The 45,596-nt window shown below is 58.5% G+C and carries 34 protein-coding genes, 1 tRNA gene and 1 pseudogene; 16 read left to right on the top strand and 20 right to left on the bottom strand.

Annotated elements, in window-relative coordinates:
* Nucleotides 1–123: 123 nt before the first annotated feature.
* A pseudogene (locus LRK71_RS19900) lies at nt 124–530 on the top strand (IS3 family transposase); the annotation flags it as partial.
* On the opposite strand, the gene LRK71_RS19895 reads toward LRK71_RS19900, so the two are convergent.
* On the bottom strand, nt 424–810 hold the full coding sequence (locus LRK71_RS19895; protein ID WP_332460291.1) for an HsdM family class I SAM-dependent methyltransferase: 387 nt from the start codon (nt 808–810) through the stop codon (nt 424–426). The pseudogene LRK71_RS19900 and the gene LRK71_RS19895 overlap by 107 nt on opposite strands.
* Before the next feature lie 74 nt (nt 811–884).
* Between LRK71_RS19895 and LRK71_RS19890 the strand changes: the two genes are divergently transcribed.
* On the top strand, nt 885–1,397 hold the full coding sequence (locus LRK71_RS19890; RefSeq protein WP_232405703.1) for a hypothetical protein: 513 nt from the start codon (nt 885–887) through the stop codon (nt 1,395–1,397).
* Nucleotides 1,398–1,679: 282 nt separating this feature from the next.
* Here LRK71_RS19890 and LRK71_RS19885 read toward each other — a convergent pair.
* From LRK71_RS19885 to LRK71_RS19840, 10 genes are all read right to left on the bottom strand, one after another.
* Nucleotides 1,680–1,754: transfer RNA gene (locus LRK71_RS19885), tRNA-Gln, on the bottom strand.
* Nucleotides 1,755–1,867: 113 nt separating this feature from the next.
* Nucleotides 1,868–2,863, bottom strand: coding sequence for an NADPH:quinone reductase (locus tag LRK71_RS19880; protein ID WP_232405702.1), 996 nt, complete (start codon nt 2,861–2,863; stop codon nt 1,868–1,870).
* Between the two features lie 221 nt (nt 2,864–3,084).
* On the bottom strand, nt 3,085–4,740 hold the full coding sequence (locus LRK71_RS19875) for a transcriptional regulator (protein ID WP_232405701.1): 1,656 nt from the start codon (nt 4,738–4,740) through the stop codon (nt 3,085–3,087).
* 640 nt (nt 4,741–5,380) lie between these two features.
* On the bottom strand, nt 5,381–6,328 hold the full coding sequence (locus LRK71_RS19870; protein WP_232405700.1) for an MBL fold metallo-hydrolase: 948 nt from the start codon (nt 6,326–6,328) through the stop codon (nt 5,381–5,383).
* Between the two features lie 211 nt (nt 6,329–6,539).
* The gene (locus tag LRK71_RS19865) at nt 6,540–7,715 is read right to left on the bottom strand and encodes an ABC transporter substrate-binding protein (protein ID WP_232405699.1); all 1,176 of its coding nucleotides are present in this window, start codon (nt 7,713–7,715) and stop codon (nt 6,540–6,542) included.
* Nucleotides 7,716–7,762: 47 nt separating this feature from the next.
* Complete coding sequence (locus LRK71_RS19860; protein ID WP_232405698.1) at nt 7,763–9,658, bottom strand: AMP-dependent synthetase/ligase; 1,896 nt, start codon at nt 9,656–9,658, stop codon at nt 7,763–7,765.
* A gap of 11 nt (nt 9,659–9,669) precedes the next feature.
* Entirely contained in the window at nt 9,670–10,443 is a 774-nt protein-coding gene (locus LRK71_RS19855) for an ABC transporter ATP-binding protein (RefSeq protein ID WP_232405697.1), read from the bottom strand.
* Nucleotides 10,443–11,210, bottom strand: a complete 768-nt coding sequence (locus LRK71_RS19850) for an ABC transporter ATP-binding protein (RefSeq protein ID WP_232405696.1) — start codon at nt 11,208–11,210, stop codon at nt 10,443–10,445. Before LRK71_RS19850 ends, LRK71_RS19855 begins: the two co-directional genes overlap by 1 nt.
* Nucleotides 11,207–12,292 carry a branched-chain amino acid ABC transporter permease gene (locus LRK71_RS19845; protein ID WP_232405695.1) on the bottom strand — a complete coding sequence of 362 codons (1,086 nt, stop codon included), beginning with the start codon at nt 12,290–12,292 and terminating at the stop codon, nt 11,207–11,209. The genes LRK71_RS19850 and LRK71_RS19845 overlap by 4 nt, the downstream gene beginning before the upstream one ends.
* A 4-nt stretch (nt 12,293–12,296) precedes the next feature.
* Nucleotides 12,297–13,172 carry a branched-chain amino acid ABC transporter permease gene (locus LRK71_RS19840; protein WP_232405694.1) on the bottom strand — a complete coding sequence of 292 codons (876 nt, stop codon included), beginning with the start codon at nt 13,170–13,172 and terminating at the stop codon, nt 12,297–12,299.
* A gap of 472 nt (nt 13,173–13,644) precedes the next feature.
* Here LRK71_RS19840 and LRK71_RS19835 point away from each other — a divergent pair, with 472 nt between their 5' ends.
* On the top strand, nt 13,645–14,256 hold the full coding sequence (locus LRK71_RS19835) for a TetR/AcrR family transcriptional regulator (RefSeq protein WP_232405693.1): 612 nt from the start codon (nt 13,645–13,647) through the stop codon (nt 14,254–14,256).
* Between the two features lie 2 nt (nt 14,257–14,258).
* On the opposite strand, the gene pcaQ is transcribed toward LRK71_RS19835, so the two are convergent.
* Nucleotides 14,259–15,233, bottom strand: coding sequence for a pca operon transcription factor PcaQ (pcaQ, locus tag LRK71_RS19830; RefSeq protein ID WP_332460290.1), 975 nt, complete (start codon nt 15,231–15,233; stop codon nt 14,259–14,261).
* A 62-nt stretch (nt 15,234–15,295) separates the two neighbouring features.
* On the opposite strand from pcaQ, the gene pcaC reads away from it, so the two are divergent.
* Genes pcaC through LRK71_RS19810 form a run of 4 tightly spaced genes read left to right on the top strand, consistent with a single transcriptional unit; the run spans nt 15,296 to nt 17,935 of the window.
* Entirely contained in the window at nt 15,296–15,712 is a 417-nt protein-coding gene (pcaC, locus tag LRK71_RS19825; RefSeq protein WP_232405692.1) for a 4-carboxymuconolactone decarboxylase, read from the top strand.
* Nucleotides 15,709–16,449, top strand: a complete 741-nt coding sequence (gene pcaH, locus LRK71_RS19820; protein ID WP_232405691.1) for a protocatechuate 3,4-dioxygenase subunit beta — start codon at nt 15,709–15,711, stop codon at nt 16,447–16,449. The genes pcaC and pcaH overlap by 4 nt, the downstream gene beginning before the upstream one ends.
* The gene (gene pcaG, locus LRK71_RS19815; RefSeq protein ID WP_232405690.1) at nt 16,449–17,075 is read left to right on the top strand and encodes a protocatechuate 3,4-dioxygenase subunit alpha; all 627 of its coding nucleotides are present in this window, start codon (nt 16,449–16,451) and stop codon (nt 17,073–17,075) included. Before pcaH ends, pcaG begins: the two co-directional genes overlap by 1 nt.
* 29 nt (nt 17,076–17,104) lie before the next feature.
* Nucleotides 17,105–17,935 (top strand): 3-oxoadipate:acetyl-CoA acetyltransferase, encoded by an 831-nt coding sequence (locus LRK71_RS19810; protein ID WP_232405707.1) that lies wholly within the window; start codon nt 17,105–17,107, stop codon nt 17,933–17,935.
* 96 nt (nt 17,936–18,031) lie between these two features.
* Here LRK71_RS19810 and cueR read toward each other — a convergent pair whose 3' ends face one another.
* A complete protein-coding gene (cueR, locus tag LRK71_RS19805) occupies nt 18,032–18,448 on the bottom strand; it encodes a Cu(I)-responsive transcriptional regulator (RefSeq protein WP_232405689.1) in 417 nt (138 codons plus the stop codon).
* Between the two features lie 22 nt (nt 18,449–18,470).
* The gene (locus LRK71_RS19800) at nt 18,471–20,978 is read right to left on the bottom strand and encodes a heavy metal translocating P-type ATPase (RefSeq protein WP_232405688.1); all 2,508 of its coding nucleotides are present in this window, start codon (nt 20,976–20,978) and stop codon (nt 18,471–18,473) included.
* 300 nt (nt 20,979–21,278) lie between these two features.
* Here LRK71_RS19800 and LRK71_RS19795 point away from each other — a divergent pair, with 300 nt between their 5' ends.
* On the top strand, nt 21,279–22,391 hold the full coding sequence (locus LRK71_RS19795) for an S-(hydroxymethyl)glutathione dehydrogenase/class III alcohol dehydrogenase (protein ID WP_232405706.1): 1,113 nt from the start codon (nt 21,279–21,281) through the stop codon (nt 22,389–22,391).
* Between the two features lie 88 nt (nt 22,392–22,479).
* On the opposite strand, the gene LRK71_RS19790 is transcribed toward LRK71_RS19795, so the two are convergent.
* Nucleotides 22,480–23,577 (bottom strand): M24 family metallopeptidase, encoded by a 1,098-nt coding sequence (locus LRK71_RS19790; protein WP_232405687.1) that lies wholly within the window; start codon nt 23,575–23,577, stop codon nt 22,480–22,482.
* Nucleotides 23,578–23,833: 256 nt separating this feature from the next.
* On the opposite strand from LRK71_RS19790, the gene LRK71_RS19785 reads away from it, so the two are divergent.
* A complete protein-coding gene (locus tag LRK71_RS19785; protein ID WP_232405686.1) occupies nt 23,834–25,180 on the top strand; it encodes an MFS transporter in 1,347 nt (448 codons plus the stop codon).
* Between the two features lie 13 nt (nt 25,181–25,193).
* On the opposite strand, the gene LRK71_RS19780 is transcribed toward LRK71_RS19785, so the two are convergent.
* The 3 genes from LRK71_RS19780 to LRK71_RS19770 are packed head-to-tail and all read right to left on the bottom strand — an operon-like array spanning nt 25,194 to nt 29,984.
* Nucleotides 25,194–26,708: a SpoVR family protein gene (locus LRK71_RS19780; protein ID WP_232405685.1), complete on the bottom strand. Its 1,515-nt coding sequence runs from the start codon at nt 26,706–26,708 to the stop codon at nt 25,194–25,196.
* Nucleotides 26,701–28,032 (bottom strand): YeaH/YhbH family protein, encoded by a 1,332-nt coding sequence (locus tag LRK71_RS19775; protein ID WP_232405684.1) that lies wholly within the window; start codon nt 28,030–28,032, stop codon nt 26,701–26,703. The genes LRK71_RS19780 and LRK71_RS19775 overlap by 8 nt, the downstream gene beginning before the upstream one ends.
* Before the next feature lie 17 nt (nt 28,033–28,049).
* Nucleotides 28,050–29,984: a PrkA family serine protein kinase gene (locus tag LRK71_RS19770; protein ID WP_232405683.1), complete on the bottom strand. Its 1,935-nt coding sequence runs from the start codon at nt 29,982–29,984 to the stop codon at nt 28,050–28,052.
* Nucleotides 29,985–30,772: 788 nt separating this feature from the next.
* Between LRK71_RS19770 and LRK71_RS19765 the strand changes: the two genes are divergently transcribed.
* From LRK71_RS19765 to LRK71_RS19750, 4 genes are all read left to right on the top strand, one after another.
* Nucleotides 30,773–33,925, top strand: a complete 3,153-nt coding sequence (locus LRK71_RS19765; RefSeq protein WP_232405682.1) for a beta strand repeat-containing protein — start codon at nt 30,773–30,775, stop codon at nt 33,923–33,925.
* 78 nt (nt 33,926–34,003) lie between these two features.
* The gene (locus LRK71_RS19760; protein ID WP_232405681.1) at nt 34,004–35,308 is read left to right on the top strand and encodes a TolC family protein; all 1,305 of its coding nucleotides are present in this window, start codon (nt 34,004–34,006) and stop codon (nt 35,306–35,308) included.
* Entirely contained in the window at nt 35,305–37,608 is a 2,304-nt protein-coding gene (locus LRK71_RS19755) for an ATP-binding cassette domain-containing protein (RefSeq protein WP_232405680.1), read from the top strand. Before LRK71_RS19760 ends, LRK71_RS19755 begins: the two co-directional genes overlap by 4 nt.
* Nucleotides 37,605–38,777: an HlyD family type I secretion periplasmic adaptor subunit gene (locus LRK71_RS19750; protein ID WP_232405679.1), complete on the top strand. Its 1,173-nt coding sequence runs from the start codon at nt 37,605–37,607 to the stop codon at nt 38,775–38,777. Before LRK71_RS19755 ends, LRK71_RS19750 begins: the two co-directional genes overlap by 4 nt.
* A 115-nt stretch (nt 38,778–38,892) precedes the next feature.
* Here LRK71_RS19750 and LRK71_RS19745 read toward each other — a convergent pair whose 3' ends face one another.
* Complete coding sequence (locus tag LRK71_RS19745; protein WP_269751829.1) at nt 38,893–39,606, bottom strand: trypsin-like serine peptidase; 714 nt, start codon at nt 39,604–39,606, stop codon at nt 38,893–38,895.
* 584 nt (nt 39,607–40,190) lie between these two features.
* The gene (locus tag LRK71_RS19740) at nt 40,191–42,239 is read right to left on the bottom strand and encodes a PAS domain-containing hybrid sensor histidine kinase/response regulator (RefSeq protein WP_232405677.1); all 2,049 of its coding nucleotides are present in this window, start codon (nt 42,237–42,239) and stop codon (nt 40,191–40,193) included.
* Between the two features lie 397 nt (nt 42,240–42,636).
* Between LRK71_RS19740 and LRK71_RS19735 the strand changes: the two genes are divergently transcribed.
* The 3 genes from LRK71_RS19735 (at nt 42,637) to arsB (ending at nt 45,324) form a co-directional block, all read left to right on the top strand.
* Complete coding sequence (locus LRK71_RS19735; protein ID WP_232405676.1) at nt 42,637–43,047, top strand: sugar 3,4-ketoisomerase; 411 nt, start codon at nt 42,637–42,639, stop codon at nt 43,045–43,047.
* Nucleotides 43,044–44,138 (top strand): DegT/DnrJ/EryC1/StrS family aminotransferase, encoded by a 1,095-nt coding sequence (locus tag LRK71_RS19730; protein ID WP_232405675.1) that lies wholly within the window; start codon nt 43,044–43,046, stop codon nt 44,136–44,138. The genes LRK71_RS19735 and LRK71_RS19730 overlap by 4 nt, the downstream gene beginning before the upstream one ends.
* 175 nt (nt 44,139–44,313) lie before the next feature.
* Nucleotides 44,314–45,324, top strand: a complete 1,011-nt coding sequence (gene arsB, locus LRK71_RS19725; protein ID WP_332460289.1) for an ACR3 family arsenite efflux transporter — start codon at nt 44,314–44,316, stop codon at nt 45,322–45,324.
* Nucleotides 45,325–45,596 lie beyond the last annotated feature (272 nt).

Here is a 45,596-nt window from a genome sequence, read left to right as displayed (position 1 = left end):
TGGCTCTGGACTTACAACAACGAGCGACCCAACATGGGCATCGGTGGGATGACCCCCGCTATGAAACTGAAAACAGCCGCATGAATTCTACGGCTGGACCCCATTAAAAATGGGGGGATTACCAGGCGTCTTAAGAAAGAACTGGCCCGCGTGACCGAGGAGCGTGACATCTTAAAAAAGGCCACCGCGTACTTCGCCAGGGATGCAAAGTGAGGTACGCGTTTATTGACGCGCATCGCGAGCAGCATCCTGTCCGAGTTCTGTGCAAAATTCTGAGCGTTCATCCAAGTGGTTTTTATGCATGGGTTAAGGAACCGCTAAGCCAAGGTGCGCTTGAAGATCAGCGTCAGACCAAGCTGGTGAAGAAGGCGTGGGACGACAGCGGCAAGGTTTATGGATACCGTAAAATCCACGACGACCTGATCAACATGGGCGAGGCAGCGTCAGAGAACCGCGTTGCCCGTTTGGCCCGCCTTGCAGGCATTCAGGCGCAGATCGGCTACAAGAAGAAACCCGGCGTCTATGGAGGAAACGGGCGAACTTATCCGTTTCGGCCGCCTCGGTGCCCCATTTGTCCAGACTGAAGGGTGGGTTGGCCACCACCACGTCAAAGTGGCGCAGCATATCGTCACTGGTGCGCAGCTTGGGATTGCGAATGGTATCGCCCCATTCGATCTGATGGTTTTCCTCGCCGTGCAGAAACAGGTTCATCTTGACCAGCGCCCAGGTGGAGCCGATCGCCTCTTGCCCGAACAGTGCATAGCGTTTGGTGCCGGTGTGCTCGCGGATCAGCCTGCCGCATTTCATCAATAGCGAGGCAGAGCGGGCTAGTAGAAGGGCTGGATGCCGCTCGTCAGCGCAAGCTGGTCAAGCTGCTCGTGCTGATGTCCTTGAATGCAAAGACCAAGAATGCTGCTTGCAGTGCTTTCCGAGAAACCGCTTCGGTGGGCTCTCAGGCCAAGTCGATGAAGAACAAGGAGTTGTTTCGAGTGATGGATGCTTTCGTAGAGAAGCACCCGTTTCTAGCAAATGATCTTTGCGCTGATCGTGGCATTGCGCTGATGAACAAGGACAGTAAGATCGCAGCCCATATTCTTCGGGTTTTTACGCGTCACCAGATCCCGGTTCTGAGCGTCCACGATAGTTTTATCATCGACTACTCAATGGCCCGTCGCCTCAAGTTAGCCATGCAGGCCGCCGCCATCGGAACTCTCGGGCATCAAGTTGCTATTACGAACAACTATCAGGGGCTGGATGAGGTAGAAGCAGCTTCCCCGGGCTTAGTCGATGATTACGTCGAGATGCGGCACTGCCCCCGTTGCCCCGCCTACGAGGTGCGTCAGCGCCTCTTCAACGAGAGGTTAGCGTATCTAGGATCTGGGGGTGGGGGAACATGATGGGGAACCGGGTAGTCTCATGGGATCTTCTTCCCGTTCCTTCCCTTCTCTTCCATTACTTATCCCTCTGCCCCACTATACTCAGGCATAACGTCGAAAGCCTCTCCCACAGCGGGGGGGGCAACTCAACCAGGCGAAAAAGGCACATCCAAGTACATCACCAAGGGGGCTTCAGAGCCTCACCAGCGCCACTCAGACGACCCGAAACCACTGGGGCCGAAATCTGGGGCGATTGGCGCCGGTTCGGGCTACGTCGCTCTTACGTCTATGGCTGGAAAGTACTGGCTGGGGTGGTAGGATTCGAACCTACGATCTTCAGTACCAAAAACTGTTGCCTTACCACTTGGCCACACCCCATCAGTGAGCGGCGTTCTAGTGCGAGTTTGGGGGGGGCGCAAGGGGATTTGATGAAAAAAACAAAACTTTTTCTCCCCCCCCTCATTCGCCCCCCGAAAACAGGCGTAAACGCCCTAGCTGCCGTTGAGGCGGATGAGGACAGCACCCTCGCGCGCGCCAGCCTCTACCGCCTGATGTGCAGCGCAAGCCTCTGAAATATTGTAGACCTTTTGGATATCAAACTTCAGCACCTGGGCCTCTAGCGCATCATTGAGACGTCGGATCGCCCTGTCTCGCTCAGCTGTGCTCAGCAGGTACACCAAAATGATTTCAACCGTCACGGCCTTAAAGAGCAGCGGCATGAAGGGCAGTTTGGGCGACATCTCACGGGCCGATCCATAGGCGGCAATGCGGCCGTTTTCTGCGATCACCTGGGCATCCGTGTCGATGTTACTGCCGAACTCGACTTCGACAATCAAATCGACGGGGTTGCCACCATTTGCAGTCAGAACCTGATCCGCAAGATCCTCGGCGCGGTAGTCCAGCACTGTATCGGCACCGGCCCGCCGCGCCCGGTCGCTGCCTTGGGCACCACAGGTCGCAATGACCCGTGCGCCGCCCCATTTGGCAAGCTGGACCGCCAGAATACCAACGGTCCCTGCCCCGCCCTGCACCAACACTGTTTTGCCTGAGACCTCACCTTGACCAAAAACTGCGTGACAGGCGGTCAGCCCCGGAATGCCAAGCACCGCGCCAGTTTCCAGGCTGACCTCATCGGGCAGGGGCACTGCCTGTGCCGCTGGCAGGGTGATCTGTTGCGCCGCAGTGCCACAGGCGCGGCGAAACTGGCCGTTCCAGATCCAGACCCGCTCTCCGATACGGCTGCTGGGCACACCTTCACCCACAGCCGAGATCACCCCGGAACCGTCACTATGTGGGATGATATAGTCCCAGGGAAAGCCAGTAAGCCCGGGCTGGCCACGCGTGCGGGTTTTCACATCCGAAGGGTTCACCCCGGTAAAGGAAACCTCAACCAGAACCTCGCCGTGATCAGGGCTCGGAGCGGGCAGCTCTTCCAGCTGCAAAACCTCAGCGGCGGGCCCAAAGGCGCGGTAGGTGATAGCTTTCATGGTGGCAATTTCCTTGTGTTTGTCTTTTCTGCCCCATGCAAAAGCGGACCGCAGGCCGCAGTGACAGGCGATCCGCTATTTGCAGGATTAGGCGCAGAATACAGGGCGACAGCGGGAAAGACAGGGCCGAGATGAGGATTTCACACAGTCCCTTCACACAGCATCCCCCTGCCCCGCGCCCAGACTGCGCCGCGACGGCTATCACACAGGGTCTTGAAAGGTCAGGCCGGAACGCCCGCTTGCTTGAGAGCATCTGCCCAGGCGTCCCCCCCCTGCGCGGCTGCGCCCGGGTGTTCGCGGCTATACTGCGTCAGGTTAAAACTGGGAGAGGCCGCCAAGAGGTTTTGCGCTGCGGCGCGCGCCTCACCAGATCGACCGGCCAGCTGCAGGGCAATGACCTTGGTGCGCAGGCTGACGGGATAGGCGGCATTGGCCTGCAATGAACGATCAGCCAAGACCAGCGCGCGTTCGTAGTTATGCGCCGAAAGATTGGCAAAGGCCGACACTGAGTCGAAATAGTACTTCTGCGGCCCAAGTGGCGACAGGCGGCGCGCCGCATCGGTCAGTTCCACCGCCTCAATCGGGTGGCCCTGATAGGCCCAGGTGACGCCTTTTAGCAAAATCGCTAATGCCTCGTTCGGGTTATCCTTCAGGGCCAGGTCGTAGGATCCTTGTGCCCGGTCAAAATCAAACAGAAGATGGCTGGAAATCGCGCCTTGCAAGGTATGGGCGAGGGAAAAACACGGGTCGGCATCCAGGGCAGCACTGGCAAATTGGTTGGCAAGTCCCGCATCCATTTGACGGTCGCTGGAGAAGCCTTTTTGCACCCGCAACACATGCCAGAACCCAATCCAGGTCAGAACCAGTGGATGTTTTGGCTCACGCTCCAGCAGCACCTTCAGCACCTCACGCGCGCGGCTAAAGCGATCCGGGGTCATTTCTTGCATCATCGAGATTGCCGCCATCAGAAGCATGTGCCCTTCCAGACTGGGAAGCGGTTTGAACCCGGCAATGCGCACCGCTTCCCCGATCAGGGTCTGGCCAATCTGCCGGGTCGCTTCGCAGAGTGCCTTGCTCCGACCAGTCATCAAATCCGGCAAGGGGCCCTCAAAATGGCGCGACCAGATCACCTGCTCGAGTTCTGCGTCATGCAACTCTATCTCGGCAGCCACGACCTGGCCATTGGCCCGCACCGACCCCGACACCAAATATTTCACTCCGGCAACGGCAGAGACCTCAGAGGGGCGCACCCGGGTCGCATCGAACTGCCGCGAGGCCAGATAAGAGGTCACGGTAAAGGCCTGGCTGCGTGCCAGGCTCCGCGATAATTCCTCTGATATCAAAGAGCCCAGCGGCGAGGTGTCCTCTCCGGGGGCCAATTGCACAAAGGGCAAGACAGCGATCAGCGGCAATAGCGGCTCGGGCCGCAGGCGTCGTTCCTGCAGCAGTGCCCGGCCCCGGCGCACCGAGCGGCGCAGAACCTCATGCCGTGTCTGCTGCAACCAGCGGGCAAAATTCGCCTCATGTGGCAGCTCAAACCCCTCCATGAATTCGGCGTCGCCGACGCGATCCTCAAAGGTGATACTATTCAGGTCCAGGATGACCCTTTCGCGGTTCGCGCTGAGCAAGGCTGCGGCCTCTGCGCCGAGGTGACGGCGCAGCGTCGACAGAGCAGTGCGCAGGCTGGCCTTGGCCTGCTCTGGCTGCGCCAGGCTCCACAAGCTTTGCTCCAGAAAGGCCCGTGTACGCACCCCAGATTCCGCAGTGCAGAGCAAAGCCAAAAGTGCCTGATGTTTAGCCCCCAAAGGGATCGGTGTTCCATCACCCCGAGCGACGCTAAAGGCACCAAACTGACCGACACGCAGTAAAACACTCATGACACAGACCCCCAAAATTACAGCATAATCAAAGTACAGCAATTCTCCTATAAATTGTAAACAATGAATTCCACTAAGGTAATTGGCGAACGCCCTCGTAGGGTCAAAACGGGAACAAAATTTTTAACAACCTATGGCACTAAAATACGCATATTCAATGGCCTAGGTCAGTCACCCCCGACGTTAATATAAATTAACTTTGGTGAGAAAATTTCTTCTTCAAATAGTGCTTCCAATCAAAGAACAGCACGTTCGTATGACGATCAAGTGGGGAAAATGACATCACTGCGAATCCGCAACCCCATGCGAAACTGTGTGATTCTCTCATGAAATATGGCGCTATGGTTGACCTTTTCTGCATACAGACAGGTGCAGCCTGCGAGACACAGCGGTGCAATTTTCGGCCAAAGGCCTGTTAACGCCGCTGTTCCCGCGCCCGCCTTTGGCAGATCGATTGCCAAAAATACTGCCGCTGCCTGCTGCTACATCCCCTTTTCTGAGACCAAGGTATTGATCCAATTCACCGATAAATTAAAGATAAAAGGCCAAGAATAGGATCAGAATATTAAATCAATTAATCCATTTAGATCTACATATCATAGATGACAGACACCCCAGGAATATCCACTGACAACACCAATCAATTCACCGAATCTGGAATGAATTGAAAGCCGCCGCCCAGCTGTTCGACCCGGCCAATACCGCCCTGCGGCAGATGGGTCCCAATCAAGCGCATTTGGTCATGTACCAGCATATCCAACAGACGTAAACGCGACTTTGCCGCCTGCGCAGCGTCTTGGTCGGTGCCGATGGGCCAGTCCGGCTCGGCAAAGCTGACGTGGTGGTTGCCGATGGCATCCCCTCCAATCAACAGGCTCTCTCCTGATGAGCGCAGAGCGAAGCACATGTGCCCAGGTGTGTGACCATAGCTGGCCTGGGCTTCGATACCTGGCAAGATCTCTTGGCCATCTTCAAACCGGGTGGTGCGCTCTGCCACGATCTGCATCCGTCGGCGTGCCCCTACCGCCATAGAGGCCCGCTCATTAGAAATGGTCGACGCAGTATTGGGGTCAAACCAATAGTCCCATTCAACCCTGCCCATCAAATAGTCAGCATTGGAAAACAATGGGTCGTCAAAATCATCCAGCACCCCCCAAAGATGATCTGGGTGGCAATGGGTAAAGACAACATGGGTCACCTCTTCGGGGGACAGGCCTGCGGTTTCAAGCACCGAGAGCAACCGCCCGGCAGAAGCCTGGAAACTGGGGCCAGCCCCGGTATCGAACAGCACAACCCGGTTGCCGTGCCGCAGCAGGGTGACATTGATCGGCGGCTCTATGGGACCCGCCCCGATCCCCTTGGCCTGCAGGATCTGGTCAACCGCTGCGGGTTCCAGCCCAGCAAAGAGCATGGCACGCGGCAGCACCAGGTGGCCGTCCGACAGGGTCTGCAACTGCATGTCGCCGATGGTAAGCCCCGCCGCCCCTGCTGTTGCCCAGCCCTGCCCGGGCAACAGCAGCCCCGTGGCCAAACCCGCCGCCAGACCAGTCATGACGTCTCGCCGGTTCACTGTCATATCTTTTCCCATTTGGTTTTCCGCGCCTTCCAAAGTTGAAATATATTCTTACATGCGAATTTATATGGGGTTGCATCTTAATTCAACGCAACAACAACACGCCCCCCCCGAACCTGCTGCGCAATGGCACACAAAAAAGCCCGGCGTGCCTGTGGCAAACCGGGCCCTGTCTTTTCGTCAGCCCCCCCGATCTAGCGCCGGGAAAGGCTGGCTGACACGCGCCTTACTGGCGGCTCAGCTCTTTCCATTTGCCGCCTTCGACAACCGAAATCACGATGTCATCTGCGCCGCGGTGATCATCGGCACTGTAGGAGATCTCAGTATCGGTCAGGGCGTCAAAATAGGCGAGCGTTTCCATGCCCTTGATAAAGGCTTCCTGCGTCAGATCGGGACCTGCCGCTTCCAGCGCGCGCACCACGGTATCCGCTGCCGAATAGCCAAGCATGGCAAAGCCGCTTGCTGGCTGGCCAAACATCGCATCATAGTCCGCGATGAACTTGGCAGGGGTCTCGTCTTCTGCGCGCGCAATCAGGTCAACCCAGCCCGCCGCAGCATATAGCCCCTCGGTCACGCCACCAGGAACTGCGGCAACCACATCCAGGAAACCCGCAGAGGTGTTGAGGAATTTGACATCGGTCCAGCCCAGCTTTTTGGCGGTGCCAACAACGGTGATGCCCTGACGCACACCCAGCGCCATGGCAATCACGTCGCAGCCCGCTGCCTTCAGCTTGGTCAGAGAGCCGACAAAATCCAGCTCATCCGGTTTATGGCTGGTTTCAGCCGCATAGCTCAGGCCCAGCTTTTCAGCGGTGGCCTTGGCGCTTTCCTGGATTTCCTTGCCAAAATCCGACGGGATATACATCGAGCAGACTTCCTTGGCGTCGAACTCGCCAGCCAGATAAGTCACCCCTGCATCCACCTGATCGTAATAGCTGGAAAAGCCGATGAACTTGTTCTCAACCGGATCCTGCAACATCTGACGCGCAGAAGACAGGGGGCCGATGTTGGGAATACCCTTAGGGTCCAGCAGCTTAAAGCCGGCGATGTTCATTGGCGTACCCAACGACAGCAACATGCCAAAGACCTTGTCGCGGTTCAAAAGCTTATTATAGCCCTGCATTGCACGCGGGATCTGATAGCCGTTGTCTTCAACCACAAAGCGGATCTGACGCCCATGCACACCGCCTGCGGCATTGGCTTCGGCAAAGCGCATATTGGCGCCGTTGGTTGCCGGAACGCCGACCGCCGCAAAGATGCCGCTAAGGTCATTGACCGAGCCAAACACGACCTCGCTATCGCTGACGCCCTGGCTTTCGGCCTGCACAGCAGAGCCCGCGCCAAGCGCCATAGCGCCCGCCACCAATGTACCCGCCATCACTTTGGATGTTAGTGTCTTCATCTTCATTTCCTCCCTGGATTGGTTCGCGATGCGTTTACGTTGCACCGTCAATACATGTCGTCGATCAGTGCCTTATGCTTCTTCTCCACAAAACTGCGTTTCAATTTCATTGTCGCCGTCAGTTCGTCATCCTCTGCGGTCAGCAGAACATTGATCAGGCGGAAGTCCTTGATCTGTTCCACCCGGGCAAAATCGCGATTGACCGCCTCCACCTCTTGGCTGATCTGCTGCAGCACATCAGTGGCGGCACAGAGCGACGCAAAGTCACTAAAGGGTATCTTCCGGTCTTGGGCAAATTTTTCAACGTTTTCCTGATCAATCATGATCAGACAGGTCAGGTATTTGCGCTTGTCCCCGATCACAACGGCATCCGAAATATAGTGGCTGAACTTCAACCGGCTCTCGATTTCGGCCGGGGTGATGTTCTTGCCGCCCGCCGTGATGATGATATCCTTGATCCGGCCGGTAATGGTCAGATAGCCCGCATCATCAATCCGGCCCACATCTCCTGTGCGCAACCAGCCATCGGAGGTGAAGGTTTCGGCAGTCTTTTCATTATTGCGCCAGTAGCCCTGAAAATTGTTCAGCCCCAGGGTCTGAATTTCACCGTCCTCGGCGATCCGCAGCTCAATCCCCGGCAGGGCACAGCCAACGGTGCCGGGCAGGTTTTGCTCCAGCGTGTTGATGGTGGCAATGCCGGCGTTTTCGGTCATGCCGTAGCCTTCGATCAGCGGAACTCCGATCGACCAGTACCACTTCAGCAACTCGGGCGAGATCGGTGCCGCGCCTGTGCCGCCCCGCCGCATCCGGTCCATGCCCAGCATCCGGCGCAGGTTGCGCAGCACCATGAAATCCCAAAAGGCATAGCGTGCCGCCACCCCAGCTGGAGGCTGTTTACCATACATCACATAGTTGGCCCGCGCCTGCCCCGCCTTGATCGCACGCTGGAATGCCCAGCGCCCCATTGGCGTTGCCTCTTGTGCCATGACCAGAACCCGGGAATAGATCTTTTCCCAGACCCGCGGCACCGCAAAAAACGTGGCGGGAGAGACCTCTTGCATATTGTCAAAAACCGTCTCTGGGCTTTCGGCAAAATTCACCGTGCTAGAGGCAGCAAGCGGAAAATAGACCGAGACATTGCGCTCTAGAATATGGCACAGCGGCAAAAAGCACAGCTGTTCATCATCCGGGCTCACCGCCAGGCCGCGCGCCCCCGATTCCATCGAGGCCAGCACGTTTTCATGCCCCAGCATCGCGCCCTTGGGCATGCCCGTGGTGCCAGAGGTGTAGATCAGCATGGCGGTGTCTTCGGGTTTGGATTCGGCAATCCCAGCCTCAAAGGCACCAGGGTTCTGGGCCTCATAGGCCTGCCCCAATGCGCAGAGATCGTCGAGAAACAGGCATTTGTCCCGGTCCAGATCATGCAGCCCGTCACGATCATAAATGATCACCTTCAACAGGCTGGGCATCTCTGCAGCGACTTCAAGGTATTTATCCAACTGTTCGTCGTTTTCAACAAACAGGAACCGGCTTTCGCTGTCATTGACCAGATAGGACAGCTGCGATGCAGAATCGGTGGTATAGACGCCCGAGGCAATGCCGCCGACCCCCTGCACCCCCATATCCGTATAAAGCCATTCGCGGCGATCTTCGCTGAGGATCGACACCACTTCGCCGCGTTTCAGACCCAGAGAGACCAGCCCAAGGCCAATCCATTTCGCCTGCTGCCAATAGGTGGACCAGGAATAGGATTTCCAGATACCCATGTCTTTTTCGCGGTGGGCCGTGCGCTCTTGCAGCGCCATGCAGCGGGCCTGGAACAGTTTTGGCACCGTATCGCAGCCATCGACCAGAACCGGGCGTTGCCCCGGTTCTGCGTTGTAAGAGACGCCATTGATTTCAATCTGGGCAGGTCCGGTCTGTTTGACGACTTGCATATTCATCTCTCCGCCTCCTAGCGCCATGTCTTCTTGCGTTTCCAGCGCTTTTCACCACGCTGGCCCTCTTCTTGGTGGCCAAGATAGAAGGATTTGATGTCCTCGCTTTCCATCAGCCGATCCGCCGATCCATCCATCACGATCCGGCCGATTTCCATCACATAGCCCACATCCGCCAGATCCAGCGCAATGCGCGCGTTTTGTTCCACCAGCATCATGGTCACATGTGCTTCGGCATTCAGACGGCGCAGGATGGCAAAGATTTCCTGCACCAACAGCGGCGACAGCCCCAGGCTTGGCTCATCCAGCAGCATGATCTGCGGCCGCAGCATCAGCCCGCGTCCGATGGCCAGCATCTGCTGCTGACCGCCCGACAACGTGCCTGCCTCCTGGCTGCGCCGTTCCGCCAGGATGGGGAAATACTCAAAGACCATCTGGCGATCGCGCTCTATCTCGGCCTTATCAGAGCGGGTATAGGCGCCCAGGCTCAGGTTTTCATCCACGGTGAGCAGCGGAAAAACCTCACGCCCTTCGGGCACATGCACGATGCCATGTTCGACGATGCGATGCGGCTCTTGGCCCTGAATGGGTTTGCCGTTGAACAGCACCTGCCCCTTTTCGGGGTCCATGATGCCCGAGATGGTTTTCAACAGTGTCGACTTTCCCGCGCCATTGGCCCCTAAAACAGTGACGATCTGGCCCTTGTCCACTTTTAGCGAAACGCCGCGAATGGCCATGATCGGGCCGTAAAAGCTCTCTAGGTTTTTGATTTCCAGCAAAGGTTCACTCATCACACAGCCCCCGCACCCAGATAGGCCTCGATGACCGCCGGATTGGCCTGGACCTCTGCCGGTGTGCCCTCGGCCAGTTTGGCGCCATCCGCCAGGGCCAGCACCCTGTCAGACACCCCCGAAACCAGCCCCATGTCATGTTCCACCATCAAAACGGTAATCCCCATCTGCTTGCGGATGTCATCAATCCACCAGCGCATGTCCTGGGTTTCCTCGACCGACAGGCCCGAAGCGGGCTCATCCAGCAGCAGCAAGCGCGGCTTTGACGCCAGGGCGCGGCCGAGTTCAACCACCTTGCGAACCCCATAGGGCAGCCCGGCGATCATCTTGTTGCGATAGGGTTGCAGATCAAGAAAATCGATCACCTCTTCCACCGCCTCGCGGTGGCGCTCTTCTTCACGCCGCACGCGGGGGGTAAAGAACATCTCTTCCAGCAGCGTGGTCTTGCGATGGCGGTGCCGCCCGACCAGCAGGTTTTGCAACACGGTGGCATGTTCAAACAGCTCAATATTCTGAAAGGTCCGGGCAATCCCCAGATCAGCCACCTGATCGGCCTCGCAGTCCAACAGGTTGGTGCCATCAAAGATAAAGCTGCCTGCGAAGGGTTCGTAAAACCGCGAGATCAGGTTAAAGGCTGTGGATTTCCCTGCCCCGTTTGGCCCGACGATGGCGTAGACCTCCCCCTCTTCAACAGAGAAGCTAAGATCATTGACCGCAACCACACCGCCAAACTTGAGCGTGGCATTTTTGATTTCCAATAAGCTCATCTCAGGCGCTCCGTCTTCAGGTAGGATTTCTGGCGGCGGAACATGTCCTTACGCGCAAATGGGAACAGCTCAAACCAGGTGCGGATTTTCAGCCATCGCCCGTAAATTCCCATCGGTTCAAACAGGATGAACAAGATCAGGATCATACCAAAGACGCCGGTTTCCAGCCCTGGAATGGCGACGCCACTGCCCACAACATTGTCCTTAAGGATGGACAGGGCCTGCGGCAAAAAGGCCACCACAACCGCGCCAAAAAAGGCCCCGTGGATAGAGCCAAGCCCACCAATCACGATCATCATCAGCAGGGTAATCGAAATCACCAGCGAAAAGGTCTCGTTGTTGAAAGTGCCGGCATAATAGCCCATCAAGGCCCCCGCCCAACCCGTGATCATGCAAGACAGGCCAAAGGCCTTGCCCTTGGTACGGGCGATATGCACCCCCATGGCCGTGGCCGAGACTTCGCTGTCGCGCACCGCCGCAAAGGCCCGCCCCAAAGGGGAGCGCAGAAGGTTACGGTAAAACAGGGTGCAGATGATGGTGACGACCAGAACAAGGTAGTAGAACCGCGATGGCATCGACCAGCGCTCGATCTCAAAGCCAAAGATGGTGATCATTTCCGGAAACTTGCCAGAAACACCGCCGCTCCAAGGTTCGGTCAGCACGATGATGTCATCAGCCAGAACTGACAGTGCAATGGTGGCAATCGCCAGATAGATCCCGTGCAGCCGCAGCACCGGAATGGCGATAATCACGCCGATCACCCCGGTAAGAACCCCCGCCAACGGAAAGGCGATAATGAAGGGCACGCCTTGCTCGATCAGGATGGTATTGGCGTAGCAGCCAATCGCCAGAAAGGCCGCGTGACCCAGGCTGGCCTGTCCGGTCTGGCCCGTAAGCAGCATCAGCCCCAGGCCTGCAATGGCCCAGATCAACACATTGGTGACCTCGCCCAGAAAGAACTCGTCCAGCAGGTAGGGCAGCGCAAAGGCCAGCAGCAAGAGCGTTCCGTAAATCGATAGGGTCCAGCGATCAGGAAACAGTCGGATGTCGTGCGCATAGGATGTTTTGAAATGAATCCGCATCGGGTTACACCTTCTTCACGCGGACCTGGCTGAACAGACCATGAGGCCTGAAGACCAGCACGGCCAGCAACAGCGCATAGGGCGCAATTTGTGAATATCCTGCAGCAAGATAGCGTGCAGCAAAGGGTTCAATTACCCCGACAATAAGACCGCCGGCCAGGGCACCGGGAAGCGAGCCAAAGCCGCCAATCACTGCCGCAGCAAAGGCCTTGATCCCCAAAAGCCCCGCATTGGGATCAATCGCCCCCTTGGAGGCGAAGAGAATGCCCGCTACCGCAGCCGTAGCGCCGGACAGCCCCCAGACCAGCCCCTGCACCCGTTTCACCGGGATGCCCATGAAATAGGCCGCCATCTGGTTCTGACTTGCGGCCTGCATCGCCAAGCCCAGCTTGGTGCGTTGAAAGAACTGATACAGGAAAAAGGTCATCAGGAAGGTGACGATAATAATAGCCACATCCGCCATGCCCAGCACCACGCTGCCAAGATGCAGATCCCCCAGCGCCAGCGGGCTTTCCAGCGTCTGCGGCTCATGGCCCCAGATCAACCCGGCGACAAAACGCAGCACGAAGCCCATCGCAATTGTCAGGATCACCACCGCCGTCTGACTTTGGCCAAAGAGATGGCGCAGGACAAACAGGTCCAGAAGGTAGCCAAATACCGCCATGATCGAAATCGCCAGCGGCGCGGCAATCCAGAACGGCAGATCCATATATTCCGCATTGGTCAGACCAAGGCTGACAAAGGCCCCGATCATCATGAAATCACCTTGGGCGAAATTCACCGCTTCGGTGGCTTTGTAGATCAGCACAAATCCAAGCGCGATCAGGCCGTAGACACAGCCATTCGCAAGCCCACTGACCAAGAGCTGCAATACTTCCAAATTTTCCTCCCCCCGCTCCTAAAGAACGGTTCCTCGCCCGATCATATCCGGGCCTTAGCGCCTTTTTTTGGGTTTGCGCGCTGCCTCCTCAAGCCGCGGAATCCCAAGCGTCTAAAAACAGACTACTGAGTATGTTTTTCACCTGTCAATCGGCGAGACCCTGCGTCAAATGCTTAAAAACCTCCTATTTTTGATGCCAGACCCCCCTTAGGCTGATTCTCAAACTGGCCTGCCAAGCACCCTCTGGCCGCGCCTAAAGGTGATCGTTTCGACCATGCCTTTGGCACCGTTTCGCCTGAGCCCAGGCGTTTCTTGCCGCTGCGCATATCCGCGCCCCCCTGGCTCACCCGCCTGGGCTGTGGTATTTTGGCAGCACTGCTGGGATTGCCTCTCGCCAAGCGGGTCTGATAAAGCCCCGACTAGGCAGAGCTCCACTCCAGCAGAGCCCCACCCCGAACGGCAGGCAGAAGCCATGTTAGAACAGATCAGCACCTCCAAGAGCGAGATTCTGGATGCAGCCGCCCAATGTTTTATGACGCTAGGCACCGACCGGGCCTCGGTGGATGATATTGCTGCCCAGCTGGGATCGACCAAGGGGCGGATCTATCACCATTTCCCGTCAAAAGGTGCCCTGCTTGCGGCGGTGCAGCTGCGGGCGGCGCGCTTCACCCATCATGCGGTGGCACAGGTGATCGACCCAAACCTGCCTGCCGCAACCCTGTTGGAACAGATGGCCCAATGTCACGTCTATGAGGTGTTGAACTCGCTGCCCTATCACAAGGTCATTCTGCAGACCTATGCCGGGACAAGCCCCAAAGCCGCGAGCGAGGTAGAGCGCGACCTGCAAGAAAAGCTGCGCTGCGGGCAACGCCAATACGAGATGCTGTTTCGCAACGAGCTGGCCCGTGGGATCCGCGAGGGCAGCTTTGAGCCGCGCAACCTGACGGTGGCGGTGGCCGGATTATTGCTGATCCTCAATTCTCCGGTGTTTTGGTTCCGCCCCGAACGTGGTGCCTCACAGCAATTCATTGACACCATTGCCCGCGATGTCAGCAGCATGGCCCTGGCCAGCCTACGCGCCTAGGGTCAGATCTCGGTCTGTGGCTGCGCCAACCCAGAACACAACCGCCGCAAACTGGCGCAAAACTGCGCGCCCAGACCCGACAGCTGATGCTCGCTGCGAATACACAGGCCCACCGGCCCCTGGGTGCTGGCGGTATCAATCGGCAGCTCTTGCATCACCCCGGCGGCCAGATCATCACGCACCACCCCCTGGCTGATGATCCAGATGGCCCCGTGTTCCAGCACAAAGCGGCGGCCAAAGCTGGGCGAGACCGTCTCGATGGGGGCTTGCGGCATCAGCAGCCCCTGTTCCAGAAACATATGGTCCACCAGCGAGCGAATGATCGCCCCCGGCGGCGGCATCAGAACCGGATGCGCCTGCAAGGCCCCCGGCGGCAGCTGCGCCCGGCCCGCCAGCGGATGACCTGCGGCCACCACCACCGCCACCGGTTCGTGAAACAGCGGTTCAAAATCAATGCCCATCATACGGTCAGGCGCCGGCAGGCGGCCCACCACCAGATCCAGATCGCCCCGGCGCAGCTGATCCAGCAGCGTGTGATTATCACCGGTGGCAACCGAAAATCGGCTGCGACCGCTGCCCGCCCCCAGCTTTGCCAGGGCATCCGGCACCAGGCTGGCACAGACCGTAGGCAGCGCCCCGATGGACAGCCGCGCCCCCTCTGCCGCCTCTAATCCCTGCAACATGGCGACGCCGTCGCGTGCCAGTGCCAAGCTGCGCCCAGCGTGATGGCGAAACATTTCGCCATAGGGCGACAGGCGAATGCCGCGCCCGTGCCGCTCCACCAGTGGTTTACCGCAGACCACCTCTAGTTCACGCAGGGCACGGGTCACCGCAGGCTGGGTCAGGCCCAGGGCCTCTGCCGCCTGGGTCACGCTGGTCTGGCGGGCCACTTCGACAAAGACTTCCAGGTGACGAAGTTTAAGCTGAGAAGAAAGACGCATATCAACCTCGGAATGCAACCATGCTGATTTTCGCATTATACCGTTCATTTTTGATATGCGATACTGCTGAAACCCCGCAACAGCAGATGAGATCGCAAATGAGCAGCACAAGATATGATCAGGGCATGGCAACCCGCCGCGCGGTTCTGGGCACGGCTCATGTGGATCGCGCCGAGGCCGCCAAAACGGAGATGGACACCGCCTTTCAGGCACTCATCACCGAGGGGGCCTGGGGCACGGTCTGGGCCTCGGAAGGCATTGCCCAACGCGAACGTTCCATGCTGACCTTGGCGCTCTTGGCGGCACTGGGAAATTTTGATGAAATCCCCATGCACATCCGCGCCACCGCCCGTACCGGGGCCAGCCGCACCGATGTGATCGAGGCCTTTCAGCATGTGGCGATCTATGCAGGTGTGCCCCGCGCCAACCATGCCCTGAAACTGGCCAAACAGACCTATGCGGAAATGGAGGCTGAAGCCGCCGCCCAAAGCCCTGAGGAGGAGACCCAAAGATGACCAAAGCCCCCCCAAAGCAGGGTGAATTCTACCAACGCGACCGGCGCTGGCACCCGCCCGCCTATGCCACGGATTATAAAACCTCAGTAGCGCGTTCGCCCAAGCTGGCGCTGATCAGCCTGGAAAACACCCCCAGCGAAATCACCGGCCCACGCTTTGGCCACTCCGATATCACGCCGATCGATAATGATCTGCTATCCAACTATGCCCAGCCCGACCAGAGCCCGATTGGCGAACGCATCATCATGCATGGCCGGGTGTTGGATGAAAACGCTCGCCCGGTCCCTAACACCCTGGTCGAGATCTGGCAGGCCAATGCCAGTGGCCGCTATCGCCACAAAAAGGACGCCTATCTGGGCGCGATTGATCCCAATTTTGGCGGCTGTGGCCGTACCATGACGGATGAGAACGGCTACTATTACTTTCGCACGGTGAAACCCGGCGCCTACCCCTGGCGCAACTGGGTCAATGACTGGCGCCCGGCGCATATCCACGTCTCGGTCTTTGGCTCTGGCTTTGCCCAGCGCCTGATTACCCAGCTCTATTTTGAAGGCGATCCGCTGATCAAGACCTGCCCGATTGTGGCCACCATCCCCGATCCGGCGGCCATTGATCAGCTGATTGCGCGGCTGGACATGAATGCCACCATTCCGCTGGATACCATCGCCTATAAATTCGACATCGTGCTACGCGGCCGCCGCTCGACCCTGTTTGAAAACCGCCTGGAGGGGAACTGATGCCACAGCAAAGCAATTACCTAAAAGAGACCCCATCGCAAACCGCCGGTCCCTATGTGCATATCGGCCTTGCCCCTGGTGCCGCCGGGTTTGAAATCTACGACCAGGAATTGGGCCAGGACATCGTCGGCCCCAATGCCAAGGGCGAACGCATCCGGGTGGAAGGTCTGGTCATTGATGGCATAGGCTCGCCCGTCAAGGATGTGCTGCTAGAGGTCTGGCAGGCCAATGCCGATGGCATCTACCCGCACCCGGAACATGCCGGGCATGAAACTGTCGAGACAGGCTTTCGCGGCTGGGGGCGTGTCATCACCGATTTCGAAACTGGCGAATGGGCGTTTGACACCGTGAAACCCGGTGCCCTGACAGGACGCAATGGCCAGAAGATGGCACCGCATATCAACCTGTGGATCGTGGCGCGCGGCATCAATGTCGGGCTCAACACCCGGCTATATTTTGACGACGAGGCCGAGGCAAACGCCGCCGACCCGGTGATCAATCTGATCGAATGGGAAAAGCGACGCAAAACGCTGGTCGCAAAACGCAGCGAGCGCAACGGCCAGATCGTATACCGTTTTGACATCTGCCTGCAGGGCGATGACGAAACCGTCTTTTTTGATATCTAACGGAGAGAGCAAGCATGATCACCTCCCCCCTGGGCAAGCCCTGTATCATCTGCGTTGCCATCACCGGGTCCGTTCCGCGCAAGGAACACAACCCGGCAGTGCCCGTGACCATTGCGGAACAGATCGAAAGCACCCAAGCAGCCTTTGAGGCTGGAGCCGCCATTGCCCACTGCCATGTGCGGAACGACGACCAAAGCCCAACCTCGGACCCCGAGAAATTTGGCCTGCTGCTTGAGGGGCTGAACAAACATTGTCCCGGCATGATCGTGCAACTTTCAACCGGTGGGCGCTCGGGCGCGGGCCAAGAACGCGGTGGCATGCTGTCGCTGCGCCCCGATATGGCCTCGCTCTCGGTGGGGTCCAACAACTTCCCCACCCGCGTCTATGAAAACCCGCCAGAGCTGGTGGATTGGCTGGCCAGCGAAATGCGCACCTACGACGTCAAGCCCGAGATCGAAGCCTTTGATCTGTCCCACATTCACCAGGCCGTGAAGATGAACACCGACGGGCGGATCAATGGCAAGCTCTATGTGCAGTTTGTCATGGGGGTTAAGAACGCCATGCCCGTTGATAAAGAAACCTTTGGTTTCTATATCAAAACAGTAGAACGCCTGGCACCAGATGCCGAATGGTGCGGCGCTGGCATTGGTCCCGGCCAGATCCAGATAAACGAATGGGCCATCGCGGCGGGTGGTCATACCCGCACCGGGCTGGAAGACAACCTGCGCCTGAACCGCGAAACCCTGGCGCCGTCAAATGCCGCGCTGGTGCAGCGCGCGGCGGAGCTTTGCGATAAATACGAACGCCCTGTCGCCAGCTGGCAGCAAGCGCGTGACATTCTGGGGCTGCGCCCCGCCTAATTCCGCCCCCTCGGAATAAAACAGGCAGGTCCCAAACGGGCCTGCCTGTTTCTTCATGTGCCACCTCTACACGCACCTCAGCACGAATGAGCGCGCCTAGGCCTTTACCCCCTGCTTGGGCAGCTCTGTCTGGCCTGCCAGATCTTTCAGGATCGGACAGTCCGGGCGGCTGTCCCCAGCGCAGCACTGAACCAGTTCGGTCAGGGTTTCCCGCATCGCCTGCAGATCCGCGATCTTGGCTTCGATCTTGCGCAGATGTTCCAGCGCCAACTGCTTGACGTCACCGCTGGCACGGCTTTCATCCTCATAGAGCGCCATCAACAGGCGGCATTCTTCGATGGTGAAGCCCAGCGCGCGGGCCCGCCCCAGAAAGGCCAGCTTGTGCAGGTCCGCCTCGACAAAGCATCTATAGCCATTGTTACTGCGGTGCGGCTTGATCAGGCCGATGTCTTCATAATAGCGAATGGTCTTGGCCGGCAGGCCCGAACGGGTTGAAACGTCACCGATATTCATACTGACCTCCTATTGTCGCAGCCTATAGCGCCGGGCGAGACGACGCGGCGTCCACGCGGGGCCGCCCTGCCTCTTCATCTAAGCTGGATTTCAGCCGATGCAAGCGTAGCGCGTTGGTCAGGACAAAGACACTGGACAGCGCCATGGCTCCCGCCGCAAGGCCAGGTGACAGCAGCCAGCCACCAAAGGGATAGAGCGCCCCGGCCGCCACTGGCACCAGCAAGATATTGTAACCAAAAGCCCAGATCAGGTTCTGCCGGATATTGCGCAGGGTGGCTCGGCTCACCGTCATGGCATTCACCACACCGCGGAGATCACCCGAGACCAGCACCACATCCGCCGCCTCGATCGCCACATCGGTGCCGGTGCCGATGGCAAGCCCCACATCTGCTGCGGCCAACGCGGGGGCATCGTTCAGCCCATCCCCGACAAAGGCCAGGGTGCCATATTCTGCCTGCAAGGCCTCCAGGGCGGCGACCTTGTCACCGGGCAGGCATTCGCTCCGCACCAGATCAATGTTCAGGCGGGCCGCAATGGCCTGGGCCGTGGCATCGGCATCGCCGGTGATCATCGCCACCTTAACCCCCTGCGCCTGCAACGCCAGGATTGCCTCGGGGCTGCCGGGCTTGATTGGGTCGGCAACCGCCAGCGCGGCGGCGGCGGTGCCGTCGATCGCAACATAGAAAGGTGTCTCGCCAGCTTTGGCCCAGGGTGCCGCCTGCGCCACAAGCGCCTCTGCCTCAATGCCTTCGCGCTGCATCAGACGGGCGGTGCCAACCAAAACCTGCCGCCCTTCGACCTTGGCACGCAGGCCATAACCCGGAATGGCCTCGACCGCTTCGGCCTTGGGCAGGTCACTGCCGGCAGCGGCCACCAGGGCACGGGCGATGGGATGTTCCGACTGCGCCTCGGCGGCACCGACAAGGCGCATCACCGCATCACGCGCAAAGCCGTCGCTGGCAGCAAACTGTGTCAGCGCGGGATGGCCTTTGGTCAGGGTGCCCGTCTTGTCCAGCGCCACCACCTGCACCGATTGCAGCCGTTGCAACGCATCGCCTTTGCGAAACAGCACCCCAAGCTGCGCTGCACGGCCGATGCCAACCATGATGGAGGTTGGCGTTGCCAGCCCCATGGCACAGGGGCAGGCAATGATCAGCACCGAAACCCCAGCAACCAGCGCCAGCGGCAAGGCTGGGGCCGGTCCCAGCAACATCCAAGCCAGCACTGTCAGCGCAGCCACCAGTATCACGGCGGGCACAAACCACAGGGTGATGCGATCCACCAGCCCCTGCACCGGCAGCTTTGCGCCCTGTGCCTGCTCTACCATCTGGATGATCTGCGCCAGGGCGGTATCCCGGCCGATATGGGTGGCGCGATAGTCTAGCGCCGCAGCACCGTTCACCGTCCCGGCCGAGACAACAGCCCCTACAGTTTTTTCAACGGGCACAGGTTCACCACTGAGCATGCTTTCATCGACATAGGACTGGCCGGATATGACTTCTCCATCCACCGCGATACGCCCGCCGGGCCGCACCCGGATCACATCCCCCGCGACGATATCGTCAACCGGGGTTTCCACCAGTTGATCACCGCGCATGACCTCGGCGGTTTTGGGCTGCAGGCTGACCAGTTTGCGAATGGCCGCCCCGGTGCGCCCCTTGGCGCGCGCCTCCAACAGACGACCAGTGAGGATCAGCACCACGATCACACAGGCCGCTTCATAGTAGACATGCGCTGTCCCCACTGGCAGCAAGCCGGGGGTAAAGGTGGAAATCACCGAAAACCCATAGGCCGCCGCCGTGCCCAGCGCCACCAGTGCGTTCATATCTGGCGCACCGCGCAGCAGGGCCGGAATGCCCTGGCTGTAGAACTGTCGCCCCGGCCCCGCCAATACTGCCGTGGCCAGCACGAACTGCAGCAGATAGCTGTTGAACTGGCCGATATTGGCCATCACCCAGTGATGCAGGCCCGGCACCATATGGCCGCCCATCTCGATCACAAAGACCGGCAGGGTCAGGATCCCAGCAATCAGCAACTGGCGTTGCAGCCGCAGTTGTTCATCCGCCTTGCGCTGCTGCAGCTCGGCCTCTCGATCTTGGATCTCTGCATCAGTCCGCCGATGCGCCGGATAGCCGGCATTGGTGCTGGCCTCGCTGAGCTGGGCTGCGGAGACCATGCCCGACAGATAATCGACCTCAGCCCGTTCGTTTGCCAGATTGACCTGCGCCAGGACCACCCCCGGCACCGCCTGCAAGGCGGCCTCGGCACGGCTAACACAAGAAGCACAGCTAAGCCCGGCGATATCAAGGCTCAGATGCGAGACCTCTGCCGGGTAGCCAGCCCGCTCCAGAGCCGCGGCAATATCCGCCATCGGCAGGTCTGCGGCGGCCTCAACCTGCGCCTTTCCCGTCGCCAAGTTGACCGAGGCCGCTTTGATGCCCTCTACCCCGCGCAGGGCTGCCTCGGCTCGGCCAACGCAACCCCCACAGGTAAGCCCCGAAATTTGCATCGAAATTTGCTGATATGCCATTCTCGTCAATCCAGAAGTTTTGATCATCTGCCCCTCACATGGGGCTTCCAGTCAAGGGAAGGTCAAGGCCTTCTTGACCAAAATTCTGCATTTTTGGTCGCATTTGAGATCTGCCTGCCTGTACAAGAAAGTTAGGATCGCCCCACCCTTGCCTGTTGAGTTTCGCGAATGTAACGCTAGGCACAGCATCCTTTCAGGTGCAGCAGCGCGCTGCCTCGAACCAGGGTGAACACGGCTTCCAATGATCCTACCCCCGATGGGGGCAGGGTCAGACAATACAAACGAAGGATCAAATACATGATGCGCACGCGTGCCGCCGTTGCCGTAGCTCCGGGCAAACCGCTCGAAGTGATGGAAGTGAACTTGGAAGGCCCCAAGGCGGGTGAAGTGCTGGTGGAAATCAAGGCCACCGGCCTGTGTCACACCGATGAATTCACCCGCTCTGGAGATGACCCCGAGGGGATTTTCCCTGCCATTCTGGGCCATGAGGGTGCCGGCATTGTGATCGAAGTGGGGGAAGGCGTCACCAGCCTGGAAGTCGGTGATCACGTGATCCCGCTCTACACGCCCGAATGCCGCGAATGCGAGTACTGCCTGAACCCCAAGACCAACCTCTGCCAGTCGATCCGCACCACCCAGGGCGCAGGCCTGCTGCCAGATGGCTCTACCCGGTTTTCGATGCTGGATGGCACGCCTATTCATCACTACATGGGCTGTTCGACCTTCGCCAACCACACTGTGGTCCCCGAAATCGCGCTGGCCAAGGTGCGCAAGGACGCGCCCTTTGACAAGATCTGCTACATCGGCTGTGGCGTCACCACCGGCATCGGTGCGGTGATCAACACCGCCAAGGTCGAAATCGGCTCGACCGCCATCGTCTTTGGCCTGGGCGGCATTGGCCTTAATGTGATTCAGGGGCTGCGGCTAGCCGGCGCCGACCAGATCGTCGGTGTTGACCTCAACCCCGGCAAGGTCGAGATGGCAACGCATTTTGGCATGACCGATTTTGTCAACCCGGCAGAGGTGAGCGGCGATCTGGTGGCGCATCTGGTCGAACTGACCGGCGGTGGCGCGGATTACACCTTTGACGCCACCGGCAATGTGAACGTGATGCGCACCGCGCTGGAAGCCGCGCACAAGGGCTGGGGCGAAAGCATCATCATCGGGGTGGCCCCGGCTGGCGCCGAGATCTCTACCCGTCCTTTCCAGCTGGTCACCGGGCGCAGCTGGCGCGGCACCGCTTTTGGCGGCGCCTCGGGACGTACCGATGTGCCAAAAATTGTCGATTGGTACATGGATGGCAAGATCGAGATCGACCCGATGATCACCCACAAGCTGACGCTGGATCAAATCAACGAAGGCTTTGAGCTGATGCACGCAGGCAAATCCATCCGCGCGGTTGTTGAATTCTGATCGTAGCGCAGACCTAAAGAGAAACCAGAAAGGCGCAGCCCATATCGGGACTGCGCCTTTTTGTTGCGTCAGTCTTGGCGCAGGGGCGTTAGCCGCCGACCACCAACAGCTCTTTGGGGAACTGGGTCAGGACCTGGCAGCCTGCTTCCGTAACCAAGACGTCATCTTCGATGCGCACTCCAAACTGCCCCGACAGGTAAAGCCCCGGCTCGTTGGTATAGACGGTTCCGGCGGGCAGCGTCTGGTGGTTGCCCCGCATGATATAGGGAGCCTCATGCACGTCACGGCCCAATCCGTGCCCGGTCTTGGTGCGGATATGTTCCGCAAAATCAGAGGCCTCCAGCACCCCTGTCACCACATCGTCAATCTGATGCGCAGTGACCCCGGCGCGGGTTGCCGCCAGCCCGGCCATATTGGCCGCCAGCACGGTGTCATAGACCGCACGGCCTGTCTCGCTGACCTCTGCAACAAAAACCGTGCGGGTGATATCGGCGCAGAATCCGTCCTTGCGGCCGCCAAAATCAAACAACAGCGCATCGCCGGGCTGGATTTTGTAATCCTCGCGGGCATGGCCGTGGGGCCGCGCCGCATTATCACCGGCCACCACAATAGGCGGAAAGGCCAGCGCGTCGGCACCTTCGGCAAACAGGGCCTGGATCAGGCGGCTTTCGATCTGCTTTTCGCTCTGCCCGACCTGAACGGTTTCCAGCACCTGCGCCAGAGCACGTTCTGAAAGATCAATCGCCCGTTGCAGCGCTGCGATATCCGTCTCTGTCTTGACCATCCGCAGCCCGGAAATCTCGCGCTCGGCGTCGATGATATCCAGCCCCGGAGTGGCCTGCATCAAAGCGTGGTGGACAAAAACCCGCATCACCTGGCCCTCAACCGCAAGCCGCTTGATCGGCAGATGCGCCGCAAGATCAGCAAAGGCCGTCTGATACCCGGTCTGGTCGCGCCAATCGAAAACCGCACCGTCAAAACCCAGCTGCCCCCAAGAGCCCAGCTCCAGATTGGGCAGCAGGGCCGCAGGCCTGCCTTCTGCGGGGATCACCAGCACGAATGGGCGTTCGTGGCTCATGAAATCTTGCCCAAGCGCGCGGGTGAAGTTCGGCCCTGGCACCAGGGCCAGTGCATCAACCGACATGGATTTGGCCAACTGGCGGTACTCGGCAAGAGAAGCGGTCATCAAGGGGTCTCCGGATGTTGAATAAGATAAGCAGGACACAGGATCGGGTGCCCCGGACTGGCAGGAACGCCAGCGGGAGGGCCTGCAAAGACCAATTAGAATATTTTATCCAATTTGGAAACACTCTTGTCCATCAAGCGCCGCCGCCCCGCCCGCATGCAGCGCCCGTCAGCGGCCTCAGCGATTGCAATTCGCCGCCGCAGCATGATGATAGGGGCGCGCCCCTACCCAACTGGCAGCAAGGGAAGACCACGTCATGCTTGCGATTTTACGAAACCGCACCTTTCGCCACATGTTTGCCGCCCAGGTGATTGCCCTTATTGGCACCGGGCTGGCCACCGTGGCCCTGGGGCTGATTGCCTATGATCTGGCCGGAGCAGATGCCGCGATGGTTCTGGGCATCGCGCTGACCATCAAGATGATCAGCTATGTCACCCTGGCCCCCATCGCGGCGGCGCTGGCGACACAGTATCCCCGCCGGACCTGGCTGGTCAGCCTGGATATCCTGCGGGCCATGGTGGCGCTGGCCCTGCCCTTTGTCACCGAGATCTGGCAGATCTATGTGCTGATTTTTGCCATGCAGGCGGCCTCGGCCGGGTTTACACCGGCCTTTCAGGCCACCATCCCCGACATTCTGCCACGTGAAGAGGATTACACCCAGGCGCTGTCGCTGTCGCGTCTGGCCTATGATATTGAAAGCCTGCTGTCCCCGGCCCTGGCCGCGGCCTTGCTGACGTTGGTGGCCGCCCCCTCGCTGTTTATCGGCACCGCGCTTGGCTTTTTTGCCTCGACGCTTTTTGTCATCTCAGTCACCCTGCCCAGCCCCAAGCCCAGCGCAGCCAAGGGGTTTTACCAGCGCACCACCCTAGGCATCGGGATCTATTTAAAAACACCCCGGCTGCGCGGGTTGCTGGGGTTCTCCACCGCCGCCGCCGCAGTCAGCGCCGTTGTGATCATCAATACCGTGGTGATCATCCGCGCCGAGTTGGGCCTCTCCCAGCAAATAGTGGCGCTGGCGCTAGCCTGCTTTGGCGCCGGGTCGATGCTGGCCGCACTGATACTTCCCAGAGTGCTGACCAAGTGGCACGACCGCAGCGTGATGAGCGCCGGCGCAGTGATCGCGATTGCCGCCCAAGGCGGGTTGGGGTTCTACACCCTGATGCTTGAAACCGCACTGCCGCTTGTGCTGATCAGCTGGTTTGCCTCGGGGCTTGGCTATGCCACGATCCTGACGCCATCGGGGCGATTGCTGAAACGTTCAGCCCACCCCGAGGACAGACCTGCAGTCTTTGCCGCCCAGTTCACCCTGTCGCATTGCTGCTGGCTGGTCACCTATCCCCTGTCCGGCTGGAGCATGAGCCACCTTGGAATGGGGCCTTCGCTGCTCCTTCTGAACGGGTTGGCAGTTCTCGGGCTGTTCTATGCACGGCGACAGTGGCCTGCCAATGATCCAACCAACCTGCCCCATCGGCATCCGGATCTGGCGCCGGATCATCCACATCTAACAGAGACCGCCCGGCGCACCGATAGCGCATCGGGATCGCAGCCGCACCAGCACCCCTATGTGATTGATGAGCTGCACAAAACCTACCCGCCGGGATGATGTATGTCCTGCTTTAACTCTCAACCACGGTTTCGACCGCGTCCAGCGTGACCTCATAACCCCAGAGACGGCGCAGGTGTTTCAACACTTCTTCTTTGTTGGCCTCATCCAGATGAATGCCATCGCGTACCGTATGGGTCAAAATCAAGCACCGGTCGCCACTCAGATCCGCATCGGTGACCTGAATGTCGGGTTCCAGATAGGCCAGATTATATTGCTGCGCCAGGTCCTGGCGGATCGCCTTGTAACCGGCACGATTATGGATCTGGCTGACCACCAGATCTTTTTGAGAGGCGTCATCCACCAGGGTAAACAGCTTGAATTTGCGCATCAAATGCGGCGATAGAAACTGCTGGATAAAGCTCTCATCGCGGTAGTTGGCCCAGGCGTGGCGCAGTACATGGCGCCAATCGTCATGACCTGCGATATCGGGAAACCAGTCGCGGTCTTCTTCTGTTGGCTCTTCGCAGATGCGCCGGATATCCATCATCATGGCAAAGCCCAGAGCATAGGGGTTGATGCCACTATAACGCGGATCGTCAAAGTCGGGCTGCAACACCACATTGGTATGGCTGTGCATCATCTCCAGATAGGCAGCTTCCGACAGGCGTCCCTGGCTAAAGAGCTCGTTGATGATGTGATAGTGTACAAAGGTGGCGCAGCCCTCATTCATCACCTTGGTTTGCTTTTGCGGATAGAAATACTGCGCCAGCATTCGCACGATCCGCAGCAATTCACGCTGCCAGGGTTCCAGGACGGGACTGTGCTTTTCCAGAAAATACAGGATGTTCTCCTGCGGCAGGTTCATGCTCTTGCGGCGCGCCGCCAGGGGCGCATCCTTAGGTGTCTCTGCACTGTCGTGCCCTAGGGTGGCATCCGTCCAGATATCGAGCAAACTGCGACTGCCCGCATAGCCATCGCGCACGCGTTGCATCGCCGCTAGCTCTTGCGACGTCGGCTTGGGCGGGCGGCCATAGCGAAACACCCCCTGGGTTTGCAAAGCATGCCCAGCATCAAGAATTTCCTCAACAGCATCAATCCCATAGCGCTCTTCACAGGCGGCGATATAATTCTTGGCAAAGGCCAGGTAATCCTGAATGCCATCGGCATCTGTCCATTGCAGAAACAGATAGTTGTTCTTGAAAAAATGGTTATGCCCAAAAGCTGCATGCGCCATGACCAGCACCTGCATCGCCATGGTGTTTTCTTCCATATTATAGCTGATGCAGGGGTTGGAGTTGATCACAATCTCATAGGCAAGCCCCTGACGACCAGAGCGATACAGCGCCTCATCGCGGGCAAAATGCTTGCCAAAAGACCAATGCTGATACATCAGCGGCAGCCCGACGCAGGAATAGGCATCCAGCATCTGTTCCGACGAGATGATTTCGATCTGGTTTTGATAGAGGTTCAGTCCCAGGTCATTCAGCGCGATTTCCTCAATGGCATCGCGGGCCTTTTCCAGCAGCGCAAAGCTCCATTCTGGCCCCTCAAACAGTAGTTTGGAGCCTGACTTTGCTTCAGGCATTCTGGCCTCCTTTCAGCCGGGGTAAAAAGAACTCTCTGAAAATTGGGTAGATATGTGCCGCATGGGCGACCCGCTGCATTGCAAAATGCTCGGTCTGGTCTTTTACCGCCCGGTAATTCTGCCATAGGTCATCCCCGACGGACAGATCTTGCAGCAGATCCTCGGCGTCTTCTTCAACCACCTCGATATAGGCGTAATACTGGCAGACGGGCAGCAGATCCTCGAGCAACAGTTTTTTGCAGCGCACGGAATCATTGCCAAAATTCTCTCCATCCGAGACCTGTGCGCCATAGATGTTCCACTCTTGCGGCGGATAGCGATCGGTGATGATTTCGCGCATCTTGTCCAGCGCAGTAGACACAATGGTGCCGCCGGTCTCGCGGGCATAAAAGAAGGTCTCTTCGTCCACCTCCTGGGCGTGATGTGTATGGCGGATAAAAACTAGCTCTGTCTGTTCATAACAGCGCGCCAGAAACAGGTGCAAAAGCAGGAAGAACCGCTTGCCCAGGTCTTTTTCACGGTCCTGCATAGAACCAGAGACATCCATCAGGCAAAAGACAACCGCCCGAGACTTGCGGACCTTTTCAGGTACATGGGTGTCAAACCGCAGATCAATCGGGTCGATATAGCCCACCATCTTGCGCTTGCGCTGCAGCCTCTCCAGCCGGGCGCACATCTCTGCCAGCAACTCTTCCTGCGCGTCAGAGCGATTGGGCAGCGCTTCGAGCATTTCAATCTCGCTCTGCAGCTCTTCCTCGGCGCGACGTGACGGGCGGTGCAGGGCGATGCGGCGGCCCAGCGCATTGCGCATGGTGCGCACCAGGTTGAGGTTATTGGGCGTCCCGACCGTGGTCAGCCCGGCCCGGCGAGTGCCGATTGTCTCTGTCTCGACCGATGATTTTTCAACCAGGTCGGGCAGTTCCAACCCATCAAACAGGATTTCCAGATATTCATCCTGTGTCAGGGTAAAGGAGAACTCATCCTCGCCCTCGCCATCTTCGGAGGCCTCGCGCCCGTTCTGCCCCGCACCGCCCTTTGGCTTGGGCAGGGTATCGCCAACAACAAATTCCTTATTGCCCGGCAGCACATGCCGCCGGTTACCCCCCTTAGAGCCATGGAAGAAACGCGGCTCTTGCAGGCCACGCGCCGGGATTGTCACCTGTTCGCCATCCACCGGCACGGCCTCGCCATCCTGGATGGATTTATCGCGCACCGATCTGTCCACCCGGTCCTTGATATTTTCACGGGCCCGACGCAAGAACCGCTGCCGGTTGCCATGGCTTTTGCCCTTTGGATTGGCACGTCTGTCGATAAAGTGATGCACTGTCCTGCCGCCCCCTTTTACCCGGCCTTATTGACCCGCATGTACCATTCCACCAAGCGGCGCACCTGACGATCAGTGTAGCCATGGCTGCGCATGCGTTCGACGAATTCCTGGTGTTTGCTTTCCGTTTTGCTGTCCTTCTTGCTGCCAAAGCTGATCACCGGCAGCAGTTCTTCGACCTGGCTGAACATGTGCTTTTCAATCACATCACGCAGTTTCTCATAAGAGTTCCAGGCCGGGTTCGCGCCGGTATTGGCCCGATGGCGCAGAGCAAATTTGACCACCTCGTTGCGAAAATCCTTGGGATTGGCTATCCCCACCGGCTTTTCAATCTTGCTCAGCTCAGCATCCAGGATGTCGCGATCATAGAGCTGGCCTGTGTCGGGATCCTTGTAATCCTGCTCTTCTATCCAAGCGTCGGCATAGGCAATATAGCGGTCAAAGACATTCTGGCCATATTCACTATAGCTCTCCAGATAGGCCTTTTGTATTTCATTGCCGATGAATTCCTCATAGCGCGGCGCCAGATCGGATTTGATGAACTCCAGATATTTTGCCTCTACCTCGCGCGGGAACTGTTCCCGCTTGATCGTCTGTTCCAACACATACATCAGATGCACCGGATCGGCGGCGATTTCATTGGTGTCGAAATTGAAGGTCGACGACAGCACCTTAAAGGCAAAGCGAGTAGAGATCCCGGTCATGCCCTCATCCACCCCGGCCCGATCCTGATATTCCTGCACGGTCTTGGCCTTGGGATCCGTGTCTTTCAGGCTCTCACCGTCATAGACCCGCATCTTGGAATAGAGGTTCGAATTCTCGTGCGGCTTCAACCGGGTCAACACTGAAAACCGGCTGAGGATCTTGAGTGTTTCTGGCGCACAGGGCGCGGCGGCCAGCTCACTGTGCTGGATCAGCTTGTCATAGATAAGCGCCTCATCAGTAACCCGCAGGCAATAGGGCACCTTGACGATCGACACCCGGTCAATAAAGGCCTCGTTGTTCTTGTTGTTCTTAAAGGCCTGCCATTCGCTCTCATTGGAATGGGCCAGCACCAGGCCGGTAAAGGGAATGGCCCCAAAGCTTTCGGTGCCCATATAGTTGCCTTCCTGGGTGGCGGTCAGCAGGGGGTGCAACATTTTGATGGGCGCCTTGAACATCTCGACAAATTCCAGAATGCCCTGATTGGCGCGGTTCAGACCGCCAGAAAAACTGTAGGCATCCGGGTTGTCCTGGCTGAAATGCTCCAGCTGGCGAATGTCGACCTTCCCCACCAGGGTCGAAATGTCCTGGTTGTTTTCATCACCGGGTTCGACCTTGGCCACCCCGACGCGCCGCAGCCCCGAAGGGTAGACCCGCGCCACGGTAAATTTGTTGATATCGCCGCCATATTCATCCAGCCTCTGCACCGCCCAGGGCGAGAGCAGACCAGGCAGGCGATGGCGGGCAATGCCGTATTTCTCTTCCATCACCTCACCCATGCGCACCGGGTCAAACAGGCCCAGCGGGCTTTCATAGATTGGCGACAGCTGATCGCCCGCCTTCAGCACATAGATCGGTTGATCTTCGACCAGCCGTTTGAGCTGCTCTGCCAAAGAGGACTTGCCACCGCCCACCGGCCCCAAGAGATAGAGGATCTGCTTGCGCTCTTCCAAGCCCTGGGCAGCATGGCGGAAATAGCCGACGATCCGTTCAATGGTGTCTTCCATCCCATAGAAATCTTTGAAGGCGCGATAGCATTTGATGGTGCGGTTCTGAAAGATCGGCCCAAGTCGCGCATCGCGTGAGGTATCAATCTTCTCTTCCTCGCCAATCGCCTTGAGCATCCGTTCAGCCACATTGGCATAGAGGCTCGGATCCGTTCGGCACCCCTCAAGATAGGCATTGAGGGACATTTCCTCTTCACGGGTCTGGCCGTAGTGCTCTGCAAAAATCTCGGCAATATCATTCATCGGGATCTAGCCTCCTGGGGTTACGCTGCGCCTGTCCTCCTGGCGGTGGGAAACCCACGGACACGAGACAGGCCAAGCCTGGCCGAGGGATGTCCGCGAGTGTCTTTGGTTGTATGATCTCTGCTCTTGCCCGGCGAAGCCCAATGCACTGGCTGCCCGCTTCGGTCAGAGGGCTTGCTCGGGTGTGGACGGGGCTCGGGCGCCGGTTCGTCATCCGCGTAATCTTGCGCGCGGGGACATTAGGTTCATGGTTCATACTAATAAGAACTGGTGTACTTTCAGTTAATATCCAGAGGAAAATTAACAAATTCCTTCACAACTTTGCCAGTACAAGTGCGCCCCCCGACGCAACCCACCGCCAGACCAGTCCCTGGATGAATTTTTCTGCCACAGTGCCACCCCCGCCAAGGCCCGCCTCTGTGCGGCCAAAACCAATTGCATCAGCGTGCCCTACAGCCGCCACATTCGGCAAAGCCTGTCGCCAAGAACAGCGCACAAAGCTCTGCTGCGGCATCATCCACCAATTCATCGCTACATTAACGATAACCAGCTGTTAACAAAGCTCCCCTGACGGGCGGCCCAAGGCCAAACATGCGGCAAACAAGTCACGCTTACCGGGCGCTTGTGGCCTCTCGCGGCACGCATCGACTAGACAGTTGATTAAAATTAGACGCAATATGTCCACAATATGGCCGCAAAGAACGGCCCGAGGCAGAATTTTACAGGAACAAGACCGTTACGAGTCCCTCAATTTGGGCGTCGCACGGTCTATAAGCGAGTGGCGAAAAATGAAAACTGTTGGATTTATCACCCGGGATCTCTCGGGGACCACCCGTCAAAGTACTTTCTCAGAGGGGTCTCCCTCTCTCCTGAATGTTACCCACTCCAAGGATATTTCGCTGAACCTCAGTGCTTCGGACGTCGACAGCTATATGCGTCGGGGGCCGGATCTGCACCTGGTGCTGGCGGATGGGCAAATCCTTGTTTTGCAGAACTATTACAGCCAGAATACCCCAGGCGGCAAGAACCTGTTCCTCAGCGAGGAAGGCAATTTCGTCGAGGTGGTCCTGGAAGACAAAGCCGAAGGCGCGCTCTTTGCGAGCTACGAACCGCTGGATCTTTCCGGTAAGTGGTCCGCCTATGACGACATGGTCTTTCTGAACGTCGATCGTATCGAACCCGTGATTGCCCCCCTGGCCGCGCCGCTCTTTGGCGGGTTTGGCGCTGCGGGCGCGGCCGCCGGTGCGGCTGGCGTTGCAGTTCTCGCCGGTGGCGGTGGCGGTGGCGATAATGGCGGCGGAGGTGGTGGGGGCGGAGGTCCGATCCTGCCGACCGTCGACAATCCTGATGCTACACATCCGGTGGCCGGATCCACCACAGCCCCTATCGTGATCACCGGCACCGGCACCCCCGGTGCCTTGGTCGAGGTCGATCTTGGCGGCGTCACCCAAACCGGCACCGTTCAAGATGACGGCACTTGGGAAGTCACCTTCCCTGTTGGGGATCTGCCAGTTGATGGCTCCTATGACACCACTGTTCAGGTCTCTGATCCGGATGGCACAGAACATGATCTGGACGGGCCCGCTGTGGTGATCGACACCACGCCGCCTGATCTTGAGGTCACCAGCGGCACGGATTCCACCGGCGATCTGGTCAATGCCGAGACCCACGCCAGCGGCACCGTGATCGCCGGAACCGGTGAAGCAGGCGCCACTGTCAACGTGCTTGTGAATGGGGCCACCCAGACCACAACAGTTGGCAGCGATGGCACTTGGTCTGTCACCTTTGCCCCTGGTGAAATCTCCACGGGGGAATATGACACCCCGATTTCCATCACCACCACCGACAGCTTTGGCAATAGCGCCACCTTCAGCGACACGCTGATTGTCGACACCATTGCCCCGCCCATCGCCGTCAACACGGTGGAAACAGACGATATCATCAACCAGGCCGAAGCCTCAGATGGGGTGATCCTGTCCGGCACTGGCGAAGCCGGGGCCGCGATCGAAGTGCTGTTCGAGGGTGTAACCCAAACAACCACCGTGGCCGCCGATGGCACCTGGTCGGTGAGCTATGACGCGTCACAGATTGCCACCGGCACCTATGATAGCACCGCCACCGTGACCTCTACCGATCTGGCAGGCAACAGCTCCACCAGCGATCACAGCCTACATGTCGATACCGAAACCTCGGTCACCCTGAACAGCAGCCATGCCGGCGGCGACAACGCGATTTCCGGTGCCGAAGCACAGGCAGGTGTCACCCTGACCGGTCTCGCCGAAGCAGGTGCCACCGTTGTCATCGAGATTGCAGGCGTCTCCCGCGTGGTGACGGCCGATGCCGCTGGCAACTGGGAAGCAACCTTTGCACCCGGGGCTCTGCTGGGAGGGGAATATAACACTGTTGTCAATGTCACCTCGACTGATCTGGCAGGCAATACCGCGACCACCTCTTCGCCGCTGCAGATTGATACCGTAGCGGGCACCGTCGCCCTGTCGCCGGATCCGATCGAAATCGACGATGTGATCAATGCGGTCGAACGCGCCGATGGCGTCGAAATCAGCGGCACCGCCACACCGGGCATGACCGTCACTGTCGGTCTTGGCTCTGCGACCACCCAGGTGATGTCAGATGCCGGCGGCAACTGGAGCACAACCTTCCCGGCCGGCAGTATCCCCCAGGGCACCGAGACCTTGGATATTACCGCGTCGATCACCGATGATCTAGGCAATACAGCCAGCGCGTCAGACACTGTTGCCCTCGATACGCTGGTCACCCCGCTGACCTTGAACACCAATAGCATTGCAGGCGACAATACCATCAACGCGACCGAACGCGCCGATGGGGTCACCCTGACCGGCACCGTTGAACCCGGCTCTTCGGTGCAGGTTACAATCGGCACCGGCGCAATGCAGAACGCCATCGCGGATGCCGCCGGCAACTGGAGCGTCACCGTCCCCACCAGCGCCATCCCCACCGGCACCACGGATGTGGATGTAGTGGTGCAGGCAACTGATGCGGCGGGCAATACTGGCAGCGTTGTTCATAGCGTGGCCATTGACACCGAGGTCACGCCCTTTACCGCTGATCCCAACCAGACAGCCAATGATGTGGTCAATCAGGATGAGCTGAACGCTGGCTTTGCCCTCCAGGGCACCGTCGAGCCAGGCTCAAGCGTTGTGGTGACCATCCAGGGCAAAGCCAAAAGCGCCACCGTGGATGCAGCCGGCAACTGGAGCGCAGAATTCTCGGGCGCCGATCTGCCGTCTGGGGAATATAGCACCGACGCGACGATCGTGGCGACAGATGCGGCGGGCAACACCAGCACTCTGACTGAAACCTTTGAGGTGGATACCGTCTTCGAAGCGCCAGTGCTGGATTCCATCACCTATGAGATTGGCAGCAGCGATATCAGCGCATTCAGCGTCGAAGGCACTGCCCCCGCAGGACAATCCGTTACCGTCAACGCGCTCGAAGGCGATGGTTCTGTCTCCACTCCCGGGGCGGTGATCACTGAAAGCGGCGGCAGCACTGCCTTCGACTTCAACAGTGCCGTCCCCGATGGCACCGATCTGGTGGTCACCAATGTCGATACGCTTGGCAATGGCTCCTCTACCCTGCTGGTGCTGGAAGACAATGCCACGACCGCCAGCACCCTGACCCATGCGGGTCTCGGCCAGTTCAACATCGACGAACTGGACCTCGGCGCGGCTGCAAATGTGTCTCTTGTCCTGACCGAAGCGGATATCAAGGCGCTGTCCGAGAACTCGGATACCCTGACGATCCACAGTGGATCTACCCCCGGTGACGACAGCGTGACCGTGACCGGAGCAACCCTTGCAGGCACCCGCAACGTCGATGGTGAGACCTACAACGTCTATACCATTGGCGACGACGGCACGACGCTGGTCATTGATCAAGACGTCTCTGTCATCATCTAATCACGCGGACCGGCCAGAGCCACAGCGGCCGGTCCCACCTATAGACCACCACAGGGCCTATGAACGGGCGGGGGCACTATGCAATTGGCACGACCCATTGGCGCATTGGCACTGTTGTGCAGCCTGTCAGGCTGCGCAGATGGCATGCCGTCCCTCTTGGGTAGGTCCGACAACCAGACCGATCTATCACAGCACGGCGGTAATTTCGCCCAACCCGAGGGCGAGACCCGCTCTGAGGTCATCTCCACCCTGCTTGAACGGCGTTCCTTGCTGGCCGAAGGCACCATCTACAACAGCGTCGCCGAAGCGGCGGTGGCAGCCTCGGCCCGCGCCTCTGAGGCAGAACTGATCAGCGCCAAACTGCGCGCCGAGGCCGAGGCCAAGAACTGGCTGCCCACCATCGGCCCCTCAGTCAGCCTGACAGACCTGGGAGAGCTGGTCGCCGGAATGCTGATCCAGCAAGTGCTGTTTGACAATGGCCGCCGCAAGGCGGAACGCGACTTTGCCGCCGCCGATGTCGAAGTCGCGGCGGTCAATCTGTCGGTCGATATGAACGAACGGGTGGAAGACGCTGTTGGGCTATATATTGCGGGGCTGCGCGGCGATGAAAAATCTGCCTATAGCAGCCGCGCCCTGACCCAGATGCAGGAATTTCGCCGCATTGTCGCAGGTCGCGTCGACGGCGGGCTTTCCAACCGCGCCGACCTCAATGTGGTCGACAGTAAAATCAGCGGCATGCGCAACGCCCGCACCACTGCACAGGATGCTGCCAAAACGGCCCGCGCCGAGCTGACCGCCATGACCGGTGAAACCTTTTCTGAAAAGCCTGGCAAACTGGATCTGGGCACGCCGCCAGCAGATGCGCAATATCTGGCCGTGCTGAAATCGCAGGCACAGGCCAATCGCAACGTGGCCCAGGCGGTAGTGAACCGCGCCGGTCTGCTGCCGCAGATTGCGGCGGCCGGAAATATCACCTCGGATGGCTCTGGCGCGGGGCTGACCCTGGATCTCGCCGAACCTCTGGGGCTTGGCACCCCTGCGGCGCTACAGGCCATAGAAGCCTCGAAAGAAGCCGCCCGGCGCCAGATTGGCGAGGCCGAAGAAGATGCGCGCCGCAGCTACGCCCGCCAGGTCCAACGGCTCGGCTCTTATCAGCGCCAGACCACCGAGGCCGCGACCCTTGCCCGCGCCAGCCGTGAAACCTATAGACTGTTCAAGGCCCAGTTCGAGGCTGGTCAGCGACCGGTGATGGATGTCGTCAACATCTACGAAGAGTTGGTAAAACGCGAACAAGATCATATCGAAGCAAAATACGAAGTTGTGCTGATCCAGCTGGCGCTGGCGCGGGACATGGGCCTTTTGGCGGATGGGGACAAGATTTGACCGATACGACCTCACGCACCCCGCCGGACGCAGCGCCCAAGGCCAGCAATCAGCCGCGCAAACCCGGCAAGACAAAGCTGCGGGCGGTTCCGCTCAACCCGGCGGCTATTCGCCCGGCCACACCGGTAGCGGCTGCCCCCGCCGCACCAAAGGCCGCGCCCCAGGGGCGGCGCGAGGTCGGCAGCCTGATCGAAGGTGCCTCTGCTCGCATCCAACACCGCGCCACCCTGATTGCCACCCTCGCCTCTTTGAAAGGGACCGAGGCCCAGGCTGGCGATATCGCCAATTTCATGTGGGGCAACCGCTCTGGCGATACCTCGGCCGAGAGCCTGGCCCAGGCGCTGGGGGCAACCGGGTTGCAGGTGAAACTGCAACAGCAGCAGGAGCTGAGCCAAGCCGACTGGCCAGCCCTCGCCATGATGAAAGGCGGTCAATGCGTGCTGGTGCTGAGCCAGGATATGGACCAGCTGATCATTTTCGACACCACCTGCCCCGACAATCGCACCAAGGTCGCGCTAAGCGAATTTACCCCATTTTTCACCGGTACCCTGTTGATCGCCCGCCCCTCTTTGAAACAGATGGCAGCGCGGCACACGCCACAACTGGACAGCGATCACTGGTTCTGGGGCGAATTCCCAAAATACCGCCGCCAGGTTGGCGAAATCATGCTGGGGTCGCTGGTTGCAAATATCCTTGCGGTCTCGGTGGCGCTGTTCTCACTGCAGGTCTATGACCGGGTGGTGCCGCACCAGTCCCATGCCACGCTTTGGGTTCTGGCCCTTGGGGCCTTTCTGGCCATTATGCTAGAGGCGCTGTTGAAGGTCGCCCGCGCCCGGCTGACCGATGCCGCCGGGCGTCAGATCGAACTCTCGGTACAGCACAACCTGATGCGCCGCCTCATTGGCATGCGCTCAGACAAGAAACCGCTGCCGCCCTCGGGGCTGTTTGCGGCGATGCGCGATTTTGGCGCCGTACGTGAATTCTTCACCTCGTCGACCATCTCGACCCTGGCCGATATTCCCTTTATCGCAGTGTTTTTGCTGCTGGTTGCCTCCATCGCCGGCCCCATCGTCTGGGTGATCGTGGTGGGCGGCGTGATGATGCTGCTGCCGGCCTATTTCATGCAGCGCAAAATGATTGCCCTCACACGGCAGACCCAGGGCGCCAATGCCAAGGCCGGCCGGTTGCTGCACGAGGTGATCACCGAGCTGGATACCGTAAAAACCCAGCGTGGCGAAGACCGGGTGATGCGGATGTGGGATGAGCTGAACATACTGTCGTCGCATTCCTCAACCGAGCAACGCCGCCTGGCCAGCGCGCTGACCTTCTGGTCGCAAGGGATCCAGCAGGCCACCTATATCACCGCCGTTGTGATGGGCACGCTTCTGGTTTTTGCCGGGGAATTCACCGTCGGCACAATCATTGCCACCGGCATCCTGACCAGCCGCACCCTGGCCCCGCTGACACAGTTTGCTGCCACCATGGCCCGCTGGAGTAACGTCAAGGGTGCCCTGGAAGGGCTGGAGGCCATCGCCAAGGCACCACAGGAAATGGAAGCCGAACGCAGCTACCTGCGCCGTGAACAGCTTGAAGGCCGCTTTGAACTGCGCGAAGTGGTGTTCCGCTACGATGAAGACGCCGCCCCCACCCTGGATGTGCCGGGTGTTGCCATCACCCCCGGCCAAAGGGTTGCGATACTGGGCGTCAATGGCTCGGGCAAATCCACTTTGATCAAGCTGTTGTCCGGGCTGTATTCCCCCGATGCCGGCCGGATCATGATCGACGGCACCGATATGGGCCAGATCGACCCGCGCGACCTGCGCCGCAATATTGGCTATCTCAGCCAGGATGTGCGGCTCTTTTCGGGATCGCTGCGTGATAACCTGAACCTGAACCAGCTGGAACGCGACGATACCCGCCTGATGGAGGCCCTGGATTTTTCCGGGCTGGGCACCTATGTGCGCGGCCACCACAAGGGGCTGGACCTGGATATCGGCGATAGCGGCGGTGGCCTGTCCATCGGTCAACGCCAATCCATCGGCTGGGCCCGGCTCTGGCTGCAGAACCCTTCGATCGTGCTGCTGGATGAACCCACTGCGGCGCTGGACCAGACGCTGGAACGCACCCTAGTCAGCCGCCTGGAAACCTGGCTGCAGGGCCGTACCGCCGTGATCGCCACCCACCGGATGCCGATCCTCACGCTGACCAACCGCACCCTGATCCTGCAGGATGGGCGCATGGTTGTGGATGGTCCGCGCGACAAAGTTCTGGCGCATCTCGCTGCCGGAGAAGGCAAATGAACAGCCCCACCCCCTATGATCTGGACCAGAGCGCCCGCGGCGCCAGCCGCATCGTCTATCTGGTCGGGGCCGCCCTGGTGCTGTTTCTGGCCTGGGCCGCCTTTGCCTCGGTAGATGAAATCGTGCGCGGCGAAGGCGAAGTAGTCTCTTCTTCACGAGCGCAGATCGTGCAGAACCTCGAAGGCGGCATCCTGGCCGAACTGCATGCGCGACAAGGCGATGAGGTAAAGGCCGGACAGGTGCTGGCCAAACTGCAAGACACCAAATTCCGCACCATCGCGGATGAACTGCAGGATCAGATCGATACGCTGGAAATCAAACAGTTCCGGCTAGAGGCGGAAATGGACGGCGCATATGAATTTTCCGTCCCGGATGAGCTGACCCAACGGTCTGGCGAAATTCTGGCCTCGGAACGCGCCCTGCTCAAGGCACGGCAGGGGGATTTTGACAGCCGCCGCACCAGCGCGCGCAAGATCCTTGATCAACTGAATGACGAACTGGCCAATATGCACCGGCTCTACGAGCAAAATATCGTGGCCCTGATCGAAGTTAACCGCGCCCAAAAGGCGGCGACCGATGCGCAGGCCAAGTTCAATGAGATCGGCACCCAGAATGAGCTGAAGCGGGCAGAGGAATATTCCGAAGTCCTGCGCGAGTTGACCTCTTTGCGACAAGACCAGCGGCTGGCGCAGGATCAGCTGGACCGCACCGTCATTACATCACCGATGTCAGGGATCGTAAACAGCCTGGGTGTGACCACAATTGGCGGCGTCGTGCGTCCCGGAGAAGAGATCTTTGAAATCATCCCGATGGGGGAAGAGCTGTTTGTCGAAGCGCGGGTCAAACCAAAAGACATCGCCAGTGTGCAGACAGGCCAGACTGCCACCATCAAACTGTCAGCCTATGATTACACCATCTATGGTGCCCTGAACGGCGAAGTGGATTTTGTCTCGGCTGATACCTTTGAAGATGAACGCAACCCCCGCGCAGAGCCCTTTTATCGGGTGACGGTTCGGGTCGATCGTTCAAAGCTGACCGAGCGGCAGAAAACCATCGAAATTCGCCCAGGTATGCGGGCCACAGCTGAATTGCAGACCGGGTCCAAGACCGTTCTAAACTATCTGTTGAAGCCGTTGTATAAATCCCAAGAAGCTTTTCGCGAGCCTTAAAGCGGCGCTGATCTGGGAACTGGAATGCAGCGATCCGGTATCTGGTTCCGATGTTTCCCACTGCCATTCTAGCAAGTGGGTCACCTGGGAACGTCGCAAAAGAACAACGTCGAAGTTAGCCTGCCTGTCGCATCAAGCGCCACAGGGAGGAATCCAGGGCAGTGCCAATCGACACCGGCTGGCTTCCCATCGCAGCCTTGGCAGAAATCACCGACACCAACCTTGGCAGATGTCCAGGCACCACCTGCAAGACAGGGGCCCCCGAGGCACCGAATTCAACTCGGCATGACATCACCAGGGTGGTACGCTGCTTTGCCAACACTTCACAGCTGCGTTCCAAGCTTGGTCTTGTTGCATGGGCGAAATTGTAAGACAAGACCCCAACAGCGTCTCCACGGGCGGCTTCCCATGACATCACCAGCGGGCGGATCTCAGCCGAGCTGATCGGATGAGACAGGCGCAATACCGCGATGTCATTCCCCATCAAAGACGTGTTGCTGCGGAAATGATCATAGCCAGGATGCATCACCGCCTTGGTAATATTGCGGGCGGCTTTTGCACGACGCCCGACCAGGCCGGCCTCAAACCTAATCGTCGTTGGATCAATTGCCCGCCCAGAAACCGGATCATACAGGCAATGCGCTGCGGTCAGCACCAGATTTGGCGCAATCAAAGATCCGGTGCACATGTTGCGCCCAGAAATATTAAGGCGCCCAACAGCTTCCCAGCCAGGGAACGAGCCCGCACCAGCCTGAGGACCCTCTGCTTTGGCAAGGCCCGGCAAGCTGGCCATTAGGCATGCTACAATAACTGTAGATAATCGTTTCATGTTCCACTCCAAATTCCCACATCAACATCGTCGTTCAGTCATGCGGCTGGAATGGGGCCTGTTTGGGCGTATAGTGGACGAAATAGTGGGCAGAATGTGACGCAGTAAACAAAACCTTAACCCCCCGGTTATTGGTGCCTCAGTTGACGCGAAAATCGTCAAAAAGGCCACCCGGCGTTAAGACTCTTATTAATCTTTTACATAAAACTCTGTAAAAGCTTGGGTTTTTCACCCCTAAAAAGAACAGAGACCGCCCGCCTGAGCGCAAGACTTCAGTAAGAAATACGTGTGTTTGTGCCCCACAAACGCGAAATGGGGCAAGAATCAGCGCATCCCCCCCGTGAGAGAATGGCGACCTTCGCCGATTTCGCCCCTTAACCTGCGCTACCCGTTAAGAGTTATTATCGCGATGAGATCTGCAAAGGCGGCCCGCCCCTGCCGCCGTATGCAAAGGGCACCGATGGACCAACAACGGCCCATCGGTGCCCCCCCGCAAGGCGGGACTTTTACATTTTCAAAAGACAGCATGACCTGCCCCTATCCAAAGCCGCGCGGTTCAGCAGGCCTACCGACACGCGAGCCGCCTAGGCACGGTCAGCCAAAGACTTGGTAATCGCGGTAAGCAGCGTGGTGCGCCCCACCGGTTTCATCAAGCGGATGTCCTCCGGCAATAACCCGTTGCCGTGAACTGTCGCCTCATTTGCATATCCCGACATAAAGATGAACGGCACGCTTGGATCCTTTGCCCGGATCGCCTTGGCCAAATGAGTACCCTGCAGTTTACCCGGCATGACGATATCCGTGGCGACAACGTCAAAGTCCCTGTTCTGCAACCAAGTCGCCATCGCCTCATCACCTGATGTCGCAATGGTCACGTCGAAACCAACTCCCGTTAGCATGTCTTCCTGGGCGGTCAAAAGCTTGGCATTGTCTTCGACCAGCAAAATTCGCTTGCCGTGAATATGCGAAAGATCCTGCCCAGCCCGTTCCGATCTGGGGCGCGCGGCCCGGCCGGACTCTGCCTTGAAATACAGCTTTACAGAGGTCCCAACCCCGACTTCGGAATAGATGCGCACGGTGCCGCCGGACTGCTTCATGAAACCCAACACCATAGAAAGGCCAAGTCCCGTGCCCTGCCCTATCGGCTTGGTAGAAAAGAAGGGCTCGAACACCTGCGCCAACTTGTCCTTTTCGATCCCGGTTCCGGTATCGCTGACCGCTATCATGACATAGCGCCCCGGAAGCAGCTCTTCGCCGCGCTCAGTAATGTATTCATCATCAATGCGGATATTTGCGGTTTCAATAGTCAGCTGCCCCCCGTCTGGCATCGCATCACGGGCGTTCAGGATCAGGTTGAGCAGCGCGTTTTTGGCCAGCCCTTCATCCGCCGTGAAGGCCCAGAGATTAGCCAAGAGCGATGTCTCGATATCAATGGTCGCAGGCAACAGGCGCGAGGACCAGGTCATCACATCGCGCACCACATCATTCCCCTTGAGCTGGTTTGGCGCCAGTTGAGAGCGCCGTGCAAAGCCCAAAATGTTGCGGGTCAGGTCACCGCCGCGTTGGGTCGCGTCGATTGCATTGGCGATATAGTCGGCTTGCTCGGGGCGCAGCTCTGTCTCCTCCAGCAGGTCAAGATTGCCCAGAACGACCGCCAGAATATTGTTGAAGTCATGCGCCATCCCCCCTGCGAGATTGCCGATTGCCTCCATCTTTTGCGATTGGCGCAGTTCGTTTTCCATATCAACCAGGCGCGACACATCTTGCAGCGTACCAACAAAACCTGTCACCCGACCATCGGCATCCAGCACCGCCTCGCCGCTATCAACGACATTCACCATACTGCCATCCGGGCGCAGCATCCGGTGCAGGCAAGAAAACTGCCCCCCCGACTGTACCGCCTGTTCAGAAGCAAGCCGTAGTTTGGGTTGGTCTTCCACAGGGACAAGGGGCCAGATGCCTTCCAGCGTGGTGGGAAATTCTTCCGGTGGGATGCCACATATCTTGCCCATGGCTTCGGACCAGATCATCCCGCCATGCCGATCTGTTTTCCAGCGACCAAGCCCGGCAATGCGTTCCGCCTGCAGAAGATACCTCTCCTGCTCTTCCAGCTTTTGCTTGTCCTCTTCGGCCTGGCGCAGCCGTCTTGACTGCACATAAGTGACAAGCAGGGTTCCCGCGATCACCGCAACCAGACATAGGGTAACGACGGAATACAGGACGATCCGTCGGCGCGCCATCACAGCCATAATATGGCTTTCAAAATCGCGGATCTGCGCCGCCGCCTCCTCGTCAGAGATACGCACCCGGCGATCAACCTGCGAAATTGTCAGTTGTTGTTGCTGTGCTCCATCGACGATTTTCAGCATATCTCGATAGGCCCGCAGCGTGTTCTGAATGGGTGCCAGGTCTGCCTTGACCCCAATAGCTCTGATCCTGACCGCGATTTCTTTCAGCGTGCTTTCAGCCACGGCATAGTCTTGCAGCGCAGCGTCTAGATAGCCCTCTTCCTGCGGGCGCAATACCAAATTTTTGAAATTATGGATGAAGCCGTCATAGCCAATGGATCGCTCTAGCTGAATGAACAATCGTGGCAAGGTATAGGAGGCCTGTTCAAACTGCACAAACCGCATACCAACGGCACCCAAAAACACGAGAGCAATAATCCCCCCGAGAGGCAGGAATAACCGAGACCACTTCAATCCATTCATTTATGCCATGCCTTGTTGCAAGGATCCTGTTTATCTCCGGCGCGTGTCGCGGATCACGCCCCCCCTCAACTCTGAGTGGTTTTACCAAAACAATCAACACCTGGCACCTTTAGGTGACTTTTCTCCCGCAATTGCAGCCATTCCAGCCATTCCAGCCATTCGCTGCAATCACAGGCTGTCGCGCGACACCACCCGATTTAGCTTGCTGCAGGGGATTGCCACATGTGCTTTGGTTTCCGCTGGATCAAAATGTCCAGGGTTTCGTTTCCAAGTTCATAGTCTTATATAATCGTAGCAGAGCAAAAGTGAGCCCAAACCCATGCCCCTGAAAGATTGCCGTGTCGTTGACCTGCCCAAAATCGCGGATGCGAGGGGCAACCTGACCTTCGTTGAAGGGCAAAACCATATCCCGTTTGATATCAAGCGTGTCTACTATCTTTATGACGTTCCCGGAGGCGCAGATCGCGGCGCACATGCTCATAAGGATCTGCACCAATTCATCATCTGCATGTCGGGCAGCTTTGATCTCGTTTTGGATGACGGTTATGACAAGAAGCGCTTTCATCTGAACCGGTCTTATTATGGTATCTATGTCTGTCCGATGATGTGGCGGTATCTCGATAATTTTTCATCCGGGTCGGTCTGCATGGTGATGGCGTCGGCCCCCTATGACGAGGCCGATTATATACGCGATCGACAGGAATTCTTGCAGGCGGTGGGCGCACGATGAAGGTTCCTTTTCTCGATCTTCAGGCGGCGGCGTCTGATATCGCTCCTGAGATAGAGGCTGCATTGGTGCAGGCCGCGCGGTCAGGACAATACATCATGGGCCCCATTCTGGAGCAGTTCGAGGCCGAGTTTGCCTGCTATACCGGCGCCGCGCATTGTCTCGGCGTGGCCAATGGGTTGGACGCGCTGCGTCTTGGCCTTCAGGCCATGGGGATCGGTGCCGGGGACGAAGTCATAGTGCCTGCCAACACTTTCATCGCGACCTGGCTTGCGGTCAGTCAATGCGGCGCTGTTCCAGTGCCGGTCGAACCCATTGAAGCCACGCATAACATTGATCCTGATGCCGTCGCGGACGCGATCACACCAAAAACAAAGGCGATTTTGGCCGTACATCTCTATGGCCAGCCTGCGGATCTCGATGCGCTGCAGGCTGTTGCCGACCGCCACAATCTCCCCCTGCTGCAGGATGCAGCGCAGGCCCACGGTGCCCGGTACAAATCGAAACCGCTGGGCACCATGGGCACCGCCACATTCAGCTTCTACCCGTCAAAGAACCTTGGGGCTTTGGGCGATGGTGGAGCCCTGGTCACCAATGATGCCAGCGTCGCCCATCATTTGAAGCTGCTGCGAAATTACGGTTCCGAAGAGAAATATGTTCACGAGCTGAAAGGGCAGAACAGTCGCCTGGATCCGCTGCAGGCTGCGGTGCTGTCGCACAAGCTAAGGGTGCTGGACGATTGGAACGCCAAAAGACAGGCCATCGCCCGGCGCTATAGTGATGCTTTCGCCAAGGCTGGGGCGACTATTCCCTTTGTCCCGGACTGGGCCGATCCGGTGTGGCACCTCTACGTGCTGCGCCATGCCGACAGAGACCAGTTTCAAAACCGGCTGACTGCCGCAGGCGTTGCCACGGCCATCCACTACCCAATCCCGCCGCACCTACAAAAAGCCTATTCTGATATGGGCTATGAACCGGGGCGTTTCCCGTTGTCAGAAACACTGGCCAAAGAAGTCATCAGCCTGCCTATGTGTCCAGCCCAAACCGACGAGCAGACAGATTACGTAATAGACACAGTCTTGAACCTTCTTTAGGCACCAGACCGGTTTGATCATCGGTGCAACAGAAATGTGCCAGAAATAAGAGTGTAATTGCGGGCGGCTATGTGATTTTTGCCGCCCACGCCCAGCCTTGCACAACGAGGCCATCATGCGCGGCCCCAATCGGGGCGGCAACCAATGGGCGATGCAAACGTCAAAGGAGTGCGATGTGAGCATTTTTGAAAGGTATTTGTCGCTTTGGATTGCATTGGCGATGGGGGGCGGCATCCTTTTGGGAAACACGGCCCCCGGATTAGTGAATGCCATCGCTGCGGCCGAAGTGGCCAGCGTCAATCTGGTTGTTGCCGTGCTGATCTGGGCAATGGTGTACCCGATGATGGTGGGAGTTGATCCCAAATCTCTGCGCGATGTGGCAAAGCAACCGCGCGGATTGCTTATCACCCTTATTGTGAACTGGCTCGTCAAACCTTTCACAATGGCAGCACTGGCGGTATTGTTTTTCCGTTATATTTTTGCGCCCTGGATCCCGCAGGAAGACGCGATGCAATACATCGCCGGGCTGATCCTGCTTGGCGCTGCGCCCTGTACGGCTATGGTGTTTGTCTGGTCGCAACTGACACGCGGAGACCCAACCTATACGCTTTTGCAAGTGTCGGTAAATGACCTGATCATGGTCATCGCTTTTGCGCCTATTGTGGCCTTTCTGCTGGGGGTGACGGATATAATCGTGCCCTGGTCGACCTTGGTTTTGTCGGTACTGCTCTTCATCGCACTGCCACTTGCCGCAGGGTTGGCAACACGCCGCCGCCTTCGGTCTGACGCGGCCATAGAACAGTTTCAGGCGCGGGTGAAGCCCTACTCTGTCGTCGGATTGATTGTCACTGTAGTGATCCTCTTTGGCCTGCAGGGGCAGGTAATTGTCTCGAAGCCCTTCATCATCATATTGATCGCAATGCCAATTATCCTGCAAAGCTATGGTATCTTTGCGATTGCCTATGCCGCTGCATTTGCCCTGAAAGTACCCCACCGGATCGCCGCGCCCTGCGCCTTGATCGGGACGTCAAATTTCTTTGAACTGGCTGTTGCTGTCGCCATCAGCTTGTTTGGGTTGCATTCTGGGGCTGCGCTGGCAACTGTTGTTGGAGTTCTTGTGGAAGTTCCGGTTATGCTGACCCTGGTAGCATTTGCCAATCGCACGCGGCCGCGGTTTTCTCTCTGACGAGACGGGGAAACGGAACCTGACACGGCCCGCAAAATCAGCTGAAACATGTTTCGCGACGTTGGTCTTGGATGCAGAGAATGTCTGCAAGCAGTCTTTTCTGTTGAAAACCAACCTGCAACTGGCGCAGAAAATAGCGATCTCAAGACTGGACCTGTCGCGCTTTAGTGCCGCCCCAAGTGCTCGTTTAAGCCACCTTCCGTTCGAAAGCGACAGGGCTTTTCCACCCCAGTGCTGAATGCCGGCGACGCGGATTGTAGAAGCCATTGATG

This window comes from Pseudophaeobacter flagellatus (assembly GCF_021228235.1).
Taxonomy (GTDB): Bacteria; Pseudomonadota; Alphaproteobacteria; order Rhodobacterales; family Rhodobacteraceae; genus Pseudophaeobacter; species Pseudophaeobacter flagellatus.
The sequence above is the reverse complement of the archived record's forward strand: the minus strand, read 5'-3'. Positions and strand labels throughout refer to the sequence as shown.

Bases quoted from the DNA above. Each gene is read 5' to 3' on its own strand.
- LRK71_RS19845 (WP_232405695.1), bottom strand. From the start codon at position 12,292: ATGCGGATTCATTTCAAAACATCCTATGCGCACGACATCCGACTGTTT.
- LRK71_RS19890 (WP_232405703.1), top strand. From the start codon at position 885: ATGTCCTTGAATGCAAAGACCAAGAATGCTGCTTGCAGTGCTTTCCGA.
- LRK71_RS19780 (WP_232405685.1), bottom strand. From the start codon at position 26,708: ATGCCTGAAGCAAAGTCAGGCTCCAAACTACTGTTTGAGGGGCCAGAA.
- LRK71_RS19855 (WP_232405697.1), bottom strand. From the start codon at position 10,443: ATGAGTGAACCTTTGCTGGAAATCAAAAACCTAGAGAGCTTTTACGGC.
- LRK71_RS19765 (WP_232405682.1), top strand. From the start codon at position 30,773: ATGAAAACTGTTGGATTTATCACCCGGGATCTCTCGGGGACCACCCGT.
- pcaC (WP_232405692.1), top strand. From the start codon at position 15,296: ATGAGCAGCACAAGATATGATCAGGGCATGGCAACCCGCCGCGCGGTT.
- LRK71_RS19740 (WP_232405677.1), bottom strand. From the start codon at position 42,239: ATGCGGTTTGTGCAGTTTGAACAGGCCTCCTATACCTTGCCACGATTG.
- LRK71_RS19790 (WP_232405687.1), bottom strand. From the start codon at position 23,577: ATGACCGCTTCTCTTGCCGAGTACCGCCAGTTGGCCAAATCCATGTCG.
- pcaG (WP_232405690.1), top strand. From the start codon at position 16,449: ATGCCACAGCAAAGCAATTACCTAAAAGAGACCCCATCGCAAACCGCC.
- LRK71_RS19875 (WP_232405701.1), bottom strand. From the start codon at position 4,740: ATGAGTGTTTTACTGCGTGTCGGTCAGTTTGGTGCCTTTAGCGTCGCT.
- pcaQ (WP_332460290.1), bottom strand. From the start codon at position 15,233: ATGCGAAAATCAGCATGGTTGCATTCCGAGGTTGATATGCGTCTTTCT.
- LRK71_RS19865 (WP_232405699.1), bottom strand. From the start codon at position 7,715: ATGAAGACACTAACATCCAAAGTGATGGCGGGTACATTGGTGGCGGGC.
- cueR (WP_232405689.1), bottom strand. From the start codon at position 18,448: ATGAATATCGGTGACGTTTCAACCCGTTCGGGCCTGCCGGCCAAGACC.
- LRK71_RS19880 (WP_232405702.1), bottom strand. From the start codon at position 2,863: ATGAAAGCTATCACCTACCGCGCCTTTGGGCCCGCCGCTGAGGTTTTG.
- LRK71_RS19770 (WP_232405683.1), bottom strand. From the start codon at position 29,984: ATGAATGATATTGCCGAGATTTTTGCAGAGCACTACGGCCAGACCCGT.
- LRK71_RS19785 (WP_232405686.1), top strand. From the start codon at position 23,834: ATGCTTGCGATTTTACGAAACCGCACCTTTCGCCACATGTTTGCCGCC.
- LRK71_RS19730 (WP_232405675.1), top strand. From the start codon at position 43,044: ATGAAGGTTCCTTTTCTCGATCTTCAGGCGGCGGCGTCTGATATCGCT.
- LRK71_RS19760 (WP_232405681.1), top strand. From the start codon at position 34,004: ATGCAATTGGCACGACCCATTGGCGCATTGGCACTGTTGTGCAGCCTG.
- LRK71_RS19745 (WP_269751829.1), bottom strand. From the start codon at position 39,606: ATGAAACGATTATCTACAGTTATTGTAGCATGCCTAATGGCCAGCTTG.
- LRK71_RS19860 (WP_232405698.1), bottom strand. From the start codon at position 9,658: ATGAATATGCAAGTCGTCAAACAGACCGGACCTGCCCAGATTGAAATC.
- LRK71_RS19850 (WP_232405696.1), bottom strand. From the start codon at position 11,210: ATGAGCTTATTGGAAATCAAAAATGCCACGCTCAAGTTTGGCGGTGTG.
- LRK71_RS19795 (WP_232405706.1), top strand. From the start codon at position 21,279: ATGCGCACGCGTGCCGCCGTTGCCGTAGCTCCGGGCAAACCGCTCGAA.
- LRK71_RS19800 (WP_232405688.1), bottom strand. From the start codon at position 20,978: ATGGCATATCAGCAAATTTCGATGCAAATTTCGGGGCTTACCTGTGGG.
- pcaH (WP_232405691.1), top strand. From the start codon at position 15,709: ATGACCAAAGCCCCCCCAAAGCAGGGTGAATTCTACCAACGCGACCGG.
- LRK71_RS19750 (WP_232405679.1), top strand. From the start codon at position 37,605: ATGAACAGCCCCACCCCCTATGATCTGGACCAGAGCGCCCGCGGCGCC.
- LRK71_RS19835 (WP_232405693.1), top strand. From the start codon at position 13,645: ATGTTAGAACAGATCAGCACCTCCAAGAGCGAGATTCTGGATGCAGCC.
- LRK71_RS19870 (WP_232405700.1), bottom strand. From the start codon at position 6,328: ATGGGAAAAGATATGACAGTGAACCGGCGAGACGTCATGACTGGTCTG.
- LRK71_RS19735 (WP_232405676.1), top strand. From the start codon at position 42,637: ATGCCCCTGAAAGATTGCCGTGTCGTTGACCTGCCCAAAATCGCGGAT.